The sequence below is a fragment of the Mesorhizobium sp. M2D.F.Ca.ET.226.01.1.1 genome (assembly GCF_004022705.2).
Classification (GTDB): Bacteria; Pseudomonadota; Alphaproteobacteria; order Rhizobiales; family Rhizobiaceae; genus Mesorhizobium.
This window is the reverse complement of record NZ_RZOY02000002.1, coordinates 1-54,496: the sequence shown is the minus strand read 5'-3', so window position 1 is coordinate 54,496 and position 54,496 is coordinate 1. Positions and strand designations below refer to the sequence as shown.

At 64.3% G+C, this 54,496-nt stretch carries 61 protein-coding genes and 1 pseudogene; 30 read left to right on the top strand and 32 right to left on the bottom strand.

Annotated features, from left to right (window positions below):
- Positions 1–58: 58 nt before the first annotated feature.
- The 3 genes from EN869_RS04030 to EN869_RS04020 are packed head-to-tail and all read left to right on the top strand — an operon-like array spanning position 59 to position 1,127.
- Positions 59–682: a ribonuclease D gene (locus EN869_RS04030; protein WP_127225040.1), complete on the top strand. Its 624-nt coding sequence runs from the start codon at positions 59–61 to the stop codon at positions 680–682.
- Between the two features lie 52 nt (positions 683–734).
- On the top strand, positions 735–935 hold the full coding sequence (locus EN869_RS04025; protein ID WP_127225039.1) for a hypothetical protein: 201 nt from the start codon (positions 735–737) through the stop codon (positions 933–935).
- A 45-nt stretch (positions 936–980) separates the two neighbouring features.
- Positions 981–1,127, top strand: coding sequence for a hypothetical protein (locus EN869_RS04020; RefSeq protein WP_027165396.1), 147 nt, complete (start codon positions 981–983; stop codon positions 1,125–1,127).
- 55 nt (positions 1,128–1,182) lie between these two features.
- Here EN869_RS04020 and EN869_RS04015 read toward each other — a convergent pair whose 3' ends face one another.
- On the bottom strand, positions 1,183–2,886 hold the full coding sequence (locus EN869_RS04015) for an adenylate/guanylate cyclase domain-containing protein (protein WP_127225038.1): 1,704 nt from the start codon (positions 2,884–2,886) through the stop codon (positions 1,183–1,185).
- A 700-nt stretch (positions 2,887–3,586) separates the two neighbouring features.
- On the opposite strand from EN869_RS04015, the gene EN869_RS04010 reads away from it, so the two are divergent.
- Positions 3,587–5,854, top strand: coding sequence for a transglycosylase domain-containing protein (locus tag EN869_RS04010; RefSeq protein WP_127225037.1), 2,268 nt, complete (start codon positions 3,587–3,589; stop codon positions 5,852–5,854).
- A 64-nt stretch (positions 5,855–5,918) separates the two neighbouring features.
- On the top strand, positions 5,919–6,668 hold the full coding sequence (locus EN869_RS04005) for an SDR family oxidoreductase (RefSeq protein ID WP_127225036.1): 750 nt from the start codon (positions 5,919–5,921) through the stop codon (positions 6,666–6,668).
- Between the two features lie 14 nt (positions 6,669–6,682).
- On the opposite strand, the gene EN869_RS04000 is transcribed toward EN869_RS04005, so the two are convergent.
- Positions 6,683–7,600, bottom strand: coding sequence for a zinc-binding dehydrogenase (locus EN869_RS04000; RefSeq protein ID WP_127225035.1), 918 nt, complete (start codon positions 7,598–7,600; stop codon positions 6,683–6,685).
- Between the two features lie 125 nt (positions 7,601–7,725).
- Here EN869_RS04000 and EN869_RS03995 point away from each other — a divergent pair, with 125 nt between their 5' ends.
- The gene (locus EN869_RS03995) at positions 7,726–8,529 is read left to right on the top strand and encodes a helix-turn-helix transcriptional regulator (protein ID WP_127225034.1); all 804 of its coding nucleotides are present in this window, start codon (positions 7,726–7,728) and stop codon (positions 8,527–8,529) included.
- A 6-nt stretch (positions 8,530–8,535) separates the two neighbouring features.
- Here the strand turns inward: EN869_RS03995 and EN869_RS03990 are convergent, their stop codons facing one another.
- Positions 8,536–10,338 (bottom strand): cation:proton antiporter, encoded by a 1,803-nt coding sequence (locus EN869_RS03990; RefSeq protein WP_127225033.1) that lies wholly within the window; start codon positions 10,336–10,338, stop codon positions 8,536–8,538.
- A 216-nt stretch (positions 10,339–10,554) separates the two neighbouring features.
- On the bottom strand, positions 10,555–10,992 hold the full coding sequence (locus EN869_RS03985; RefSeq protein WP_127225032.1) for a host attachment family protein: 438 nt from the start codon (positions 10,990–10,992) through the stop codon (positions 10,555–10,557).
- 419 nt (positions 10,993–11,411) lie between these two features.
- Between EN869_RS03985 and cysG the strand changes: the two genes are divergently transcribed.
- The 7 genes from cysG (at position 11,412) to EN869_RS03950 (ending at position 18,867) form a co-directional block, all read left to right on the top strand.
- Positions 11,412–12,860, top strand: coding sequence for a siroheme synthase CysG (gene cysG, locus EN869_RS03980; protein WP_127225031.1), 1,449 nt, complete (start codon positions 11,412–11,414; stop codon positions 12,858–12,860).
- Complete coding sequence (locus tag EN869_RS03975; protein WP_127225030.1) at positions 12,857–13,159, top strand: DUF2849 domain-containing protein; 303 nt, start codon at positions 12,857–12,859, stop codon at positions 13,157–13,159. Before cysG ends, EN869_RS03975 begins: the two co-directional genes overlap by 4 nt.
- 101 nt (positions 13,160–13,260) lie before the next feature.
- On the top strand, positions 13,261–14,931 hold the full coding sequence (locus EN869_RS03970) for a nitrite/sulfite reductase (protein WP_127225029.1): 1,671 nt from the start codon (positions 13,261–13,263) through the stop codon (positions 14,929–14,931).
- On the top strand, positions 14,906–15,670 hold the full coding sequence (locus tag EN869_RS03965; RefSeq protein WP_127225028.1) for a phosphoadenylyl-sulfate reductase: 765 nt from the start codon (positions 14,906–14,908) through the stop codon (positions 15,668–15,670). The genes EN869_RS03970 and EN869_RS03965 overlap by 26 nt, the downstream gene beginning before the upstream one ends.
- A gap of 73 nt (positions 15,671–15,743) precedes the next feature.
- On the top strand, positions 15,744–16,283 hold the full coding sequence (locus tag EN869_RS03960) for a DUF934 domain-containing protein (protein ID WP_127225027.1): 540 nt from the start codon (positions 15,744–15,746) through the stop codon (positions 16,281–16,283).
- 163 nt (positions 16,284–16,446) lie between these two features.
- A complete protein-coding gene (locus EN869_RS03955) occupies positions 16,447–18,054 on the top strand; it encodes a GMC family oxidoreductase N-terminal domain-containing protein (RefSeq protein WP_127225026.1) in 1,608 nt (535 codons plus the stop codon).
- 192 nt (positions 18,055–18,246) lie between these two features.
- Entirely contained in the window at positions 18,247–18,867 is a 621-nt protein-coding gene (locus EN869_RS03950) for a DJ-1/PfpI family protein (protein ID WP_127225025.1), read from the top strand.
- 22 nt (positions 18,868–18,889) lie between these two features.
- On the opposite strand, the gene EN869_RS03945 is transcribed toward EN869_RS03950, so the two are convergent.
- Positions 18,890–19,090, bottom strand: coding sequence for a hypothetical protein (locus EN869_RS03945; RefSeq protein WP_127225024.1), 201 nt, complete (start codon positions 19,088–19,090; stop codon positions 18,890–18,892).
- 218 nt (positions 19,091–19,308) lie between these two features.
- On the opposite strand from EN869_RS03945, the gene grpE reads away from it, so the two are divergent.
- Together grpE and EN869_RS03935 are read left to right on the top strand one after the other, a co-directional pair.
- Positions 19,309–19,941, top strand: coding sequence for a nucleotide exchange factor GrpE (grpE, locus tag EN869_RS03940; protein ID WP_127225023.1), 633 nt, complete (start codon positions 19,309–19,311; stop codon positions 19,939–19,941).
- A 99-nt stretch (positions 19,942–20,040) separates the two neighbouring features.
- Complete coding sequence (locus tag EN869_RS03935; RefSeq protein ID WP_127225468.1) at positions 20,041–20,673, top strand: trimeric intracellular cation channel family protein; 633 nt, start codon at positions 20,041–20,043, stop codon at positions 20,671–20,673.
- A gap of 92 nt (positions 20,674–20,765) precedes the next feature.
- Here EN869_RS03935 and EN869_RS03930 read toward each other — a convergent pair whose 3' ends face one another.
- The 7 genes from EN869_RS03930 to EN869_RS03900 form a co-directional block, all read right to left on the bottom strand.
- A complete protein-coding gene (locus EN869_RS03930) occupies positions 20,766–21,653 on the bottom strand; it encodes a GNAT family N-acetyltransferase (RefSeq protein WP_127225022.1) in 888 nt (295 codons plus the stop codon).
- 183 nt (positions 21,654–21,836) lie between these two features.
- Entirely contained in the window at positions 21,837–24,116 is a 2,280-nt protein-coding gene (locus EN869_RS03925) for a PAS domain-containing hybrid sensor histidine kinase/response regulator (RefSeq protein WP_127225021.1), read from the bottom strand.
- A gap of 119 nt (positions 24,117–24,235) precedes the next feature.
- Complete coding sequence (locus EN869_RS03920; protein ID WP_127225020.1) at positions 24,236–25,225, bottom strand: MDR family oxidoreductase; 990 nt, start codon at positions 25,223–25,225, stop codon at positions 24,236–24,238.
- Positions 25,226–25,281: 56 nt separating this feature from the next.
- The gene (gene lspA / locus EN869_RS03915) at positions 25,282–25,764 is read right to left on the bottom strand and encodes a signal peptidase II (RefSeq protein ID WP_127225019.1); all 483 of its coding nucleotides are present in this window, start codon (positions 25,762–25,764) and stop codon (positions 25,282–25,284) included.
- Positions 25,765–25,777: 13 nt separating this feature from the next.
- Positions 25,778–26,638 (bottom strand): RNA methyltransferase, encoded by an 861-nt coding sequence (locus tag EN869_RS03910; protein ID WP_127225018.1) that lies wholly within the window; start codon positions 26,636–26,638, stop codon positions 25,778–25,780.
- Positions 26,639–27,721 (bottom strand): class I SAM-dependent rRNA methyltransferase, encoded by a 1,083-nt coding sequence (locus EN869_RS03905; protein ID WP_127225017.1) that lies wholly within the window; start codon positions 27,719–27,721, stop codon positions 26,639–26,641.
- A gap of 76 nt (positions 27,722–27,797) precedes the next feature.
- Complete coding sequence (locus EN869_RS03900) at positions 27,798–28,283, bottom strand: DUF1772 domain-containing protein (protein ID WP_127225016.1); 486 nt, start codon at positions 28,281–28,283, stop codon at positions 27,798–27,800.
- Between the two features lie 239 nt (positions 28,284–28,522).
- On the opposite strand from EN869_RS03900, the gene EN869_RS03895 reads away from it, so the two are divergent.
- From EN869_RS03895 to EN869_RS03875, 5 genes are all read left to right on the top strand, one after another.
- Complete coding sequence (locus tag EN869_RS03895) at positions 28,523–29,758, top strand: RNA ligase RtcB family protein (RefSeq protein ID WP_127225015.1); 1,236 nt, start codon at positions 28,523–28,525, stop codon at positions 29,756–29,758.
- Positions 29,745–30,362, top strand: a complete 618-nt coding sequence (prfH, locus tag EN869_RS03890) for a peptide chain release factor H (protein WP_127225014.1) — start codon at positions 29,745–29,747, stop codon at positions 30,360–30,362. The genes EN869_RS03895 and prfH overlap by 14 nt, the downstream gene beginning before the upstream one ends.
- A 56-nt stretch (positions 30,363–30,418) precedes the next feature.
- Positions 30,419–31,129 carry a YafY family protein gene (locus EN869_RS03885; protein ID WP_127225013.1) on the top strand — a complete coding sequence of 237 codons (711 nt, stop codon included), beginning with the start codon at positions 30,419–30,421 and terminating at the stop codon, positions 31,127–31,129.
- A 69-nt stretch (positions 31,130–31,198) separates the two neighbouring features.
- Positions 31,199–31,579 carry a VOC family protein gene (locus EN869_RS03880; RefSeq protein WP_127225012.1) on the top strand — a complete coding sequence of 127 codons (381 nt, stop codon included), beginning with the start codon at positions 31,199–31,201 and terminating at the stop codon, positions 31,577–31,579.
- Positions 31,576–32,013, top strand: coding sequence for an EVE domain-containing protein (locus EN869_RS03875; protein ID WP_127225011.1), 438 nt, complete (start codon positions 31,576–31,578; stop codon positions 32,011–32,013). The genes EN869_RS03880 and EN869_RS03875 overlap by 4 nt, the downstream gene beginning before the upstream one ends.
- On the opposite strand, the gene EN869_RS03870 is transcribed toward EN869_RS03875, so the two are convergent.
- The 4 genes from EN869_RS03870 to sppA form a co-directional block, all read right to left on the bottom strand.
- Positions 32,006–32,968: an ornithine cyclodeaminase family protein gene (locus EN869_RS03870; protein ID WP_127225010.1), complete on the bottom strand. Its 963-nt coding sequence runs from the start codon at positions 32,966–32,968 to the stop codon at positions 32,006–32,008. The two genes, EN869_RS03875 and EN869_RS03870, sit on opposite strands and share 8 nt — an antisense overlap.
- Before the next feature lie 19 nt (positions 32,969–32,987).
- Positions 32,988–33,320: a DUF1049 domain-containing protein gene (locus tag EN869_RS03865; RefSeq protein WP_127225009.1), complete on the bottom strand. Its 333-nt coding sequence runs from the start codon at positions 33,318–33,320 to the stop codon at positions 32,988–32,990.
- Between the two features lie 117 nt (positions 33,321–33,437).
- A complete protein-coding gene (locus EN869_RS03860; RefSeq protein WP_027165368.1) occupies positions 33,438–33,722 on the bottom strand; it encodes an integration host factor subunit beta in 285 nt (94 codons plus the stop codon).
- A 79-nt stretch (positions 33,723–33,801) separates the two neighbouring features.
- Positions 33,802–34,758: a signal peptide peptidase SppA gene (gene sppA, locus EN869_RS03855; protein WP_127225008.1), complete on the bottom strand. Its 957-nt coding sequence runs from the start codon at positions 34,756–34,758 to the stop codon at positions 33,802–33,804.
- Positions 34,759–35,053: 295 nt separating this feature from the next.
- Between sppA and lptC the strand changes: the two genes are divergently transcribed.
- From lptC to ptsN, 6 genes are all read left to right on the top strand, one after another.
- The gene (lptC, locus tag EN869_RS03850; protein WP_127225007.1) at positions 35,054–35,767 is read left to right on the top strand and encodes an LPS export ABC transporter periplasmic protein LptC; all 714 of its coding nucleotides are present in this window, start codon (positions 35,054–35,056) and stop codon (positions 35,765–35,767) included.
- Positions 35,754–36,350 carry an LptA/OstA family protein gene (locus EN869_RS03845; RefSeq protein ID WP_127225006.1) on the top strand — a complete coding sequence of 199 codons (597 nt, stop codon included), beginning with the start codon at positions 35,754–35,756 and terminating at the stop codon, positions 36,348–36,350. Before lptC ends, EN869_RS03845 begins: the two co-directional genes overlap by 14 nt.
- Entirely contained in the window at positions 36,350–37,168 is an 819-nt protein-coding gene (gene lptB, locus EN869_RS03840; RefSeq protein ID WP_112096590.1) for an LPS export ABC transporter ATP-binding protein, read from the top strand. The genes EN869_RS03845 and lptB overlap by 1 nt, the downstream gene beginning before the upstream one ends.
- Before the next feature lie 201 nt (positions 37,169–37,369).
- Positions 37,370–38,899 carry an RNA polymerase factor sigma-54 gene (gene rpoN, locus EN869_RS03835; protein WP_127225005.1) on the top strand — a complete coding sequence of 510 codons (1,530 nt, stop codon included), beginning with the start codon at positions 37,370–37,372 and terminating at the stop codon, positions 38,897–38,899.
- Positions 38,900–39,175: 276 nt separating this feature from the next.
- Positions 39,176–39,763, top strand: coding sequence for a ribosome-associated translation inhibitor RaiA (gene raiA, locus EN869_RS03830; RefSeq protein WP_127225004.1), 588 nt, complete (start codon positions 39,176–39,178; stop codon positions 39,761–39,763).
- A 61-nt stretch (positions 39,764–39,824) separates the two neighbouring features.
- Positions 39,825–40,289: a PTS IIA-like nitrogen regulatory protein PtsN gene (ptsN, locus tag EN869_RS03825; RefSeq protein WP_042641064.1), complete on the top strand. Its 465-nt coding sequence runs from the start codon at positions 39,825–39,827 to the stop codon at positions 40,287–40,289.
- Positions 40,290–40,374: 85 nt separating this feature from the next.
- On the opposite strand, the gene EN869_RS03820 is transcribed toward ptsN, so the two are convergent.
- Complete coding sequence (locus EN869_RS03820) at positions 40,375–40,632, bottom strand: DUF1150 family protein (RefSeq protein ID WP_112096587.1); 258 nt, start codon at positions 40,630–40,632, stop codon at positions 40,375–40,377.
- A 63-nt stretch (positions 40,633–40,695) separates the two neighbouring features.
- Positions 40,696–41,121 (bottom strand): Hsp20 family protein, encoded by a 426-nt coding sequence (locus EN869_RS03815; RefSeq protein ID WP_127225003.1) that lies wholly within the window; start codon positions 41,119–41,121, stop codon positions 40,696–40,698.
- 140 nt (positions 41,122–41,261) lie between these two features.
- Here EN869_RS03815 and EN869_RS03810 point away from each other — a divergent pair, with 140 nt between their 5' ends.
- Positions 41,262–42,203 (top strand): nucleoside hydrolase, encoded by a 942-nt coding sequence (locus EN869_RS03810; protein WP_127225002.1) that lies wholly within the window; start codon positions 41,262–41,264, stop codon positions 42,201–42,203.
- A gap of 44 nt (positions 42,204–42,247) precedes the next feature.
- Here EN869_RS03810 and EN869_RS03805 read toward each other — a convergent pair whose 3' ends face one another.
- From EN869_RS03805 to EN869_RS03760, 10 genes are all read right to left on the bottom strand, one after another.
- Positions 42,248–42,688, bottom strand: a complete 441-nt coding sequence (locus EN869_RS03805; RefSeq protein WP_167506940.1) for a hypothetical protein — start codon at positions 42,686–42,688, stop codon at positions 42,248–42,250.
- Positions 42,685–43,002 carry a hypothetical protein gene (locus EN869_RS03800; RefSeq protein ID WP_127225001.1) on the bottom strand — a complete coding sequence of 106 codons (318 nt, stop codon included), beginning with the start codon at positions 43,000–43,002 and terminating at the stop codon, positions 42,685–42,687. The genes EN869_RS03805 and EN869_RS03800 overlap by 4 nt, the downstream gene beginning before the upstream one ends.
- A gap of 100 nt (positions 43,003–43,102) precedes the next feature.
- Entirely contained in the window at positions 43,103–43,717 is a 615-nt protein-coding gene (locus EN869_RS03795) for a LysE family translocator (protein ID WP_127225000.1), read from the bottom strand.
- A 93-nt stretch (positions 43,718–43,810) separates the two neighbouring features.
- A complete protein-coding gene (locus EN869_RS03790; RefSeq protein ID WP_127224999.1) occupies positions 43,811–45,262 on the bottom strand; it encodes an amidase in 1,452 nt (483 codons plus the stop codon).
- Between the two features lie 3 nt (positions 45,263–45,265).
- Positions 45,266–46,171 carry a ribokinase gene (locus EN869_RS03785; protein ID WP_127224998.1) on the bottom strand — a complete coding sequence of 302 codons (906 nt, stop codon included), beginning with the start codon at positions 46,169–46,171 and terminating at the stop codon, positions 45,266–45,268.
- A 254-nt stretch (positions 46,172–46,425) separates the two neighbouring features.
- Complete coding sequence (locus EN869_RS03780) at positions 46,426–46,908, bottom strand: hypothetical protein (RefSeq protein ID WP_167506939.1); 483 nt, start codon at positions 46,906–46,908, stop codon at positions 46,426–46,428.
- Positions 46,883–47,467, bottom strand: a complete 585-nt coding sequence (locus EN869_RS03775; protein ID WP_127230884.1) for a hypothetical protein — start codon at positions 47,465–47,467, stop codon at positions 46,883–46,885. The genes EN869_RS03780 and EN869_RS03775 overlap by 26 nt, the downstream gene beginning before the upstream one ends.
- Positions 47,434–47,826 carry a hypothetical protein gene (locus tag EN869_RS03770; protein ID WP_127230885.1) on the bottom strand — a complete coding sequence of 131 codons (393 nt, stop codon included), beginning with the start codon at positions 47,824–47,826 and terminating at the stop codon, positions 47,434–47,436. Before EN869_RS03770 ends, EN869_RS03775 begins: the two co-directional genes overlap by 34 nt.
- A 23-nt stretch (positions 47,827–47,849) precedes the next feature.
- On the bottom strand, positions 47,850–48,320 hold the full coding sequence (locus EN869_RS03765; RefSeq protein ID WP_127230886.1) for a hypothetical protein: 471 nt from the start codon (positions 48,318–48,320) through the stop codon (positions 47,850–47,852).
- 241 nt (positions 48,321–48,561) lie between these two features.
- Positions 48,562–49,464, bottom strand: a complete 903-nt coding sequence (locus tag EN869_RS03760; protein WP_167506938.1) for a methylated-DNA--[protein]-cysteine S-methyltransferase — start codon at positions 49,462–49,464, stop codon at positions 48,562–48,564.
- Between the two features lie 114 nt (positions 49,465–49,578).
- On the opposite strand from EN869_RS03760, the gene EN869_RS03755 reads away from it, so the two are divergent.
- Entirely contained in the window at positions 49,579–50,394 is an 816-nt protein-coding gene (locus EN869_RS03755; protein WP_127230887.1) for a class I SAM-dependent methyltransferase, read from the top strand.
- 12 nt (positions 50,395–50,406) lie between these two features.
- Here EN869_RS03755 and EN869_RS03750 read toward each other — a convergent pair whose 3' ends face one another.
- Entirely contained in the window at positions 50,407–50,901 is a 495-nt protein-coding gene (locus tag EN869_RS03750) for a DUF2244 domain-containing protein (RefSeq protein WP_127230888.1), read from the bottom strand.
- Positions 50,902–50,924: 23 nt separating this feature from the next.
- On the opposite strand from EN869_RS03750, the gene nth reads away from it, so the two are divergent.
- Positions 50,925–51,731: an endonuclease III gene (nth, locus tag EN869_RS03745; RefSeq protein WP_127230889.1), complete on the top strand. Its 807-nt coding sequence runs from the start codon at positions 50,925–50,927 to the stop codon at positions 51,729–51,731.
- On the opposite strand, the gene EN869_RS03740 is transcribed toward nth, so the two are convergent.
- Positions 51,728–52,183, bottom strand: coding sequence for a DUF2214 family protein (locus EN869_RS03740; RefSeq protein ID WP_127230890.1), 456 nt, complete (start codon positions 52,181–52,183; stop codon positions 51,728–51,730). The two genes, nth and EN869_RS03740, sit on opposite strands and share 4 nt — an antisense overlap.
- Positions 52,184–52,388: 205 nt before the next feature.
- Here EN869_RS03740 and EN869_RS03735 point away from each other — a divergent pair, with 205 nt between their 5' ends.
- Positions 52,389–52,943 carry a GNAT family N-acetyltransferase gene (locus tag EN869_RS03735; protein ID WP_127230891.1) on the top strand — a complete coding sequence of 185 codons (555 nt, stop codon included), beginning with the start codon at positions 52,389–52,391 and terminating at the stop codon, positions 52,941–52,943.
- A gap of 115 nt (positions 52,944–53,058) precedes the next feature.
- On the opposite strand, the gene EN869_RS03730 is transcribed toward EN869_RS03735, so the two are convergent.
- Positions 53,059–54,360: an EAL domain-containing protein gene (locus EN869_RS03730; protein WP_281015760.1), complete on the bottom strand. Its 1,302-nt coding sequence runs from the start codon at positions 54,358–54,360 to the stop codon at positions 53,059–53,061.
- A gap of 4 nt (positions 54,361–54,364) precedes the next feature.
- A pseudogene (locus EN869_RS03725) lies at positions 54,365–54,496 on the bottom strand (IS481 family transposase); the annotation flags it as partial.

Below are 54,496 nucleotides of genomic sequence, written 5' to 3'. Positions count from 1 at the left end.
TGTTGATTTTTCAGCGGATCGCGGCAAGGACGGGTTAGACCGCGATCCGGAGAAGAGAATGACCGCCGATATCCGTTTCCATAAAAACGATCTGCCTGACCTCACCCGCTACAATGTCGGGGCGGTGGCCATCGACACGGAAACGCTGGGGCTCAACCCACATCGCGACCGGCTCTGCGTGGTGCAGATTTCGCCCGGCGACGGCAGCGCCGACGTCATCCAGATCGCGCCGGGCCAGAAGAAGGCACCGAACCTCGTCAGCCTGCTGCGCAACCGCTCGATCACCAAGCTGTTCCATTACGGCCGCTTCGACATCGCCGTGCTCTATCATAGCTTCGGCGTGATGGCGGAGCCGGTGTTCTGCACCAAGATCGCCTCGCGGCTGGTCCGCACCTACACCGACCGGCATGGGCTGAAGGATCTGTGCAGCGAGCTGCTCGGCATCGGCCTGTCCAAGGCGCAGCAGTCCTCCGACTGGGCGGCGGAAACGCTCTCGCCCGAACAGCTCGAATATGCCGCCTCCGACGTGCTTTACCTGCACCGTTTGCGCGAGGTGCTGGCGACGCGCCTGGCGCGCGAGAACCGCACCAAGGAGGCGGAAGCCTGCTTCCGTTTCCTGCCGACCCGCGCCAAGCTCGACCTGATGGGCTGGGCCGAGGAGGACATCTTCGCGCATAGCTGACGGAACCCGGCATGGCCGCATGGCGTTGCTGCCGGTCGATGGAGGGAGTGAGATGGCAGAGCGCAAGCCGATAGAAAGCGCGCCGAAGGACGGCTCGAAGGTCACCATTCTGTGGAGGGACGGCGACGGCGTCGTCAACGAATCCATAGGCCAGTATCGCGATGGCGGCTGGTGGGTCTACACCGACAGCGACACGCAAAAGAAGGTCGATCCGACGAGCTGGCGTCCGGCATCCGACGACGACGATCAGTAGGCGATCGCCTGCGGGTCATTTCTAGGCCGCGACAAAGGGGGCGCAATGAGGCAGAACACGCTCTATCTCATCATCGGGGCGCTGATCGTCGTGGTCATTGCACTCGGCATATATGTCTACCGCGAGCAGACCAGGCCGAAAGGCGTCGAGCTCAAGATCGACGACAAGGGGATTTCGATCCAGCAGAACTGACCGTGGTGGCCGGCCGGGCTTCGCCTCGAGGCGGGCATTTGGAGCCCACCTTATCTCATTTTGCCGGCAAGGCGATCGGCAACGCCGCGCCGCGCGGAACGACCAGCACGCCGAGCGGACGGCCGCGGCCGCGGATGTCGATCTCGCGCGCCTCGGCGCCGGGGAGGTCCAGGCCCGAAAGCCGCACCGCCGCTTCCGAGACGACGATCTCCGCCTCGAATTCCTTCGCCGCCGCCTCCAGTCGGCTGCCGATGTTGACGGTGTCGCCGATCGCGGTCACGTTCATGACCGCGCCGTAGCCCACCGAGCCGACGATCGCCTGGCCGACATGGATGCCGATCGCGACGTTGATGGTGGCGCGCAGTTCCTCGGCGAGGTCATTGCTGAGGGTGCGAACTCCCTCGACGATGGCGCTGGCGGCGGAAAGCGCGTTGCGGCATGCCTCGCCGGGCGTGGTCTCAAGCCCGAACAGCGCCATGGCGCCGTCGCCGACGAACTTGTCGAGGCGACCGCCTGAGCTTTCGACGGCGCGGCCGATCACGCCGAAATAGCGGTTGAGCAGGAAGACCACGTCGAACGGCAGACGCTGGTCGGCCATCGCGGTGAAGCCGCGCATGTCGCAGAACATCACCGCCACGACCTTCTCGTGGCCGGGATCGTTGGCGGTTGCGGTGTGCGGGCTTTCCGCCGTGACCGGCGGCGACAGCAGCGGCGCGACGCGAAGATTGCCGCGCGGCCTGAGCTGGCAGGCGAGCCGCACGTCGCCGTCGGCCGCGATGCGGCGCAGGGTCGCCGCTTCGATCGGACCGGGCTCCGGCTGCTCGGAAAGGCCGTCAAGCACGCGAATGCGGCAGGTCGAGCAGCGCCCGCGCCCGCCGCACACGGCATAATGCGCGATGCCGGCCAGCCGGCTGGCGTCGAGCACGCTGTAGCCGCGGGGAACGCGCACCTTGCGCCCACCGGCATAGCGCACCTCAACCAGGTTGCGCCGCTCGACGCGGTCGCGAACGATGCGCGCCGCCAGCACCAGGACGATCAGTCCCGCAAAGCCGGCATAAATGCCGTCGTCGATGCGGTCCTTGGTTGCCAATGCCCGGTCGAGAAGGGCTGGCTCGATGGCCTGCGACTGCGGCGGTCCCATCGCGGAGACCTCCTTTCCGCCGCTGGCGAAGCCGAGCAGCGCCAGGACTGGAACCAGCACAGCCAGGACCAGCAGGGCCGAAGCGGTGCGCGGATACCACTGACGATAGCGCAGCCAGAAGTAGAGGCCGAAGCAGCCATGTGCCCAGATGACGACCACCGCGATCGCCTGCCGCACCCCGACCTGTGGGCTCAGGATCCATAGCGAGCGCACCACAAACTCGTAAGTGTCGTTGGCATCATAAAGGGCGTGCATGGCACGCGTGCCGACCACGTGTTCCACAATCAGCAGCGGAATGGCGAGCCCGAGCAGTATCTGCGCCCACTCCCGCACCGGCATGGCCAGCGTGCGGCGCTGGTAGAGCGCTAGCAGCGAAAGAGCAAGATGCGTGGCGACCGCGCCGTAGAGGAGCAGCGTGCCGGCCGGGTTGCGCCAGATCAGCAGGAACGTCTCGCGTCCCTTATCCGCTGCCTCAAGCGAGATCAGGAGCAACGCATGGTTCAGGAAATGCAGCGTCACGAACGCCATAAGCACAAGGCCCGACACCAGTCGTGCGTTGCGCAGCCACGCGTCCGGCAGCCATCCGGGCGGCGCTGCTGGGACCTGCGATTGGCTCATTTCCGGTGCCTCAAACGATTCGCTGACCAAGACACGCCGGCAATAGCGCCTTCCGGTCAAGATTCGCCGCCGGCGACAATCAGTCAATCAAGCCTTGGCGCCTGCCATTCGACGATGTGGTGGCAGTTCGATACGGTCAAATCGCCTGGGGTCCTGGGAGCTTTTCGAACTTTCTGGATCGCACCTCAGCCCGGATTGCGGATGTTTTTGGACAAAGTGGGACACCAGTTAGCTTTGCCACCAGCGGACCCTTCCATCGGTCGGCACGGCTGCTCGGCCAGAGGCCGCACCAAGCTGGTCAGTTGCAGGCTAACGGCGGTGTTATGAGCGGTCCCAAGGCCCAGGCAGGTATAATCCGGGCTATGACCATGGCATGGCCCCGACCCACCCGGACGTCTTCAACAAGGGCTTGCTGGCCCTTTTGAAGGCGTAAGAGTGCAGCAAACACTGAAGCATCATCCTGATGGCGGGTGCTTCCGCCTCGCCCGTGGAGCCACTGCCGGAATGCACCGCCAAGCTGATGCAGGCCGGCCGCATTGAGTTGCGGTGATGCGTACGCGAAATCGGGTCCGGATCACGCCATCGCGGGGCATTTGATTTTCAATCGCTTCGATTTTTCCCCATTTAACGCGCCTTTAAACCGCCGCATCTAGTCTTCAACCCGAACGCCATCGGTACCGGGGACAGACAGCTAGAGCGCATGGCGAACCGCAGAGACAGTCGCATCGAACCGAGCTTCGAGGATTCGCCGCGGGCGAAATCCTCCGATGGCTTTTCGGTGAGCGAGGAGGATCGCGTCGTGCCGCGCACCCGCAAATCCGCCGCAAAGGGCAGATCCGCAAAGGCGAAATCGCGCGGACGTGGCCGCGACCGCAACCGGCCCGGGCTGCTCGGCATCGCCACCCGGCTGGTCTACTGGTGCTTCGTATTCTGCATCTGGGGCGGCATCGCGGTGGCCGGCGTCGTCGTCTATTACGGCGCCAAAATGCCGGCGGCCACCACATGGTCGATCCCGGACCGCGCGCCCAACATCAAGATCGTCTCGGTCGATGGCAACCTGATCGCCAATCGCGGCGCATCGGGCGGCGAAGCCGTCGGCCTGGACGAAATGTCGCCCTATATCCCCGAAGCTGTCGTGGCCATCGAGGATCGGCGCTTCTATTCGCATTTCGGCATCGACCCGATCGGCCTATCGCGCGCCATGGTCACCAACCTGCTCGGCGGGCATTTCTCGCAGGGCGGCTCGACGCTGACGCAGCAGCTGGCGAAGAACCTGTTCCTGACGCCGGACCGCACGCTGGAGCGCAAGGTGCAGGAAGTGCTGCTCGCGCTCTGGCTCGAGCACAAGCACACGAAAGACCAGATCCTCGAAATGTACCTCAACCGGGTCTATTTCGGCTCGGGCGCCTATGGCGTCGAGGCCGCCTCGCGGCGCTATTTCGGCAAGAGCGCGCGCGACGTGTCGCTTTCGGAGGCAGCCCTGCTGGCGGGCCTGCTCAAGGCGCCGTCGAAGCTCTCGCCGGCGCGCGACCCGAAGGCGGCCGAGGAACGTGCGCAGCTCGTGCTCGCTGCCATGCGCGAGACCGGCAAGATCGGCGACAAGGAATACAAGACGGCGCTCAGCGCACCGGCAACGCGCGCGCCCTCCTACTGGACCGGCTCGGAAAATTACGTCGCCGACACGGTGATGGACGAGCTTCCAGACCTCATCGGCGACGTGCGCGGCGACATCGTCATCGACACCACGGTCGACCTCAACCTGCAGAAGCTCGCCGAGCAGTCGATCCGCCGGCTGATCGACGAGAGCGGCAAGAAGCTCAACGTCACGCAGGGCGCGCTGGTATCGATCGACGATTCCGGCGCGGTGCGCGCCATGGTCGGCGGCTATGATTATTCGACCAGCCAGTTCGACCGCGCCTCGGAAGCACGCCGGCAGCCAGGCTCGGCCTTCAAGCCCTTCGTCTATATGGCGGCGCTGGAGGCCGGCCGCACGCCGGACAGCATCCGCAACGACGCGCCGATCAAGATCGGCAAATGGACGCCCGACAATTATGGCGGTAAATATTACGGCAAGGTCACGCTGGCCACGGCTCTGGCCAAGTCGCTCAACTCGGTGGCGGCGCAGCTCACCATGGAGGTCGGGCCCGACGCGGTGGTGGAAGCCGCGCATCGCATGGGTATCCAGTCGGAACTGCAGGCCAACACCTCGATCGCGCTCGGCACCTCGGAAGTGACGCCGCTGGAATTGACCTCGGCCTATGTGCCTTTCGCCAATGGCGGCTACAAGCCGGACATCCACTTCATCCAGCGCATCACGACGGCCAACGGCAAGGTGCTCTACGAGGGCAGCACCGGCAGCGCGCCGCGCGTCATCAAGGCCGAAATCGTCGGCATGATGAACTCGATGATGACGGGCACCGTCGAGGTCGGCACCGCCAAGAAGGCGGCGTTCAACTGGCCGTCGGCCGGCAAGACCGGCACCAGCCAGAACTCGCGCGACGCCTGGTTCGTCGGCTACACCGCCAATCTCACCACAGGCGTCTGGTTCGGCAATGACGACGGCAGCGCGATGAAGAAGGTCACCGGCGGCGCCTTGCCGGCGCAGGCCTGGCACGAATTCATGGTGGCGGCGCATCAAGGCGTGCCTGTGCGACCGCTGCCCGGCACCTGGAAATCGACGCCGTCCGATACGATCGTGCCGGACGAGATCCCGTCGGCGGACGCCTCGCAGCCGCCCGCGCCGCCAGCGGCCGTCGGCCAGTCGCAGCCTGCCGCTCAATCGCAGCCCGTTGCCCAGGCGCCCGCGCGCCAGGCTCGTCCAGCCCAGACGGTCGATGCCGACGGCTTCAGCATGCCCAGCGACAGCGGATCGACCGCGTCGATCAAGCATCCGGTGCCGCCCGGCGACGTCGGCGGGCCGAAGAAAAGGCGGCAAACCTCAATCCTCGATATCCTCGGCGGGGGTTGAAACGGCACTTCGCCTCTCGCCATGGCAAGCGCCTTCGGCTACATGTCCGGCCGGAGACACAACCATGGCCGAGACCGACAGCAGAAAAACCATCGTGCTCACCGGCGCCAGCCGGGGCATCGGCCATGCGACGGTGAAGCGCTTTTCGCGCGAGGGCTGGCGGGTCATCACCTGTTCGCGCCAGGCCTTCGCCGAGGATTGCCCTTGGCCGGCCGGCCCCGAGGATCACATCAAGGTCGATCTCGCAGACCAGGAGGATGTCGGCATCGCCGTCTCGGAAATCCGCCACCGGCTGGAAGCGCATGGCGGCCAACTGCACGCGCTGGTCAACAATGCCGGCATCTCGCCGAAGCTGAAGGACGGCAGCCGGATGAACTCGATCGAGACGCCGATGCATGTCTGGCGCGACGTCTTCCAGGTCAATTTCTTCGCGCCGATCATGCTGGCGCGCGGCCTGTTCAAGGAGCTCGCAGCCGCCAAGGGCTCGATCGTCAACGTCACCTCGATCGCCGGGACGCGCGTGCATCCGTTCGCCGGCACGGCCTATGCGACGTCCAAGGCGGCGCTCGGCTCGCTGACGCGCGAGATGGCGCATGATTTCGGCCCGCACGGCATCCGCGTCAACGCCATCGCGCCTGGCGAGATCGACACCGCGATCCTGTCGCCCGGCACCGACAAGATCGTCGAGACGATCCCGCTGAGACGGTTGGGCGCCACCTCGGAAGTGGCCGACATCATCTACTTCCTGTGCTCCGGCCAGTCGTCCTATGTGACCGGCTCGGAAATCCACATCAATGGCGGCCAGCACGTGTGAGTGGCCGGCTTTAGCTAGGCCATTGTGAGAACGGCCTTGCCGCTGAAGCTGCGCTGTCTGAGCGCCTCCAGGGCCTGGGCGATTTCCGTCCAAGGCACGCTCATGGCCACGCGGGTTTCCAACCGGCCGGCCGCGACCAGATCGAGCAGCGCCGCGATGTCGGCGCCGATGGCTGACCCGGACGTGTAATAGGCGAAAGTCTGGAGCCTCGCGCCTTCGTGACCCGGAACGAACTGGCGAAACCCGATCGGGGTGAGCTCGCCGCTGCTAGACCCGAACATAACGATGGTGCCGCCTGGAGCGACGCGTTCGATGGCATGCATCAGGCTTTTGCCGCCGACCGATTCGGTGATCAATGAAAACAGCCCCTCGGCTTGCTCGATCGACTCGACGACCTGCTCGGCTCCAAGCTCGCGGAGATCCTCGGCATGCCTTGCAGCAGCGATCGCCATCACCGAAGCGCCTTGCTCGCGGGCGATCTGGATCTGGAAGCGACCGACGGCGCCGCTCGCGCCGGTGATCAGGACCCGCTGGCCGGCGAGGTCGCCGCCGTGACGCAGGGTTCTCAGCGCCGTCGTGCCCGCGACTGGAAGCGTGGCGGCGGAGGCGAAGCTTACGCCCTCGGGTATGACGGCGAGACGGTCGGTCGGAACGGCGACACGTTCGGCCCAGCCAGCCTGGTCGACCAAAGCCGCAACATGCGTGCCCGCGGCGGGGCCGGAGCCATCGGCCGCCGCGCGCTCGACAATGCCAACGATGTCCTGGCCGGGGATCCAGCCGTCGGCCCGTATGCCGAGCAGGCGCAGCTCGCCGCGGTTCAACGATGTTGCATGAACGCTCACCAATGCTTCATTCGTACTGCAGCTTGGCTCGTCGGCCTCGGCGAGCTTCAGCCGGCTGGGGCTGTCGGAAGAAATGGCGAGAGCGAGCATTGGCGGACCTTTCGAAATTGACGCTTAAGAGCTGCGATCGACTGCGACGATACGGCCGAGCCTATCGACTTTCGCGGCTGAAGAATTTAGAGATAAAGCCAGATGATCGCTAAAAGTAGTCAAGTATGAGACAGCCGCTCCTCTGGCCCTGGCTGAACTTCGACGTCGACGACGTGGCTGCGCCGGCGATTGCCGTTGGTGTCGACGTGACCGAGACCAAGGCCGAGGTGCGCGAGCATTGGCACCGCAAAGGGCAGCTCGTCTTCGCACTCGGCGGCGGCGTCACCTGTCGCGTTCCTGGCGGGCTATGGATGGTGCCGCCGCATTGCGGCGTGTGGGTGCCGAGCCGCCTGGAGCACAGCAACATCGCAACGGCCAATGCCCGGATTTTCTTCGTCTATATCGAGCCGGGCGCCGCCGAGCTGCCGGAGCGGTGCTGCACGCTCTCGATCTCGCCGCTGCTGCGCGAACTGATCATCGAACTGTCGGAATGTGCGCCGGATGATGCGCGGTGCGATTTCCTGGGAAAGGTCCTGCTCGCCGAACTGCCGCTCATGCCCGTGCAGCAATTGCATTTGCCGATCTCGGCCGAGCCGCGGTTAAGACGGATCGCGGAGGCGCTGGCCGACGATCCCTCCGACCGCAGCACCTTGGCGCAATGGGCCAACCGCGTGGCGCTCAGCGAAAGCAGCCTGGCGCGCCTCGTGGTCAGAGAGACCGGGTTAAGTTTCGGCCGCTGGCGCCAGCAGCTGCATCTGATCGTGGCGCTCAGGGAACTGTCCGCCGGCGTCAGTGTGCAGCAGGTGTCGGGCGATCTCGGCTATGAATCCGTCACCGCCTTCATCACCATGTTCAGGAAGGCGCTGGGCAAGCCGCCGGCGAAATATCTCAGTGATATCGCGCAGAATGGCTCCGCATTCGTCGACTGACACCAATCAAGCAGGCTGCGGATCGATCTCCATGGCGGGGCCGGCCGGATCGGCGGCTTTGCCGGTCACCACCTCGACGATGCCGCGCGCGATCTCGCGCTCGCCCATGATCACGGTGTCGGCGCCGAGGCCCTTCAGATGCTCGACTTCGGCGTCGGAATGGGCGCGGGCGATGACATTGATCGCCGGATTGGCGGCGCGAGCGCGAAGCACGATCTGCCCGGCCTCGAAGGCGTTGGGGATGGCGAGGATCAACCGCCTGGCGCCTTCCGGATTGGCGGCTGAAAAGACGTCCACGTTGGCGGCGTTGCCGGCGATATTCTCGATGCCGTCGTCACGCAGCTTCGCCAGGGTCTTGTCGGAATCCTCGATGACCAGGAAGGGCAGGGCGGCTTCCTTCAGCGCGGCGCCGACGAGGCTGCCGACGCGGCCATAGCCGATCAGGATGGAATGGCCGGCAAGCGCCGTCCTGGGTGGTGGGCCGTCTTCCTTACCTGGGGCTGCCGACACCGAGGCGACCTGGCCGGGCTCGGTCGCCGGGCCGATTGGTCGTTGCTCCACGGCCGGCGCGGCATCCTTGCCGGCGCGTTTTTCAAGCCACGGCTTCATCCAGTCGACGACCACGAACATCAGCGGATTGAGCAGGATCGACAGGATGGCGCCGGCGAGGATCAGGTCGCGGCCTTGCTCGGGCAAAAGCTTCAGGCCAACGCCAAGCTCGGCCAGGATGAAGGAGAATTCGCCGATCTGGGAAAGGCTCGCCGAAATCATCAGCGCGGTCGCGATCGGATAGCGAAAAGCGACCACGATAATGAAAGCCGCGATGGACTTGCCGACGATGATGATGGCCAAGGTGGCGAGGATCGGCAGGCCGTTGCTGATCAGGCTGAGCGGGTCGAACAGCATGCCGACCGAGACGAAGAACAGCACCGAGAAGGCGTCGCGCAGCGGCAGCGATTCTTCCGCCGCGCGGTGGCTGAGCTCGGATTCGCTCATGATCATGCCGGCGAAAAACGCGCCGAGCGCCAGCGAGACGCCGAACAGCTTCGCTGCGCCGAAGGCGACGCCAAGCGCGATCGCCAGCACTGAGAGCCGGAACAGTTCTCGGGAGCCGGTATGGGCGACGTAATGCAGGATCCAGGGAATGACCCGGCGCCCGACGACCAGCATTACGACGACGAAGGCGGCGACTTTGGCCAGTGTCATGCCGACCACGCCCCATAGGCCGTAGCTCGCCGGCAGCGAAAGCAGGTTGGCATGGTCGTCGACCTGCGGCTGGCCACCGAGCACACCTGCGAGCGCGGGCAACAGCACCAGCGCCAGGACCATGGCGAGATCCTCGACGATCAGCCAGCCGACGGCGATGCGGCCACGCTCGGTCTCGATCAGCCGCCGCTCCTGCATGGCGCGCAAAAGCACCACGGTCGAGGCGACCGAAAGCGCCAGGCCGAAGACGAGACCGGCGCCCAGCGACCAGCCGAGCAGCCAGGCAAGCCCAACGCCAAGCAAGGTGGCAAAGCCGATCTGCACGATGGCGCCCGGAACGGCGATGGCGCGGACGGATAGAAGGTCCTTCAGCGAAAAATGCAGGCCGACGCCGAACATCAAAAGGATGACGCCGATCTCAGCGAGCTCGTTGGCAAGGCTCGCGTCGGCGACGAAGCCCGGCGTGTTCGGCCCGACCAGGACGCCAGCGACGAGATAGCCGACAAGCGGCGGGATGCGGAAACGGTTGGCTAAAGCCCCGAAGACGAATGCCAGCCCCAGACCGGCGACGATGGTGGCGATAAGGGGCGTGTCATGCGGCATTGTCTTTTGCGCGCCTTTAGAAAAATTACGATGTCGGATAGGCGCCCGCCGAGGCTGCCGCCTTCGGCAATATGGTAGGGACAGCGGCGATGATGCAACCATCGCCCTGCGGAAATCGACGCCGAAAATCGACGCACGGCGCAAAAACAGCGCCGCGCCGTCAAAGTGGCGGCTTCGAGACCCGTTTGGCCTTGAACTCGCTGTCTTTCGGCCGCTTTACGCCGCCTGCAGCAGGTTCTCGATATCCGAAATCGTGTGGTTGGTGAGGGTCTTCGGTATTTCCGCCTGCACCTTCTCGCCGACTTCCTTGTGCAGCTTCTGGCGCATCTCGCCAAGCACCCGCGGCGGCGCGATCAGCACGAGCGCGTCGAACTCGCCGCGATGCGCGAGCTTGTAGAGCTGGTCGGCGATGTCGACGGCGAAGCGCTCCTTGCCCAGACGGTGCCAATCGGTTTCCTCGATGGCGCTGCGCGGCCCTTCCGCATAGCGGCCCGGCTTATCCGTGCCTTGTTCGCGCGTGGCGGGATTGTCCTGTTCCATCTCCTGCACCACTTCCAGGTTAGGGAACTTGTTGTCGCCCTGGTTGCGCAGGAAGAGCGCCTTCTCGCCATCAGCCACGACCACCCACAATCCATGTTTCAGCTTGATGCTCATGGCGTTCCTCCTTGCTTGCATGGTTGCCGACCGGTCGAGTTCGGGATCGACAGGATTGGATTGCTAGGCAAACGAGCCGCGGAGCACGATTGTTCCGATCTGGCTGTGGCGGCTCGATCGCTCCGGACCGGCGTAGCTGGGCGCCGATCCGGCAAGGTCGGCTTTAATCTACTAACTTAGTAGAATTTAGAAAAAACTGTTTTGCGCTTTTGTGGCCTCGGCGCTAAAAATTACGGCGGATCAAGGCGGTTTCCTATCCCGCTCCGGGTCCCTTTCTCGGGAAGTAGAATTTTTTTCTCTTGCCTTTCGCGCTTGCGAAAAAGCGATTGCCTGCCGTTCGGCGGCGCGCGAGTGCTTGCCTTCTGGTTTTTGGCCAGCCCGCGTAAAACTGCCAAACTGTTCCAGTATCGCTTATCGCCATGCCGCAAGCCAATGCCAAACTCAATGCCTTTCCCGTCTTCATGCGGGTCGACGGCGAAGCCGTAGCCATCGTCGGCAATGGCGAGGAGGCGCTTGCCAAGGCAAGGCTACTTTCGCAATCGAGCGCTGTGCTGCGCATCGTTGCCGACAATGCCAGCAGCAGCCTTCTGGATTTCATTGGATCGACCGGCGCCGTTCACATCAACGCAGCCTATGAGGCCGCCCATCTGCAAGGCGCAGCCCTGGCGTTTGCGGCGACTGGCGACGAGGCGCTCGACCGGCGCGTCGCCGACGACGCGCGCCGGCTGGGAATTCCGGTCAACGCCGTCGACCGTCCGGAGCTCTGCGATTTCTTCACGCCGGCGCTGGTCAACCGCGCACCGGTCGCCATCGCCATCGGCACCGAGGGCGCCGGGCCGGTTCTGGCGCAGATGCTACGCGGGCGCATCGACCGCATGCTGTCGCCGTCGCTCGGCCGGCTGGCGGCACTTGCCGCGTCGTTCCGCGCCGCGGCCGAGAAACTGCCGAAGGGCAGCCGCCGCCGCCGCTTCTGGAGCGATTTCTTCGCCGGCGCGCCGGCCAATGCAATTGAGGCCGGTGAATTCGGGCAGGCGCATGGCGCCGCGCTCGAACTGCTGAACGCAAACGCGCCGGTCGCGGGACATATCGCGCTTGTCGGCGCCGGCCCCGGCGCCGAAGACCTTTTGACGTTGCGCGCGCACCGCCTGCTGATGGAGGCCGACGCGATCGTCTATGACGCGCTGGTGCCGGAGGCGATCGTCGCCATGGGCCGCCGCGACGCCGAGCGCCTGCCGGTCGGCAAGCGCAAGGGCTGCCATTCCAAGAGCCAGGAAGAGATCAACGCGCTGCTCATCGAGCTTGGCCGCGCCGGCAAGCGCGTGGTGCGGCTGAAGTCCGGCGACCCGCTGGTATTCGGCCGCGCCGGCGAGGAGATGGCGGCACTGCGCGAGGCCGGTATCGGCTATGAGGTGGTTCCGGGCGTCACCGCCGCCTTTGCCGCGGCCGCCGATTTTGAACTGCCGCTGACCTTGCGCGGCGTCTCGTCCTCGATGGTGTTCACCACCGGCCACGACCTCAAGGGCAACTCGCTCCCCGACTGGGCCAAGCTCGCCATTTCCGGCGCGACCGTTGCCGTCTATATGGGTCGCTCGGTCGCGGCGGAAGTCGCCGGCAGGCTGATCGAAGCCGGGCTGTCACCGGACACCGCCGTCGCCGTTGTCGAGAATGCGAGCCTCGGCGATCGCCGCCGCTTCCACGGCACGCTGGCCGACCTGCCGTCGCTGGAAGCGCGCGCCGACCTCACCGGTCCGGTGATGACGATCATCGGCGACGCGGTCGCCGGCGCCAACTTTGAACAATCCGAGCCGCTCGCGGCACATAGGCATGAGGGCGCAGCGTCAGCCGTCGCCGAAGGAGTTCAACCATGAAGGTTCTGACCGCGAACAGGCTCTCCGACGGAATAGCCGTCTGGTACGCCGATGGCGGCTGGGCGGAGACGGTCGGTCATGCCGAGATCGCGCATGACAAAGGGGCCGAGGATCAGCTGGAAGCGATCGGCGCCGCGGCTTACGCCAACAATGAGGTGGTCGACGTCAATCTGATCGACGTCGAAGTGTTCGATGGTCTGGTCGAGCCGGTGCGGCTGCGCGAAAAGATCCGCGCCGCGGGGCCGACCATCCGCACCGATCTTGGCAAGCAGGCGACCCCGGAAGCCATCGGGGCGTAGAGTTTTGAGCATGATCCCGAAAAATGGGAACCGGTTTTCGGAAAAGATCATGCTCCAACAAAGAAATTGAAAGCGGGCGGACGCGCCCGGAAAGACGAAGCATGTACCGCTACGACGAGTTCGACCAGGATTTTGTTCACGCCCGTGTCGCCGAGTTCAGCGACCAGGTGCAGCGCCGGCTTGCCGGCGAGATCACCGAGGACCAGTTCCGGCCGCTCAGGCTGATGAACGGCGTCTATCTGCAGCTGCACGCCTATATGCTGCGCATCGCGGTGCCCTACGGCACGCTGAACAGCAAGCAGTTGCGCATGCTCGGCCATATCGCGCGCAAATACGACAAGGGCTACGGCCACTTCACCACGCGCCAGAACATCCAGTTCAACTGGCCGGCGCTGTCGGACATTCCGGCGATCCTAGCCGATCTGGCCAGCGTCGAGATGCACGCCATCCAGACCAGCGGCAACTGCATCCGCAACGTCACCGCCGACCATTTCGCGGGTGCCGCCGCCGACGAGGTTGCGGATCCGCGGCCCTATGCGGAAATCCTGCGGCAATGGTCTTCGGTGCATCCGGAGTTTTCGTTCCTGCCGCGCAAATTCAAGATCGCGGTGACCGGCGCCGAGCGCGACCGCGCCGCCATCCAGACGCATGACATCGGCCTGCACCTGAAGAAGAACGCGGCCGGCGAGCTTGGCTTCGCAGTCTATGTCGGCGGCGGCCAGGGCCGCACGCCGATGGTGGCCAAGAAGATCCGCGACTTCCTGCCGGAAGCCGATCTTCTGTCCTACTGCACGGCGATCCTGCGCGTTTACAATCTCTATGGCCGCCGCGACAACAAGTACAAGGCGCGCATCAAGATCCTTGTCCATGAGACCGGCGTGGAGGAGATCACTCGCCAGATCGAGGCCGAATGGCAGGAGCTGAAGGACGCCGAGCTGAAGCTGCCGGAAGCGGACATCCAGGCCATCAACGCCTATTTCGCCCCGCCGGCGCTGACGGACCGGCCGGAAGGCGATGCGCTGGTGAAGCAGGCGCGGCTCGACTCCAAGAGCTTTTCGGAATGGCTCGACCAGAATGTCGTGACGCATCGCCACCCCGACTATGCTGCGGTGACGATCTCGTTGAAGGGTATCGGCGAGGTGCCGGGCGATGCCACCGACAGCCAGATGGAAGCGGTGGCCGACATCGCCGAGAAATACGCCTTCGACGAGTTGCGCGTCAGCCACGAGCAGAATCTCATCCTGCCGCATGTGGCGCGCACCGATCTCAAGGCGGTCTATGACGCGCTGGTCGAAATCGGCCTGGCGACGGCCAATTCCAACCTGATCAGCGACATCATCTCCTGCCCGGGCCTCGACTATTGCGCGCTGGCGACCGCGCGTTCGATCCCGGTCGCGCAGGAGATTTCGCGCCGCTTCGCCTCGCTCGAGCGGCAGCGCGAGATCGGCGAGCTGAAGCTGAAAATCTCCGGCTGCATCAATGCCTGCGGCCACCACCATGTCGGCCATATCGGCATTCTCGGCGTCGAGAAGAAGGGCACCGAGCTCTACCAGGTGACGCTCGGCGGCTCGGCCGACGAGAATACCTCGGTCGGCGAGATCATCGGCCGCGGCTTCTCTTCGGAAGAGATCACCGATGCCATCGAGCAGATCGTCGATACCTATCTCGGCCTTCGGCTCAGTCCTGACGAACGTTTTATCGACGCCTACCGCAGAGTCGGTCCCGCGCCGTTCAAGGAGGCGCTCTATGCTGGCGAAACCAAGGCCGCTTGATCGTATTGTCGACGTAGAGGCCGGCGTCGCCGCGGAAGCGGCGGGGCTCGACGCGCTGCTCGGCCACCTGAAGCCGATCGAGATCATCGAGCGCGCGGCGCGCGATTCCTTCCGCGGCGAGATCGCTGCCGTGTCGTCCTTCGGCGCGGATTCGGCAGTGCTCTTGCATATGATTTCGGAGATCGACCGCTCGCTGCCAGTGATCTTCCTCGATACCGGCAAGCATTTCGAGGAGACCCTCGGCTATCGCGACGCGCTGGTCGCGGATTTCGGCCTGACGGATGTCAGGGTGATCAAGCCGGAAGAGGAGGCGCTCGAGCGCGTCGATCCGACCGGCAGGCTGCATGAGACCAACACAGACGCCTGCTGCAATGTGCGCAAGGTCGAACCGCTGGCGCGCGGCGTCGAGCCGTTCCGCGCCTGGTTCACCGGACGCAAGCGCTTCCAGGCGTCGACGCGGGCGGCGCTGCCCGTCTTCGAAGCGGTGGGTTCGCGCATCCGCATCAATCCGCTAGCGCACTGGGCGACATCGGACCAGGCCGCCTACATGCGCGCGCATGCGCTGCGGGAAAACCCGCTGGTCGCCTATGGCTATCTCTCGATCGGCTGCTTTCCCTGCACGCAGCCGGTGCAGCCCGGCGAGGACGCACGCAGCGGCCGCTGGGCCGGCCATGCCAAGACCGAGTGCGGCATTCACCTCTCCGGTTTGGAGAAGTCGCTGACCGACGCTTCGCTTTAGGATATATCGCTATTCACGTGATGCCGGCCTGCGAAAGGGCGGCTTGCTGCGTTTGAGCTTTTTGGGATTTTTGATGACTGGATCGACGACAGCGGGAACCCGCCTCTGGACCCCGGACGGCTTTCGCGAGGATGAGTGGACGCACGCCGAAAGCGCCGAGGCGCTGGCCGGCAATGGCCGCTTCATCCTGCCGCTGCAGGCCTTTCTCGGCCTCGACGACGAGGTCCGCAAGTCGGCGCGCGAACGCATCGGTGTGCTGCTGCAGCCCGGCGACGAGCTCGACAAGATAACCGGCCTGCTCGACCAGCTGTCGCTTGTGGCGCTGGCCTTCCCGGCCTTCAATGACGGCCGCTCCTTCTCCAAGGGCGAATTGCTGCGGGCTCGGCATCACTTCAAGGGCGCGGTGCGCGCCACGGGCCAGGTGCTGGTCGACCAGTTGCCGCATATGCTGCGGCTCGGTTTCGATGAGTTCGAGGTCTCCAACCCGGTGCTGTTGAAGCGCCTGGAGGAAGGCCGCACCGGCGGCCTGCCGGTCTACTACCAGCCAGCCGTGGAGCCGGAGCCCAAGGGGCCGAAATATTCCTGGCGGCGCAAGCGCGCTGGATCACAATGACATTTGGCTGAATCGTCATCCTGATCCAGTCCCTTGCTGGAGCATGATCTTCCGAACCCTCGGTTCGGGATCATGCTCTGGCTGACGTTGCGGCATCTTTACAAGGCGCTTCAGCAGGCATTCTCTCCAGACAACGGACGGAAAGATCCGCCGGGAGGAGAGGATGCGCTACGACTATGTCATCGCCGGCGGCGGTTCCGCCGGCTCGACCCTTGCCGCCAGGCTTTCAGAAGACCCATCGAAGACGGTTTGCCTGCTCGAAGCGGGCGGCGCCGGCAAGAATCTCTTGATCCGCGCGCCAGCGGGCATCATCGCGCTGCTGCCTGGCCGGCCGAAGATCAACAATTGGGGCTTCCAGACGGTGCCGCAGGAAGGCCTTAACGGCCGCAGGGGCTACCAGCCGCGCGGCAAGGCGTTGGGTGGCTCCAGCGCCATCAACGCCATGCTCTACACGCGGGGTCATCGCCGCGACTATGACGAGTGGGCCGATCTCGGCTGCGACGGCTGGTCGTGGGACGAGGTGCTGCCCTATTTCCGGCGCGCCGAGGGCAACCAGCGCGGCAGTGACGCGCTGCATGGCGGCGACGGGCCGCTGAGGGTCTGCGAGCAGCAGGAGCCGCGCGCGATCTCCAGGGCTTTCGTCGAGGCCTGCGGCGAAAACCAGATTAGGCCGAACGACGATTTCAACGGGCCGGAGCAGGAGGGGGCTGGGCTCTATCAGGTGACGCAGTTCTGGGGCGAGCGCCGCAACGGGGAGCGCTGCTCGGCGGCGGCCGCCTATCTGCATCCGGCGATGAACCGGCCGAACCTCACCGTGGTCACCGGCGCGCATGCGACGGGCGTCGTGCTCAACGGCAGGCGCGCAAGGGGCGTGCGCTATCGCACCGGCAAGAGCGAGGCCGTGGCGGAAGCCAGGCGCGAGGTCATCCTTTGCGGCGGGGCGTTCGGTTCGCCGCAGCTACTTCTTCTGTCCGGCATCGGGCCGGCGGTAGAGCTCGCGGCGCACGGCATCCCCCTCGTCCACGAATTGCCCGGCGTCGGCAGGAATCTGCAGGACCATCTCGATTTCATCCTGGCCTGGAAGTCCAGGCAGACCGATTTGATGGGCATCGGCCTCACCGGCATGCCGGGCCTGATCAGGCACATGCTGCGCTGGCGCAATGACGGCGGCGGCATGATCGCAACGCCATACGCCGAGGGCGGCGCCTTCCTCAAATCTGACCCGGCAATCGAGCGACCCGACCTGCAGCTGCATTTCTGCATCGCCATCGTCGACGACCATGGCCGCAAGCTGCATATGGGCTATGGCTTTTCCTGCCATGTCTGTGTGCTTCGGCCGCATTCGCGCGGCGAGGTGGGTTTGAACAGTCCCGATCCGCTGGCGCCGCCGCGCATCGATCCACGCTTCCTCGGGGACGAACGCGACGCCGAGCTTCTGCTCAAGGGCGTGCACATGACGCGCGCCATATTGGAGGCGCCGGCGCTGGCGAAATATCGCGCCAGGGAAATCTACACCGCCGGCGCGTCCAGCGACGCCGAGCTGATGGCGCATATCAGGGCACGCGCCGACACGATCTACCACCCGGCCGGCACCTGCAAGATGGGCGTCGACGACATGGCCGTGGTCGACACGCAGCTCAGGGTTCACGGGCTGGAGAGACTGCGTGTGGTCGATGCTTCGGTAATGCCGACCTTGATCGGCGGCAACACCAATGCACCGACGATCATGATTGCCGAGAAGGCCGCGGATATGATCCGGGCAGCGGTCTGATCGTCGGTCTTGGTCGGACCAGCTTCTTCGGTTCTGTCGCGGCCGCGCCGCCTTTGCCGGCCGGTCGATCGGATCGAATCCATCTGGTCAGACCAATTTGGCGATTTCTGCTTCCCCTTTTGTCGTCCTGCCCTTAGGATAGGGTTATTATTTCGTACCCCGAAATAAATAGCCGGCAAATGGAGGAACGGCATGGCAGGCAAGAAGATATTGATGCTCGTTGGCGAGTTCAGCGAGGAATACGAGATTTTCGTCTTTGAACAGGCCATGCACGCGGTCGGTCACACCGTCCATGTCGTCTGCCCAGACAAGAAGGCTGGCGATGTGCTCAAGACCTCACTGCACGACTTCGAAGGCCATCAGACCTATACCGAAAAGCTCGGCCACGATTACATCCTCAACAAGACCTTTGCCGAGGTGAACCCGGCCGAATATGACGCGGTTTATGCCGCGGGCGGGCGCGGGCCGGAATATATCCGCATCGACAAGCGCGTGCAGGCGCTGGTCAGGCATTTCCACGAGGTCGGCAAGCCGATCTTCACCATCTGCCACGGTGTGCAGATCCTGATCGCGGTCGACGGCGTGGTGCGCGGCAAGGAAGTGGCGGCGCTGCATTATTGCGAGCCGGAAGTGACGCTTGCCGGCGGCATCTATATCGATGTTGCCCCGACTGGCGCGCATGTCGACGGCAATCTGGTTTCGGCCAAAGGCTGGCCGGGCCTTGCCACTTTCATGCGGGAATGCCTGAAGGTGCTTGGCACCGAAATCCGCCATGGCGAAGCGCTGATGCGCGACGATAGGAAGGCGGCCTAAAGCCTGCGGAAGCGGCGCGCGGCTATTGACGCCGCTCGCCGCCCGGCTTCTTGGCATCGGCGTCATCGAGGCGCTCAAGCAGGTCACTTAGCCGCCGCGGCATCTCCTTTTCCAAGCGAAATGCCGGCAACGTGCGCAGAAAGCGCTTCGTCGCTTCGCTGCCCGCCTGCCGCCTGATATCGTCGGCGAGTTCGGCGCGCCTGTTGCCGTTGTTGCCGTTCATCGTCCCAAAATCCTGTATTGGCTTCGAAACTCCCGCAGCCCGTTTATGGTTCCCCGCACCCGCGGTCGAGGGCAAGCAAAGCTGCGTGATAGGGTAAAATTTGAATTAATTCGGAACGACAGGCTGATATCGGCTGTCAGCGCTTACCCCTTGATTTTTGGCCTCCAAACCTCGATATCGGGCGCAAATCCAGAGCAATCCGAATGACGGGAAACGCGATGAGCGACCAGGCAAAAGACGAACCCACGCCCGAAGATATGGAAGCCACCCAGGCTTCCGGCGAGCGTGCCGAAGGTGGCGTCGACGGCGACTATGAAGCGCTTGTACGGCTACTGAAGGAAAATGAGGAACTGAAGGACCGAGCGCTGCGCGTCGCGGCCGAAATGGAGAATTTGCGGCGGCGCACCGCGCGCGATGTGCAGGACGCCCGCGCCTATGCGGTGGCCAATTTCGCGCGCGACATGCTGTCGGTGTCCGACAATCTGCGCCGCGCGCTGGACGCGATCCCGGCGGAAGCGAAGGCGTCCGGCGACGCTGGCTTCAAGTCGCTGATCGAAGGTGTCGAGCTTACCGAGCGTGCCATGCTTTCGGCGCTGGAACGCCATGGAGTGAAGAAACTCGCGCCCGAGGGCGAGAAGTTCGATCCGAACTTCCACCAGGCGATGTTCGAGGTGCCCAATCCGGAGGTTCCGGCCGGCACCGTCGTCCAGGTGGTGCAGCCGGGCTATTCGATCGGCGAGCGCGTGCTGCGCCCGGCGATGGTCGGCGTCGCCAAGGGTGGCCCGAAGGCGGCCGCCGAGGCGAAGGTCGAGCCAGGCCCGGTGAACGAGCAGGCCGAGAAGGATGCGTGATAGGCGAGTAAGGGAGTAGAGGAAGCGAAACCGTACTTTCATGCGGTTCTATGCTATTCAATTTCCCCTATTCCCTTACTGCCCTACTCCCCTATGTCCTTGAATCCCATCGCCTTGCTCGATTACGCCGGCGTCGCCGTCTTCGCGGCGACGGGCGCGCTTGCGGCATCGCGCAAAGAGCTCGACATTATTGGCTTCCTGTTCCTGGCCAGCGTCACCGGCATCGGCGGGGGCACGCTGCGCGACGTCATCCTCAACCTGCCGGTGTTCTGGGTCGCCAACAGCGGCTATGTGCTGATCTGCGCTGGGGTCGCGGTGCTGGTCTTCTTCAGCGCCCACCGGTTCGAATCCCGCTATAAGCTGCTGCTCTGGCTCGATGCCATCGGGCTTGCCGCTTTCTCCGTGATGGGGGCGGCCAAGGGGCTGGCGATCACCGGCTCGCCGGTCGTGTCGATCATCATGGGCGTGCTGACGGCGACCTTCGGCGGTATCTTGCGCGATCTGCTTGCCGGCGAGCCCTCGGTGCTGCTCAGGCCGGAAATCTATGTCACCGCCGCCCTTGCCGGCGCCACCATCTTCACCCTTGGCGATCTTGCCGGCCTGCCGGCCCTGGCGTCCAGCCTGCTCGGCTTCGCGGGCGCATTCGCGGTGCGCGGCGGCGCGCTCAAATTCGGCTGGTCGTTTCCGGCCTATAAGAGCCGGCCGGGGCGAAGGCCGGAAGATATTCCGTGAAAGAGCAAGTGGTGAATAGTGAATGGTAAAATGGTCGATGGGTGGCAGAGCCGAGGGCCATCCACCCATTCACCTTTTACCATTCACCTGAATCACGCCGCGAAGCGCTGGCCTTCACCGCCATAATAATTGACGTAGCGGGCGCCGATCTCCTTGACCGGCATGACGACGAAGACGTCGACGGTCGAGAATTCGTGGTCGATGACGCAGCCGTCGCCGATCCGGGCGCCGACGCGCAGATAGCCCTTGACCAGCGGCGGCATGGCGGCGATCGCGGCCTTGGTGTTCACCGCCTCGATCGGCATCAGGTCCATGGAGCAGTAGCGCTCGGGAACCGCTCGGACGTCCCAGGCCGAGTTGGTGCGGCAATGATGGGCGAGGTAGGTCAGCGCCTCGGCGTGGGCTGCCGGCACGATGCCGTGGAAGGAGGCGCAGCCGGTCATCACGCCAATGTTGTAATGATTGATGTAGGCCCAGATGCCCTGCCACAGCGCCTCGATGGTGCGCTTGGAACGGTATTCCTTGAGAACACAGGAGCGGCCGAGCTCGAGGAAGCGTTGGCCGGGATGGCGCGCGATCAGCTTGGTGAGCTCGAACTCGCCCTCGGAATAAAAACCGCCGGCGGTTGCGGCTATCTCCTGCCGAAGCAGGCGATAGGTGCCGACGATGCGGCGATGCTCGGGGCCCGGAAGGGACGTGTCCAACACGAGAAGGTGATCGCAGAGCGGGTCGAAACGGTCGGCATCGCGCCGGTCCTGCGCCTGGAACAGGTCCTTCCTCGCGCCAAGCTCGTCATAAAATACCCGATAGCGGACTTCCTGGGCAGCGGCGATCTCAGCCTCGTTGCGGGCGAGCCGCACTTCGAGGTTGCCGATCCGGCCCAGCGGAGCACCGCTTGCGACGGCATCGGCGGTACGGGCGGCGAGCAGGGCGCCGCCGGCGTTCGGCCGAGTGTCACATTCAGGCATAACTGTATGCACGAGTGATTCTCCTTCGAGCCATCCCTCTTGGCACGGGGATACGGTGTAGGTGCAACAGGATTGTGACAGTACCGTGATACGACGTGGCGGGCAATACTTTGTCGGCTGGGCAATACACTCAACCGGCTATCTTACCGACGCGAAAGCCAGGCGATGCATGGTTTTCAAGAGTTCAAAATTTCGTCAGGCGGCAACCTGGCCCTCGACAGCCTGGACGAGCTGGTCGGGATCGAGCGGCTTGGTCACGAAGCCGCTGGCGCCATGCGCGAGCACGGCATGCCGGGTCTTTTCCTGGCTGTCGGCCGAAAGCACCATGATCGGGATCGGTGGCATGGCCATGGATTCCTCGTGGCGGCGGATGGCGGCGATCGCATCGAGACCGTCCATGACGGGCATATGCAGGTCCATCAGCACCACGTCGAAGCGGAATTTGAGGCCGGCATCGGTGACGGCGTCGACCGCGGCCTTGCCGTTGCCGACGATCTTGACGCGATGACCCGCCTTGAGCAGCGTGGCGCGCGCCAGCATGGCATTGATGTCGTTGTCCTCGGCAATCAGCACCGACAGGCCCTGATCGCGCCGGCGCGCCGAAGCGGCGCCGCGCGGCTGCGGTTGCGGCTGGGCAAGCGCCGAGCCGTGGCTGGTCAACAGCACCCGCAACAGGGTTTCGCCGCGCACCGGCCTTGCAAGGAAGGTGGCGTAGCCGCTGGCGCGGAATTCGCCGAGCATGCCGCGGTCCGTCGGCGCGATGAGGGTGATGGCTTCGCAATCGGCAAAGCCCGAGTCGCGCAGCCGCTTTAGCAGTCTGCCGTCGGCGTTTTCGAGCGCCGCGTCGATCAGGAGCACGTTGCAGCCGGCAGCGAAGGGAGCCGCCTGGCTCGGTGTCGCCGCGACCTCGACGGTGCCGCCATGGGCTCTGATCGTGCGGGCTATGGCATCGGCTTCGATGGCGTTCTTCGACACGATCACGGCCCGCCGGTCGGCAAGGATGTTGTGGCGGTGCGGCGGCGGTTCGGTGGCCGCGACCGCCGGGATCTCGAGGACGAATTCGGAGCCTTCGCCGAGCCGGCTCGAAACCGAGATCGTGCCGCCCATGGCGCTCACCAGCCGCTTCGAGATGGCAAGGCCGAGGCCGGCGCCGCCATGCACCCTGGTCGAGGTGCCGTCGGACTGCTCGAACTCCTCGAAGATGCGTTCCATGTCCTCTTCACGCAGCCCCGGGCCGGTGTCGACGACGGTGAAGCAGATTCGGTCGGTGGTTTCGGTGCGGGCGCGCGCCACGGTGAGCAGCACGCCGCCGGTATCGGTGAATTTCACCGCATTGCCAATGAGGTTGAGCAGCACCTGGCGCACGCGGCCGGGATCGGCGGTGATCATCTGCGGCACGTCGGGCTCGACATGGCAGCCGAGACCGATGTTCTTGGCGAAGGCCCTCGCGGCCAGGAGCTCGATGATGTTGTCGGCGATTTCGCGCAATGACGTCGGCTGCGGCTCGGGCTCGAAGCGGCCGGCCTCGATCTTGGAATAATCGAGCAGGTCCTCGATGAGCGCGAGAAGCGCGCTGGCCGAGGTGGAAACGGCGCCGACATAGGTGCGCTGTTCCGGCGACAGGTCGGTGTCGGCCAGCAGCTTCGCCATGCCCATGATGCCGTTCATCGGCGTGCGGATCTCATGGCTGACGGTGGCGAGGAAGCGCGACTTGGCCTGGCTCGCATATTCGGCACGTTCGCGCGCGGTGATCAGCGAGGACTCGGCGCGCTTGCGGGCGGTAATGTCGCGGGCAATCGCGCGGTGCGAGACCGCGCCCGTGTCCTTGTCGCGCACCGAGAGTTCGATCCATGAGAACCAGCGCGGCCCGCTCGGCGTGCGGATCGCGACATCGGTGGAGCTCAGGCATTCATGGTCGGAGAAGGCGGCGTCGGGAACGATGCCGACATCGATGCCAAGCTCGGACAAGGTCTTGCCGGCGAGATCGCGCGGGTCGACGTCGACAAGTGTGGAGAAAACGCTATTGGCATAGACGATGTTGCCGTCGCGATCGCGATGGACGACGAGGTCGCCCAGCGCATCGATCAGGCCGCGGAAGCGCTCCTCGCTCTCCTGCATCTCCCACATGCGATCGGCGAGGGTCTCGATCTCGGCGCGGCTGCGGGCGGCCGTCTCGTCGAGAAGAGCTGCGGTGCGCCGTTCGTCGCGCCGGTTGCGCAGATGCATGGCAAGGCCGGCAACGGCCGCGGCGGCGAGACCGATGGTGACGATGATCGGCGCGCCGGTGAGATGCGCCAGCCCCGCCAGAACGGCGATGGCGACGATCGTCAGGAACGGCAGGCCCTCATGGCTGGCCGCGGGCAATTCCGGGGCCAACGGCGGGGCAACAAGCACCTGCCGCCGCGGCGCATCGATGATGAGCCTGTCAGCGTCCGCGGCTTTGCTGCCCTGTCTGGTGTCGGAGTCCGCGACCATGCGCAAACCATGCCAGACAGAGATTATGGAAGGCTGCGGCGGATCGTTCGAATTTTAGCGATCTTCGCGGATTCCGGGCTCCGGCCCGGACAAAACCGGTGCTCCGAAACGGCTGTCGGCTACATATCGACGACGACGCGGCCCCTGACCTTGCCTTCGACGATGTCGCGGGCGGCAGCGACAATGCCGTCGAAACCGATGGTGTGGGACAATGTCGACAGCTTCTTCAGGTCGAGATCGGTGCCGATGCGGCGCCATGCCTCCAGGCGCACGGCCTTCGGTGCCATCACGGAATCGATGCCGAGCAGCGAAACGCCACGCAGGATGAAGGGCGCGACGCTTCCCGGCAGGTCCATGCCGCCGGCCAGGCCGCAGGCGGCGATCGCGCCGCCATAGGAGGTCGTCGACAGTACATTGGCGAGCGTGTGGCTGCCGACCGAGTCGACGCCGCCCGCCCAGCGCTCCTTGGCAAGCGGCTTCGCCGGCTGGCTGAGCTCCTCGCGCGAGATCACCTCCGCCGCGCCGAGGTCGATCAGGTAAGGGCTTTCGGCGTTGCGGCCGGTCGAGGCGACGACATGGTAGCCGAGGCTGGACAGGATCGAGATGGCGACCGAGCCGACGCCGCCGGCGGCGCCCGTCACCACCACCGGGCCGCGGTCCGGCACGATGCCATGCCGTTCCAGCGCCATGACCGAGAGCATGGCCGTGTAGCCCGCCGTGCCGACGGCCATCGCATCATGCGCGCTCATGCCCTCGGGCAGCGGCACCAGCCAGTCGCCCATGACCCGGGCGCGGCCGGCATAGGCGCCGTAATGCGTCTCGCCGACGCCCCAGCCGTTGAGAATCACCTTGTCCCCCTTGCGCCAGTCGGCATGCGAGGAGGAGATCACGGTGCCGGCGAAATCGATGCCCGGCACCAGCGGCCAGCGGCGCACCACAGGCGCCTTGCCTGTGATGGCGAGCCCGTCCTTGTAGTTCACCGTCGTCGCCTCGACGGCGACGGTGACGTCGCCCTCCATCAGGTCGGCCTCGGTGAGGTCGACGACATCGACGGACTGCTTCTTCTCGGCATCGCGCGAAATGAGGATGGCTTTGAACGTATCGGACATTTTTTCTCCTCCGGTTCCGGCGATGGACGTAACTGTGCGGCGGCAGCCGCGCGGCGTCAATCTTGCGAAGGTTTCGGCTCGTGCCGCCAGCCGATCAGCTCGTCGAAGACGACAAGTGCGGCGCCGACTGAAATGAAGGCGTCGGCGAGGTTGAACACCGCGAAGGACCAGACCGGGGTGTGGAACAGGATGTAGTCGATGACGTGACCGTAGATAGCACGGTCGATGAGATTGCCCAGCGCGCCGCCAACGATGAGCGCAAAGCCGATGCGGGCGATGACATGGCCGGCAGGCGTGCGCGTGGCGAGATAGAGCACGAAGGCGACGACCAGCACGGCGATGACCACCAGGCCGGTGTCGCCGAAGGATTGGAACATCGAAAAGGCGATGCCGGTGTTATAGGTGCGAAACAGCGCCAGGAACGGCAGCAGATCGACCTTCTCCTGAAAGGCGAGACCGTTCTCGACCAGTTGCTTGATCCACTGATCGAGCGCGATTGCAACGATCACCAGCAGGGCATAAGGGGACCAGGATTTCACGATTGCGCAGTCCTCATCGCGAGTCTGTGTGAGGGTCGAGCTTCAATGCGCCGCGCCGTATCTCGAAGAGCATCACGCCGGTGGCAACGGCGAGGTTGAGCGAATCCGCTCGGCCGGCTTGGGGGATTCTCAACAGCCTATCGCAGCTTTCGGCAAGGCTGTCGGGCAACCCTTGCTGCTCGTTGCCCATCAAAAGCAGCACCGGTCCCCTGGAGAAATCGACTGAACGATAGTCGACCGCGCCTTTGAGGTGCGTTCCAGCGACAAGGCCCGAAAAATCGCGCCGCCAGGCGAGGAAGGCCTGCTCGGTCGCCCTGGCGACCGGCACGGCGAAGATCGAGCCCATCGTGGCGCGCACCGTCTCCAGCGAGAACGGATCGGTGGTGTCGCCGACCAGGATGACGCCCTTGGCGCCGACGGCGTCGACGGTGCGGATCACGGTACCGAGATTGCCGGGATCGCGGACCCGGTCGAGCGCCACCCAGACATCGCCGTCCCTGGCGCGGATATCCTTCAGCGGCACGGTCTGCTGCGCGAAGACGCCGACCACCATTTGCGGGTTTTCACGGCGGGTGATGGCCGCAAGCACTTTTTCGGAGACTTCCAGAACCGTGCCGCCGGCGGCGACGGTCCGCGCGGCGACCTTCTCGACGGCCGCGTTGCCGCGTCCGGCCTTGGCGAAGACCAGGGTCTTGATCGACCAGCCGAGGTCCAGCGCGTCGATGACCAGCTTCAGCCCTTCGGCCATGAAGGCGTTCTGCTGGTCGCGGAATTTCTTCAAGGCGAGCGCCTTGATGTCCTTGACCAGCGGATTGGCAAGGCTGGTGACTTCCTTGACCTGCCCGACCGGGCGGGCGCCGTCATGTGCGTTCATTCAAGCCACCCAGCGCGAGAACAGCGAGGTCGACAGCGCGCGGCCGGCGGACTTCTCGCGAATGATCAATTCGCCGGATTCGACCGTGCCGCCCATGCCGGCGAACGTATCGCGCATCAGCGCATGGATGGCGAAGAAGGAGGCGCGGATCGAATAGGCGGTGAGAACGACGGCCAGCGGTTTCGGCGTCAGGATCGAGCGGCAGAGGTCGGTGAGGCCCGGCAGATCCTCGAACAATTGCCAGACCTCGCCCTTGGGGCCGCGGCCATAGGCCGGCGGGTCGAACAGCACGATATCGTAGCGGCTGCCGCGGCGCTCCTCGCGCTCGGCGAATTTCACCGCATCCTCGACGATCCAGCGGATCGGCTTGTCGGCAAGGCCGGCCATTTCCTGGTTCTCGCGCGCCCAGCCGATGGCCTTCTTCGAGGCATCGACATGGGTGACCTCGGCGCCGGCGCGGGCCGCCACCAGCGAGGCGAGGCCCGTATAGCCGAACAGATTGAGCACCTTGACCGGGCGCTTCGCCTCCGCGATCAGCCCCGCCATATGGTCCCAATGCGAAACCTGCTCGGGAAAAACGCCGACATGGCGAAACGAGGTGAAGCGGCCGAGATAGTCGATGCCGTCATGCTTCATCGGCCAGGTCTCGCCGAGCGGCGATTTCGGAAAGCGCCACCGGCCGATGCCTTCCTCGTCGGTGTCGCCGGTGAAGATGGCGTCGGCGCGCTCCCATTCTTTTGCCGGAAGCGCGCGCTGCCAGATCGCCTGGCCTTCGGGGCGAACGATGCGGTAGGGGCCGTATTGCTCGAACTTTTCGCCGGCGCCGCTGTCCAGCAGCGCGTAGTCGGCATTGGGCGCGACCTCCAGGATCAGCGGCAGGCGCTCGGCCGGCAAGGAGCCCTCGCGGCGTGCAAGAACGCGCGGAGCCGCTTTGGCTTCCTGCCGATCCGCCGGTTTCGCTTCGCGACGCTCCGCGGATGCTGCCTGCTGCCGTCCAGCCGCAAACGCGTCGCGCGGGCGGGCCTGTTCCGGCCTCGCGTGCTGCGGTCGGTTATCGCGGCGCTTGTCGCGAAAAGATTTCAAGAAGGATCATCTCCGGCGGTTCGGCCCGCTTCTGCCACAGCTCAGCCCATCGGCGCAACAAAGGCGGGCGAGACCATCAACCGTGACGGACCGTGAGCAAGCCGAGGCAAAGTGAGATGAAGCCAAGCGCCTTCGCTGCCGTCACCGCCATATGGCCGGATTCCCAACGCAGCCGGACGGCTTCGAAATTTTCCGGAATTGGCCCCGGCGTCCAGGTGGCGAGGATATCGTTGGCCGGTTTGACGAGAACAGTCCAAAGCGCGAGCGCTAGCGCATAGAGCAAGGTGCCGGCCAGCACAAACCAGAAGGCGCGAGGCTCGTCGCGCAGCATCCAGACAAGCACCGCCGGGCAGACAATGGCTGCGATATCGAGCGGCGCTCCGATCAGCAGGAAGAGCTGGAACTGCGCATTGAAAACGGTCGTCTCGCGCCAAAGCGCCGGCGACCATTTCGTCAGCCTGGGCAGCGATTCCAGCACATGGGCAAAGGACGGGCCAAGACTGAGGGCCGCGACGAAAGCGGTCAGCACCGACCAGAACAACAGGAACCCGCGCATCTCCATTATGGAGACAACGGCGACGGCCGGCAGGCGTTCCCGTCGGGTCGGCCGGCCTTGTTTCTTCCGGCCGGTTGCTTTATGGGAGCGCCATTCTTGGTTCTGGAATGGGAGCGACAGATGACGAACATCTCCACCGCGCGCCCCTCGAGGGTTCCGGCGTAAGGCAGGCTTTGCTGTTTTGACGCCGGTCGACTGACGCCTGACGGCGTCGGATACCTGACCATTTCCAGAAGTGTTCCATCATGGGCAATTCATTCGGGGCCATCGGCCCCTCTTCGTCTTGCGCTGCGGAGGCAGCGCAAATCCAGTATTATTTCTCGCAGCAAAGCTGGATCGAGGGCGCCGCGCTCGAACAGCTGAAGGCTGTTGCGGCGCTGCCTGGCGTGAGCTCGGTCGCCGCTTTTCCGGACCTGCACCCCGGCAAATACGGCCCGACCGGGATCGCGGTTCTCTCAAAGCGGTTGTATCCGCAACTGATCGGCAACGATATCGGCTGCGGCATGTCGCTGTTTGCGCTCGATATGCCGCTGCGCAAGCTCAAGGTCGACCGGGCGGTCGAGCGCATGGGTGAAATCGAAGCGCAGGACTGCTTCGATCCGCAGGCTGTTCTGTCAGCTTCGGGCTTGGCGCCGGATCTGTTTCCGGCGGCGCTTGGTACGATCGGCGGCGGCAATCATTTCTGCGAGCTCCAGGCAGTCGAACAGCTGTTCGATGCCAGGAAGGCGGAAGCCGTCGATCGCCAAGGCCTCTACCTGCTCGTTCACTCCGGCTCGCGTGGCCTGGGTGCGCGGGTGTTCGGCGAGGTCAATCATCAGGCCGCGATTGCGACGGGGCTCGATCCGGCGTCGGAAGCGGGCAAAGCGTGGCTCGGCAAGCACGATATCTGCGTTGCCTGGGCATCGCTCAACCGCGGCCTGATCGCGGCGCGGGCGGCGAGCGCGTTGCACTGCGAAGCAAAGCTTGTCGTCGACGTGCCGCACAATCTGGTGCGCCGGCGGGATGGCGGCTTCGTCCATCACAAGGGCTCCGCCGCGGTCGAGGCTGGCAGCATCGCGCCGATTGCGGGCTCGCGCGCCAGCCTGAGCTATGTGGTTGAGGCGCTGGACGGGACAGGCTCTTCGCTGGGTGGCATCTCGCATGGCGCCGGCCGCAAATACGACCGCGCGACCATGCATGGCCGTGTCGGGCGCAAAAGGTCGGAACGCGAGGCCCTGCTTCGCAACGCCTGGGGCGGGCAGCTGATCTGCGGCGACCGCGACCTGGTCATCGAAGAGGCCGCGACCGCCTACAAGGATGCGGGGCAGGTGGTCCACGACCTCGCCGATGCCGGGCTCGTCTTGCCGCTGGCGGCGATGAAGCCGCTGGTGACCTACAAGAAGGCGGTCGATGGCAGCTCCGATCGCACACGCGCAAAGCCAGGTTGTGATCGGCAAAGCGAACGAGGGCGTCACAGGGGAGGTCGCCATGAGCGCGGTTGACCTTCTCGTCACCTCCGGCAGCGGCCCGGTCGAATGTCGCATCGCGCTGATGGCGCTGGTCCGCATCATCGAGGCGGAGTGCGGCCGGCGCGGCTGCGCGGCTGAAGTCACGTTCGGCCACGCACCGGACCGGCATGGCGCGAAATCGGCGCTGATCAGCCTGGAGGGCGCGGGCGCCAATGCCCTGGCAACAGAGTATTGCGGCTCGGTGAAGTTCATCTTCAAGAGCCCGGTACGGCCGGGCCACAAGCGGCAGAACTGGTTTGTTGGGGTGAAGCGGGTGGATCTGGCAGACATGCCCGCGGCGGGGCCGGCGATCGCGGCAGGCAATGTGCGCTTCGAAACGCTTCGCGCCGGAGGGCCGGGCGGCCAGAACCAGAACACCACCGACAGTGCCGTGCGGGCGGTCCACGTGCCGACCGGCATTATGGTGGTGGCGCGTGCCGAGCGGTCGCAGCACCGCAACAAGGCGATCGCGTTGCAGCGGCTTGCGGCAATGCTGCGCGTGCTGGCGGATCGCGAGATGGAAGCTTCGAAGGCTGAGCTCTTCATGGCGAACAAGGCGCTTGAGCGCGGCAATGCGGTGAAGGTGTTCCGCCTGTGAGTTGACTGAAGGGGCGTGGCTTCCGGCCGCGCCCCTTCAGCCCTATCGTAAACGCGATGTCTCGTTCCGAACGCCTTTTCGACCTTATCCAGATCCTGCGCCGCCACCGCCGGCCGGTGAGCGGCCGCACGCTTGCGGACGAGATGGGCGTGTCGATCCGCACGCTCTACCGCGATATCGCGACGCTGCAAGGGCAGGGCGCTCCGATAGAGGGCGAGGCGGGGCTCGGCTATGTGCTGAAGCCGGGCTTCATGCTGCCGCCGCTGATGTTCAGCGACGAGGAGATCGAGGCGATCGTGCTTGGATCGCGCTGGGTGGCGAAGCAGCCGGACAAAAGGCTGGCTGTCGCCGCGACGGATGCGCTTGCCAAGATCGCGGCGGTGCTGCCGGACGACCTGCGCGAAGACCTCGACGCGACAACGCTGCTCGTCGGGCCAAACGCGGATCATCTCGAAACGATCGACCTCGGTGTCGTGCGGCAGGCAATTCGCGACGAGCGCAAGCTCGGCTTCCTCTATCGCGATGCCGGCGGCTCAGCATCGAAGCGGCTGGTCTGGCCGTTCGCGCTGAGCTTTTTCGACAAGGTGCGGGTGATGGTGGCGTGGTGCGAGATGCGCCAGGATTTCCGGCATTTCCGTGCCGACCGGATGTCCGAATTGACGGCCACCGACATCCGCTATCCGCGTCGCCGCCAGTCCATGCTGAAGGAATGGCGGGCGACGCTTGGCACGGCCGGCCAGAACGGCGCAAAAGACACTACCGGCTGATCGCTGCTGCCAGAATCTGACAGCAGGCATGCGTATGGTTTCCAAGGTTCAGGCAATTTGGAGATCAATATGACAACGCCTAATTTCGTCATCCTCTATGTCGACAGCCCGGAAAAGAGCGGCGCGTTCTATGCCTCGTTGCTCGGACGCGAGCCGGTCGAATCCTCGCCGACCTTCGTCATGTTCCTGCTCGACAAGGGCTTCAAACTTGGCCTCTGGTCGCGCCACACGGTGGAACCGGCGGCAGCGGCAACAGGCGGTGGCGGGGAGCTCGTGCTTGCGGTCGAGAGCGCCGCTGCGGTCGATGCCACGCATATCGATTGGTCGGGTCGCGGCCTGAACATCCTGCAGGCGCCAACCGATCTCGATTTCGGCCGCACCTTCGTCGCGCTCGATCCGGACAATCATCGCCTGCGCGTCTACTGGCCGTTCGAGGCAGCGCAGGGATGAGTGCCTTCTGGGTCGCCGTCGCATCGGCCGAACATGTGCGGATCGGCCGCAGAGATGGCTTCATGCAGGTCAATCACGGCAAGGCGCCGCCGCTCCGCCGCGTCAAGCCTGGCGACGGCATCGTCTATTACTCGCCGAGCACCGTGCTCGGCGCGAAGGACGGGCTGCAATCCTTCACGGCGATCGGCACGGTCCGGCAAGGAGAGGTTTATGAAGGCGTCATGGGCCGCGGTTTCACGCCCGCGCGGCGCGGCGTCGACTGGCGCGACGCCACAGAGACGCCGATCAAGCCGCTGCTCGACAGGCTTGACGTCACCGCCGGCAAACCGAACTGGGGCTACCAGCTGCGCTTCGGCCTGTTCGAGATTAGCGAGCGTGATTTCCGGCTGATCGGCGAGGCGATGCGAGCCAGGCTGGAGAGCGCTGTTATTTGAGCGCCTTGTAGACGGCGATGCCGGCGGCGAGGTCTTCTAGCGCCGCACCAACCGACTTGAACAGGGTGATCTCGCTGTCGCTCTGGCGACCCTGCTTCTCGCCACGTGCGAGCTCGTGCAGGTCGGCGACGATTGCTTCCGGCTTCAGCACGCCCGAGGCCAGCGGCTGGACGATGTCGCCGGCCTCCTTGGTGGCGCCGGCGCGGGTGTCGACATAGACGCTTGCGCGCCTGATCGCCTCGTCGTCGGCCTCGCGCATCGTCGGCGTGAAGCCGCCGACGAGATCGACATGGGCGCCCGGCTTCAGCAGCGCGCCCCTGACTAGCGGCGTGTTGGAGATCGTTGCCGAGGCGACAATGTCGGCCACGGCAAGCTCCGTATCAAGATCGCCGGCGGCGCTTGCCGGAAGGCCTTCGGCGCGCAAGGCGGCCGCTACCTTTTCGGCATTGGCCGGCGTGCGGTTCCAGATGCGGATGGAGGTTATCGGCCGAACCGCTGAATGCGCCTTGGCTAGGAAGGGCGACAGCGCGCCGGCGCCGATCACCAGAAGCCGCGAGGCATCCTTGCGGGCGAGATAGGAGGCGGCGAGCGCCGAAGCGCAGGTCGTACGCCATTGCGTCAGCCGCTGGCCGTCGATCAGCGCCTGCGGCTCGCCGGTCACGCCGTCGAGCAGAAGATAGAGGCCCATGACCGCCGGCTTGCCTTTTGTGTTGTTGTCCGGCGACACGGTCACGATCTTGACGCCGATATGACCACCGGCCGAAGTCCCCGCCGCGTTGAAGTCGGTCCAGGCCGGCATCAAAAGCAGGGTCGAGGCCGCGCCATCCGGCCGCTCGACCGCGTGATGGTGACGCACCGGCTGCACCGCCCCTTCGCGGAAGGCGGTGCGCAGCGTTTCGACCAGACCTGGAAAGGTCAGGGCGCGGTCGACCTCGTCGGCCGAAATGGTCAGCATCGAAGGCTCCCGAAATGTGTTAGTTGGTCGGCTTCGGCAGCGCCGGTCCCTTGGGCGCCGCCGGCGCGCGGCCCACCGCCTGACGCAGGTTTTCGGCTTCGAGACCGCGCTGGCGCGCGAGCTTGCGGTAGCGGCCCTGCTTCACCCATGTGGCCATGCTGCCGACAACCATGCCGACGGCCAAGGCCAGGAACAGGAAGATGAAGAGCGGCAGGTTCAGCGTCAGCGCGGGATTGCCGGGATGGAATGGATCGAGCGTGAAGGCGACGGAGCCGCGATTGGCGACGGCGAGCGCGATCAGGATGATGGCCAGCGGCACGAAGACCACGACAAGGACGATGCGATTGAACATCAGATCTCCATAGAGAGAAGCTTCCCAGGCGCGCACGTCTTTGTCCGAAACCGGCCTCTACTTTCGGGAGACATGCTTTAGGCGCCAAGATGCCGTTTCAACCCGCCGGCGCGGCACCTATTTGCCGCCGTTCAGCCTTTCGCGCAACTCCTTGCCGGTCTTGAAGAACGGCACCCACTTCTCCTCGACCTCGACGGACTCGCCGGTGCGCGGATTGCGGCCGGTGCGGGCAGGGCGATTTTTCACCGAAAAGGCGCCGAAACCGCGCAGCTCGACCCGGTTGCCCTCGGCAAGCGCGTCGGTGATTTCGTCGAAGATCGCGCCGACGATGTTTTCGACGTCGCGCAGGAAAAGGTGCGGGTTGCGTGCAGCAATGATCTGCACAAGCTCGGATTTGATCATAGAACGTTCCCCGTAAAATCACACAGCGGTCGATTATCAGGATGATTTTTATTGCTTTTTTGGCTCGTACCAACGGGCGTCAAGGGTGCCAGACCGAAACGAGACCGTCAAGAAACAAGCGGTCGGCGCCAAGCTCGTGAATGACATCGCCGCCGGCATCCGGCAGGCCGAGCGCCTTCGCCGCCACCTTTGCCATCGACTGGGAGAACAGGAAACCACCGCGCCTCTCCTTGTCCTTCCATTCGACGACCTTGAGCTTGGCGTCCACGCCCTTGGTCGCCAGCCAGTCGATTGCCTCCTGCTCGCCGCCGACGGCGTCGACGAGATGGTTGGCCAAAGCCTGGCGGCCGGTGAAGATCGAACCGTCGGCCAGCGCCAGCGCTTGGTCATGCGTCATCTTGCGGCGGTCGGCGACGATGCCGACGAACCAGTCGTAGCTGTCGAGAATCAGCTTGTGCACCATGGCGCGCTCGTCGTCATTGGTTGGCTTGAAGGGCGACGGCGAAGCCTTGAGCGGCGATGATTTCACCTCCTCCAGCTTGATGCCGAGCTTGTCCATGAGGCCGCTGACGTCGGGATACTGGATCAGCACGCCGATCGAGCCGACGATCGAGGTCTTGCGGGCAACGATATGGTCGGCGGCACTTGCGATCATATAACCAGCCGAGGCAGCCAGCGTGCCGACTTCGGCCACCACCGGCTTGTCGCCGGCAAGCTTGCGTACCGCCTCGAAGATGGACTCGCCGCCGACGGTCGTGCCTCCGGGCGAATCGACAGACAGGATGACGCCCTTTACTTCCGGCGACGTGCGGATCGCCTCCAGCCTTTTGAGCAGTTCCTCATCCTCGGTGATGGTGCCTTCAATCTTGACCTTGGCGATATGAGGGACCGCGCGGCCGGTAAAATCTTCGTCATAGAACCAAGCCGAGAAGGCGATCACCGCGGCCGCCAGAACCACAAACGCGGCCACACGCCAGAAAGTCAGCTTGCGGCGCAAGCGGCGGCGGTCGATCAGGTCGTCGGCTCTCATTGCCATCGTCAGCCTCATGGGTGGTGGGAAAGCACGCTTTTAAAGCAAGCCTTTGCGCGCGGCTACCGTTTCCTGAACGGCCCGGCTTCGAGCTTCGGCGTTTGACGCCGACCTTGACGAAAAATTAACGCAAGCAGTTGGTATCTGCTATGAAGTACAGGCTGCGCCGCAAATTTGCTCCCGATTTTGCGGGCGGCAGCTGTTACATTTTTGCAGTTTTCGTTCGCTTGTGCTTGCTTGTAGGTGCGGGCATACCACCTATAGGCGGTGTTTGGGCGGGCAAAGGTCCATTAGAAAAGTCATGTTGGCGCGATCTGACGAAACCAGCGATGCCGAAACGGTGTCGGCTGCCGCGACCGAAGGCGGTACGCGTGGCGAGGCTTTCAGCCGCGCGCAGCGCCACTCGCGCCGCGTGCGCGTGCTGAAATTCGCCGTGCCGCTGCTCGCGGTCGCGATTGCCGTCGCCTTTCCGGTCTATTCCTATCTCAAGGCGCCCGTGTCGATCTCCGTGCAGGCCGACGGCACGGCGTTTTCGGACGGCAAGCTGGTGATGGCCAATCCGAAGCTCAACGGCTTCACCAAGCAGAAGCTGCCCTATTCGCTGACGGCGACCAGGGCGACGCAGGATGTCGGCCAGCAGGCCGTTATCGATCTCGAAGGCATCAACGCCAAGCTGCCCGTCGCCACCGATAATATCGTCTCGGTCGATGCCGCGCACGGCATCTACAACCGCGACGCCAACACGATGGACCTCACCAGCGACGTTAGCGTGACGACGACCGACGGCCTGGTGGCGAAGTTCAAATCGATCTTCCTAGACATGGGCAAAGGCTCTATGAAGACGAGCAATCCGGTGGATGTCAGCCGAGGCGGTTCGCGCATCACCGCGGACGCGATGTCTGTCGAGGACAATGGCAGGCTCGTGGTTTTCGAGAACCGGGTACGGGTCAACATCGATCCAGCTGCGCTGAAGGCAGCGGGGGTCAACAGTGGAGAACAGAATGCGTCGCAGTAAATCCGCATGGCTTCTGGGCGCTGCTTCCGCATTGCTGGTTCTGGCAACGGCGCATTCGTTCGCGCAATCGAGCGCGACCAGCCAAATACCGGGGCTGAAGCTGTCGGGCGACCAGCCGATCCAGATCGAAAGTGACAAGCTCGAGGTCCGGCAGGCCGAGAGCATGGCCGTGTTCAGCGGCAACGTGACCGTCAATCAGGGGCCGACGCTGCTCAAGGCCGGCAAGATGACGGTGTACTATGTCAAGGATCCCAAGGCCGACAAGAGCGCAGCGGCCGGCGCTTCGGCGATGACGGGCGCTGCCAACATCGACCATCTGGAGGTCGAGAACAAAGTCTATATCAAATCGAACGACCAGATCGCCACCGGCGACACCGGCAAGTTCGACATGAAGACGCAGGTGCTGGTGCTTTCGGGCAAGGAAGTGGTGCTGTCGCAAGGCGACAACGTGCTCAAGGGCTGCAAGCTCACCGTCCAGATGAAGAGCGGTCTCGGCAATGTCGAAGGTTGCCCCCGCGTCATCATGATGTTTAAGCCGCAGAAGCAGGACGCTACCCAGAATCAGGGAGCGTCGAGCAACTAATGGCCGGCGTAACTTCGCTGCTTGCCCGTCTTCCGGGGCGGGCGGCCGCCCGGCCGGCTGCGTCCGCGACGGTCGGCGCCGACAAGGAAAAGTTCAAAGGCACCCTGATCGCCAAGGGCCTGACCAAGAGCTACAAGGGCCGCAAGGTGGTGAGTGGCGTCACGATCGGCGTGCGCGCCGGCGAGGCGGTCGGCCTGCTTGGTCCTAACGGCGCCGGCAAGACCACCTGTTTCTACATGGTCACGGGACTTGTGCCGGTCGACGAAGGCTCGATCGAGATCGACGGCTTCGATGTCACCTCGATGCCGATGTATCGGCGCGCCCGCCTTGGCATCGGCTATCTGCCGCAGGAAGCGTCGATCTTCCGTGGTCTCAATGTCGAGCAGAACATCCGCGCCGTGCTGGAAGTGGTCGAAAAGGACCGCAAGGTGCGCGAACGCAACCTCGACGAACTGCTCGAGGAATTCCACATCAGCCATCTGCGCAAGGCGCCGTCGATGTCGCTGTCGGGCGGCGAGCGGCGACGCCTCGAAATCGCCCGGGCGCTGGCGACACGTCCGGCCTATATGCTGCTCGACGAGCCTTTCGCCGGCATCGACCCCATCGCCGTCGCCGATATCCAGCAGCTGGTGCGCCACCTCACGGCGCGCGGCATCGGCGTCTTGATCACCGACCACAATGTGCGCGAGACGCTCGGCCTGATCGATCGCGCCTACATCATCCATGCCGGCCAGGTGCTGACGCATGGCCGGGCCGACGAGATCGTCGCCAATGCCGATGTGCGGCGTCTCTATCTCGGCGAAGGTTTCACGCTCTGAGCGTGAAATACGTTTCCCTGGGGTGAATTTCGGCGAAATTTCGACCGGTTTTTCGGGATTTCCGGGCCGGATAACGCTCCGGTAAGCCGCGTCTGCTAGCGTTTTCCTTGACAAGCAAAAGCCGGGCCAGTTTTTATACCCGGCCGAGAAAATCTGCTTCGGCACGGGTCCGATGCGTAGACGAGGCGTTTGAATCACACCATGGCGCTGGCAGCCAAACTGCAGCTCAGACAATCCCAGTCGCTGGTGATGACGCCGCAGCTGATGCAGTCGATCCGGCTGCTGCAGCTCACCCATGTCGAGCTCGAACGCTTCATTGACGAAGAGATTGAGCGCAACCCGCTGCTGGAGCGGGCCGAACCGCAGGACGACGCTGCGAGCGATCAATCGCAGAAAAGCGAGGCGACGCCCAAGCAGGATGCCGAAGGCGACTGGTTCGAAGGCGAGACGGAGTGGAGCGCGGAAGCGATCTCGCAAAAGCTCGACTCATCCCTGGAGAACCTGTTTCCCGATGATCCCGGCACCATCGAGAGACTGGGACCGGACCTTACGGCGCAGTGGAAGTCGGCCGCTGGCGGCGGCACGGGCACGGCATCGTCGGAAGGATTCGATGTCGGCGACATGGCCGCGGCGGTCGTCACGCTGCGCGAACATGTCGGCGAGCAGATCGCGCTTGCTTCGCTCAGCCCCGGCGAGCGCCTGATCGCGGGCGAGCTCGCCGACGGGCTCGACGAAGCCGGCTATCTGCGCACCGACCTCGACGAGATCGCGGCCCGGCTCGGTACGGACCGCGCGACGGTGGCGCGCGTGCTTGGCGTCTGCCAGACCTTCGAGCCTGCCGGACTCTTCGCGCGCGACCTTGCCGAATGCCTGTCGCTGCAGCTTGTGGTGCGCGACCGGCTCGATCCGGCGATGAAGGCGCTGGTCGCCAATCTCGAGCTTCTGGCGCGGCGCGATTTTCAGACGCTGAAGCGCATCTGCGGTGTCGACGAGGAGGACCTTCTCGACATGCTGGCCGAGATCCGCGCGCTCGATCCGCGGCCAGGCCTGGCGTTTTCGGGCGGCGCCAGCGACGCGATCGTGGCCGATGTCGAGGTACGCGCCGCCAATGACGGCAGCTGGGCGGTGGAGCTCAACGCCGACACGCTACCGCGCGTGCTGGTGGACAATGTCTATTTTGCCCGCGTTTCGAGCCACGCCAAGGACCAGGCGGAAAAGGACTTCCTCGCCGAATGCCTGCAGAACGCCAATTGGCTGACGCGCAGCCTCGATCAGCGGGCCAAGACCATCCTCAAGGTGGCGTCCGAGATCGTGCGGCAGCAGGATGCCTTCCTCGTCCATGGCGTGCGCCAGCTCAAGCCGCTCAACCTGCGCACGGTGGCCGATGCCATCGGCATGCATGAATCGACCGTCAGCCGCGTCACCGCCAACAAATATATGCTGACGCCGCGCGGCGTCTTCGAGCTGCGCTATTTCTTCACCGCGTCGATCGCCTCCGCCGAAGGCGGCGAGGCGCATTCGTCCGAGGCCGTGCGCGACCGCATCAAGCAATTGATCGACGAGGAGAAGCCGGCCGACGTGCTTTCCGACGACGCCATCGTCGACATGCTCAAGGAAAGCGGCGTCGACATCGCTCGCCGCACCGTCGCGAAATACCGCGAAGGCATGAACATCCCATCGTCAGTGCAGCGGCGGCGGGAAAAGCGGGCGCTCGCCAACGCTGGCCGTTGAAAGCGCGCCGGAAGGCTGATTTCCCACAATTCTCAAGCTTCATTGACAAGCCGCAATGAAGTGTCTAGAAGCCCGCCCGCATGAGCAGGGCGGTAATGCCAGCTTGCAAATGGGTCCGTCAGACAAGGCCATGGACGGCCAAGAAGGCGACTTGTGATCAACCGAAAAGTTCGGGTCTAAAATCGGCGCGCATGCCGCTGCGAAGCTTGTGCGCGCGCACCACGGGTATAAACTCGGGACCAGTTTGAAGCCTGAGCAAGGAAGGTCAGTTTTCAGATGAATCTACGCATTTCGGGAAAACACATGGACATCGGCGATGCGTTTCGTACGCGCATCAACGACCGTGTCGGCGAGGCGATCGAGAAATATTTCGATCGGGGTTTTTCAGGACATGTCACGGTCATCAAATCGGGGTCGCGTTTCTCCGCCGACTGCATGGTCCGGCTCGATTCCGGCGCTTCGCTGCAGGCGACCGGCGACGCCCAGGACCCGACGCTCGCCTTCGAAGCGGCGGCCGACCGCCTGGAAACGCGTCTGCGGCGCTACAAGCGCCGGCTGAAGTCGCGCAATGCCGGCAACGGCAATGGCGAGGAGCCGACCGACATCGCCTACACCGTGATGGCGCCTCTTACCGATGATGAGGAAGAGATTCCGGAGGATTTCGCTCCGGCCATCGTCGCCGAATCAAGCATGACGCTGCGGACCATGTCGGTGGCGTCGGCCGTCATCGAGCTCGACAACAGCGACAGCCCGGTTTTCCTGTTCCGCAACGCCGGAACCGACCATCTCAACATCGTCTACCGCCGGCCGGATGGCAATATCGGCTGGATCGATCCGTCGACGACCAAAGTCGCGCAGGGATAAAAGCCAGCCGCGCGAGGGGGCGACGACTGGCGCGGCAAGGCGAGCAAGGGATTTTTCAAGCATGGATCTCAGTGATCTCATCAGCGTCCCGGCGATCATGCCGGCGTTGAAGGCGAATTCCAAAAAGCAGCTTCTGCAATTGCTGTCGGAGAGGGCCGCGGCGATTTCGGGGATTCCGGAGCGGGAGGTATTCGACACCATCCTGCAGCGCGAGCGGCTGGGTTCGACCGGTGTCGGCAATGGCATCGCCATCCCGCACGGCAAGCTCGCCGGCGTGAAGCGGATCGCGGGCGTCTTCGCCCGGCTGGAAACGCCGGTCGATTTCGAGGCGCTGGACGACCAGCCGGTCGACCTGGTGTTTTTGCTGCTGGCGCCCGAGGGTGCCGGCGCCGACCATTTGAAGGCGCTGTCGCGCATCGCGCGCGTGCTGCGCGATGCCGACACGGTCGCCAAGATCAGGGGCACGCGCGACGCAGTGGCGATCCACGCGCTGCTGTCGGACACGCAGGCCTCGCACGCGGCCTGAATTTCTCGACCAAGCTAAGTTTTTGGATTAAAGCTTCCAAGGGCCGCCGCAGGCGGCCCTTTCCATTCCAGACGTCACAGTCGCGTTAGTGAATGGCGACGGTCGTCAGGTCGTTCTCCAGTGCACCCGCCAGCGCCCGGTCGCGGGCATCGGAAAGCAGGATCGGCTGGCCGTTGGCGGCAAACAGCGCCCACAGCTCCATGCCGGGCGCGATTTCCTCGAGACCGGGGAAGCGGCCGCGCAGGTCGTCGCTCGACACTTTCCTGAGATAAGCGACCGAACCCTCGCCGAGATGGGCGAGTTCGCCGCTGGTCATGGTGTTCACTTCATCAGTTCTGGTCATTTCAAGCCTCCTTGGCGCGAGGACGCCAGGATTGGCCGCCTCGCACAGAGCCATCGGCGAAGATCAGTCTTTCACCGATATGTTTATTTTCCGTACCAGCCGCTCGGCCTCCGGCCGATCAAGATCGATCGACAGCAGGCCGTTCTTCAGTTCCGCCGCGATCACCCGCATGCCGTCGGCCAGCACGAAACAGCGCTGGAACTGGCGCGCGGCGATGCCGCGATGGAGGAATTCGCGCTCGGTGTCGTCGCTCTGGCGGCCGCGCACGATCAGCTGGTTTTCCTCCGTGGTGACATCGAGGTCGCTTTCGGCGAAGCCCGCCACGGCCAGCGTGATACGCAGCCTTTCGGCCTTGCCGTCAGCGGCGCCGAGGCGCTCGATGTTGTAGGGAGGATAGCTGTCGCCCGACTTCGCCAGACGCTCGAGCGTCTTTTCCATGGCATCGAAACCCAGAAGAAGCGGGCTGGAGAAGGGCGTCATTCGAGACATTGTTACACTGTCCTCTAAGGAGCGACACAAACTGGAAAAACCCGGATGGCATTTTTCCCGATGGTCTTGATATGGTCCGCCGCGCGATCAACTTCAAGCCATTAAGACCCCGCCCAAAAAGACTCCCAAAAGGAATTGAAATGCCCCAGTCCAGAAAGATCATCATCGACACGGATCCCGGCCAGGACGACGCCGTCGCCATATTGCTGGCGCTCGGCAGTTCCGAGCTGGAGATCGTCGGTATCACCGCAGTTGCAGGCAACGTGCCGCTGAAGCTGACCCAGAACAACGCCCGCAAGATCTGTGAGCTGGCCGGCCGGCCCGACATCAAGGTCTATGCCGGCGCCATCCGTCCGCTGGCACGCCAGCTCGTCACCGCCGAGGAAGTGCATGGCAAGACCGGCCTGAACGGCCCGCAACTGCCTGAGCCGACCATGCCGTTGCAGGAACAATATGCCGTCGATTTCATCGTCGAGACGCTGATGCGCGAGGAAAGCGGCACGATCACGCTTTGCCCGCTCGGACCGCTCACCAACATCGCGCTGGCGTTGATCCGCGAGCCCAGGATCGCGCCGCGCATCAAGGAAATCGTCTTGATGGGCGGCGGCTTCTTCGAGGGCGGCAACGTCACGCCGGCCGCCGAATTCAACATCTATGTCGACCCGCAGGCGGCCGATGTGGTGTTCAAATCGGGCATTCCGATCGTGATGATGCCGCTCGACGTCACCCACAAGGCGCTGACCACGTCCAAGCGTATCCAGGCCTTCCGCCAGCTCGGCACCAAGGTCGGCACCGCGACCGCCGACATGCTGGAATTCTTCGAGCGCTATGACGAGGAAAAATACGGCACCGATGGCGGGCCGCTGCACGATCCGTGCGTGATCGCCTATCTTCTCAAGCCGGAGCTGTTCAAGGGCCGCCGCTGCAATGTCAGCGTCGAGACCTCGTCGGAGCTCACCATGGGCATGACGGTGATCGACTGGTGGGGCGTCACCAAGCGCGAGAAGAACGCCATGGTGATGCGCGACATCGACCATGACGGCTTCTTCGCGCTGCTGTCGGAGAGGCTGGGGCGGCTCTGAAAGCTTCCTTCTCCCGGTATTGCTCGCAACTCTGGCGCTGCCCCTCACCCGGTCGCTTCGCAACCACCCTCTCCCCGTAAACGGGGCGAGGGAACGTCACCCATCGAGCAATCGGTAGGTGTCGGCGTCGCTCTTGTGGTGCTGGCGTTCGAGAAGGAGCGCCGAGCCCACGGGATGGGGTGTTCCAACATCGTCGTCGATGAATATAAGCGCCTGTTGTCGTCGAGACGGACATCGTAGGTGTAGTGAAGCGCGCGACCAGCGCTACCGTTCGGATCGATCGGCACCCTGATGGATTCGATCACGCCCGTTATGCGCTGCATTGCAACGACCGGATTGGCTTCCATCTGCGCGACGTAGCCAATGGCGACCAATGTAAAAACGCCTAAGCATGCGGCTGAAATAACTGTATCGCGGTAGACTTCCGTGAACAGAAGCAGGCGATGCCGAAGCGAAATCCCTGTTTGCCCCATGCGGTCGCTCATTCCGGGAAGCGGTAGAAGACGAACCCGTTTTCGCGGCTGACGCGCTCGATGCCGATATGTGAGCCGATCACATGCAGACGATCATCGTCGACGAGAACGGATGAGCCGTCGTCCAGCAAAAGCACATAGTTGATGCGGCCCTGTCCCCACTGGGCACTTTTGATCGTTGCACCGATCGCGGCGACCGATTGTATTGGGGCCGCAGCATTGGTCCAGCCAGTCACGGCTGGCGGAACCAGAGCGAGCAGACTAGCGATCAGAATCGCGCCGAACGCGTTCTTCTTCAAATCGGCATAAGCCCACGACACCACCATGAATCCCCTGCTTTCGGTTCATGTGGAGAGGGGAGGGCGGACTTTCAATCCGCCTTTCCGCTGCGGCAAAGTACTTTTTTGCCTCGGCTTCCGGTCACCATTACTTCGCCTTGGAGAACGCCAGCCACAGCCCGCCGCCGACGAGAAAACTGCCGCTGATGCGCGACATCAGCCTGACACGGCTGGCCGACAGCAGCCGCCCGGCGCGGCCCGCGGCAAGCGCGTAGGTCGAGTCCGACATGGCGGCGAAGATCATGGCGGTCAGGCCCATCACCACGATCTGCAGCGTATAGTTGCCCTGCGGCGCGATGAACTGCGGGAAGAAGGCGCCGAAGAAGACAAGCGTCTTCGGATTGGAGATCGCCACCAGAAACCCCTGCAGGAAGAAGCCACCGCGCGGCTTTTTGGCGGAGCCGTCGGGGTTGAGCGCGCCTTTGGCGCGGAACATCTGCACGCCCATCCAGATCAGATAGGCGGCGCCGAGCAGCCGCACCCATTCGAACCAGTGGCCCATGCCGGCGATCAGCGTGTTGAGGCCGATGCCGACGATGGCGATCATGATGGCAAGGCCGGCCTGGGTGCCGGCCACGTTGGCCAAGCCGGCGCGCGAACCGTGGCGGATGCTGTTGGCGATGATCAGCGTGACGGTCGGCCCCGGCACCAGGATGATGACGATGCAGGCGACGACATAGGTGGCGTAGAGTTCCAGCGACATGATTTCCCTCGAACAGGACGGCGCCGACTTGGGCGGAGCGCGATCAATGCACGGGATTGACGCTGGCGCAAGCTGGCAGGGCAGGGCGGCCCGTCACGCAGCTCCCACCTTCCATGGCAGCGTCGCCTCATAGGCGGCGCCGGCCTTGAGCACGCCGAGGTCGCCGCGCGGGCGCCCGATGAGCTGCATGCCCATCGGCCGGCCCTTTTCGTCGAAGCCGGCCGGCACGCTGAGCGCCGGGCAGCCGCCCAGCGTGGCGAAGGCCGAGACCTGCATCCAGCGGTGATAGCTGTCCATGGCCCGACCAGCGACCTCACGCGGCCAATGGGTCGAGACGTCGAAGGGAAAGACCTGCGCGGTCGGCAGGGCGATGAGGTCGAAGCGCTCGAACAGCGACAGCAGCGTCCGGTGCCAAGACGTGCGCCGGACGGTTGCGGCGTGGATCTGCGGCGCGGTGAGGCGCATTGCCTGTTCCACTTCCCAGATGGCCTCAGGCTTCAGAAGCTTCCGTTTCGCCGGATCGTCGTAATGCGCCTTCAGCCCGCAGCCGCTGCTTGACTGGCGCAAGGTGACAAAGGCCTGCCACAGCGCCTCGAAGTCGACATCCGGCACCAGCGCTTCGCTTTCGAATGATGCGCCGGCGAAGCGGGCAAGCGCGGCCTCGCAAAGGTCGAGCACGCCCGGTTCCGTCGGCAGATGGCCGTCGAGGTCGCCCAGCCAGGCGACGCGGCCGCCGGACGCTTTCGTCTGCAAGCCGTCGAGGAACGAGCCTTCCTTGGCATGCGACAGCGGCGCCTGCGGGTGATAGCCGGCCTGCTCGTCGAGCAGCAGCGCGATGTCGCGAATGTTACGGCCCATCGGCCCTTCGACGCCCATCTGCGCGTGGAAGACATCGAAGTCCGGGCCGGCGGGCACAAGCCCTTGCGAGGGGCGGAAGCCGTAGACGTTGTTGTAGGCGGCCGGATTGCGCAGTGAGCCGCCGAAGTCGCTGCCGTCGGCAACGGGCACCATGTCAAGTGCCAGCGCCACCGCCGCTCCGCCGCTGGAGCCGCCGGCGGTCAGCGCCGGATCGAAGGCGTTGAGGGTCGGCCCGAAGACCGGGTTGTAGGTGTTGGAGCCAAGGCCGAATTCCGGGACATTGGTCTTGCCGATGATGATGGCGCCGGCCTTGCGGATGCGCTCGACGAAGAAATCGTCCATATCGGGGACGAAGTCGGCGAAAATCGGCGAGCCGAAAGTGGTCCTGAGCCCCTTGGTCTGAGCTAGGTCCTTGATGGCGATGGGCAGGCCGAACAGCGATCCGGCCTCGCCGCCCCGCGCCAGATGAGCATCGGCGCTGTCGGCCTCGGCCAGGATGTCGGCGCGCTCACGCAGCGAAACGATGGCGTTGACCAGCGGGTTCACCGCGTCGATACGGTCAAGGAAAGCGCCGACGACTTCACGTACCGAGAGTTGTCGCTGCCTGATCCTGTCGGCGAGCTGGACGGCGGAGAGGCGGCAGATATCGCCGGCCGGCGGCACGGCATGTTTTGTGACGGGACGCATGGTTTAGCGCTTGCCCGCCAAAGCCGCGTCGACATCCTTGCCCAGCGGGATCGCCGGCTGCGCGCCGGGCTTCAGGCAGGCGAGCGAGCCGGCCGCGGCGGCACGGGTGAGCGCTTCGCGAAGCGACAGGCCGGACGACAGGCCGGCGCCGAAATAACCGCAGAAGGTGTCGCCGGCGCCGACCGTGTCGACCGGGGTGATCTTCAGCGCCGGAATGGTGAGGAAATCGTCCGGTGTGGCGGCGAGCACGCCGTCGCCACCCAGCGTGACGACGATGGCGCGGCCGGTCTTTTGGGCAAAGTCGCGCATACGGGCGGGGCGGTCACGCCCCGAAAGCGCCAGCGCCTCGCCATAGAGATCGAACTCGGTTTCGTTGGCGACGGCATAGTCGGCCTTACCGACGAAGCCGGCCGCTTCGGCGCGGAAGGGGGCGGTGTTGAGCACGCTGACGGCACCCGCGGCGCGCGCCGCATCAAGCGTGGCCTCGACCGTCTGGAGCGGGATCTCATGCTGCAAAAGCACGACATCGCCCTTTTTGAGATAGGCCTTGGCAATATCGCCCGGCACCACCGAGTCATTGGCGCCCGGCACGACGGCGATGACGTTTTCGCCGTCGGCGCCGACCAGGATCAAGGCCGTGCCGGTGGAGGCGAAGCTTTGTCCGACACCGGAGAGATCGACATTGCCGGCCCTCAGCAGCGCGAGCGCGTCGGCGGCAAAGCTATCCTTGCCGACCGCGCCCACCATGCGCACCTGCGCGCCGGCGCGCGCCGCGGCCAATGCCTGATTGGCGCCCTTGCCGCCGGGCGCGGTGGCAAAGCTCGAGCCGCGCACCGTCTCGCCGGGTTCCGGCAAGCGGTCGACATTGGCGATGAGGTCGAGGTTGATCGAGCCGACGACGATGATCAAGAAGTGCCTCCTGCGGGGACGGTGCTGCCCTCGATTGAAGGTCGAGCTACCCCAAGTGTTTGCTTTTACACAATCGATTGCGCGGGAAGCTAGAGCAGCTTGCCGTTTCACGGAAACGGCAAGCTGCTCTAGCTATTTGTTTTGACGCAATTCCGGACGGAAAACCGTTTCACACTTTTCGTGGAATTGCTCTAGCTGCAAAGAACGCCGGTCGCCAGATCATGCCGGTTGTGCGAACCTTTGGCCCACAGGCATCATTCGCAGCGGACCGTGACCGTGCCCTGATAGTTGCCTGCCGGGAAGATGCCGGGCGATTTGGTGGCGGTGAGATCGACCTGGATGGTGTGGGTTCCGTTGGTCACCCGTTGCGGCGAACTGCCCGGTATGTCCGCTCCCGAGCCGTCGAGACGAAAGACGGTGGCGAAAGTGACGTTGGTGTCGCCGCCGCTCGGCGCCGAGGTGAAGGCGATCGGCGCCGGCGCGGAGACGGAGAAGCAGTCCAGCAAGTTGAGGATGGTGCACAGAAGCGAGCTTGCGGTGATCGTGGCGCCGGCGCTCGATCCGCCAGCCTGCTTGGAACCGAGGATGTTGATGGCGGGGTTCGATTTCATCGTCCCCGAGGCGCCGATCATGATCGTGCAGGTGCCGACGATCGCCGCCTGAGCCGGGAGACAGAAGCCGGCAAGCGCTGCTATCGCCAACAGCGCGCGGCTATTTCCGCTTCTTTTTCTTCTCATTGCCGGTCGTGCCTCTGATGCTCCAGCCTTCATTAGCCCACCCTGCTGATTTAACCTGGGCCGCGCTGGCTTGGGCCGGGCTGACTTGGGCCGCGCTGGGCTGGGGCGCGGGGCCCTGGGGTGTGGAGGCGGCCACACTCCCCGTCGTCTGGCCATCGGCGCCGAGGCCCATTTTGAGCAGTTTCAATTCAAGCTGCAGGCGCTCGACCTCCAGCTCGTAGAGGCGGCTGCAATCGACGCGTTTCGGCGTCCGCCCGATCGGGATCACCACGCGGCCATAAGTGGCGATGTCGCTGTTGGCCTGGTTGCTCGAGTTGTTGCCGCGGATGATGCCGAGGTCGAGATAGGCGCCGCTGCCGGAAACGGCCGAGCGGCAGGTCGTGCCGTCGCTGGCATGCACTTCGTCCTGGCCCTGAGGCAAGGTCACGCCGGGCAGGCTGAAACCGGTCTGGTTCTGGTTGAGGTTCAGGATATCCTCGGCAAGCCCCTGACTGACGGCAGCCAGGGCGGGCAGCAAGGACAAGGTCAGAACCTGCGATGCCCGAAGAACTTTCCGCATATCTGTGCCCTTATCTGGGTCTGCTCGCTTGGAAAGGGGATACTCTCGGTACAGATACGCACTTTACGCTCGTTCGCGCCGTCGAACGGGACGACCACCAGGACAGGGCGCGACGCCTGGCCGGCCAGAAGGAAGGCGCTCGGCGTGATCCTGGCCGCGACCGGCTGGAAATCCTGGTCATAGACATGGACCTCGACGCGAATGCGCTGGTTGTACGGGTTGCCGGGGAAGACGCGGACGGCGAAGGCATCGGTGAAGGATCGCACCTCGCCCCGCATCGGCGTCATCGACTGGCTGGTCGCCGCGACAGGTGACAGCGCGACGGTCAAGCCCGCCGCCAGCATTGCAATCGTTCTCAAGGACCGCTCCTTTCGCGAGAGGACTATTCGCAGCGCAGCGTCACCGTTGCCTGGTAGTTGCCGGCGGAGAAGCGGTTAGTGCCGCTCTTGGTGCCGGCAAGATTGACCGCGACCGTCGATGTGCCCGGCACCGTCAGCGCCGTCGCGGTGCCGGTTTCGGCAATCGTCTGAGCGCCGGAGGTGGCGAAGGTCGGAGTCCATGTCGTGGCCGTGGTGTCCGAGGCCGGCACGGTCGTCGTGGTCACCGGGTCGACGCTGAGCGAGACGCCGCCCGTGGTATCCACTTGCGCGCTGCCGGCGGATCCGCCGGCATTGTGCGAGCTCAGCGACTGAAGATTGCTGCTGACGGTCATCGTGCCGTTGGAATTGATCGTGATCGTGCAGGTCGCGGTGATCGTGCCGTTGAAGAGCACGTTTCCGGTGGCGGCCGATGCCGTCTGGCCAGTGCAAGCGGCCAGCAAGCTCGCAGCCATGGCGGCGCGAAAGAACTTCATTGAGACCCCTCTTTCGAGCCGGATGTTGCGGCTCAATGTAGTAGGGGTCATCTTCCCTTTATCGTGGTTAATTTAGCGTTAAGTGAAATAATATCGGGAAGCAACTTAAAAGAAAACCGGCGATAACCATAGGTTGTCACCGGTTGCATTCCCTCAATAGGTCAGTCTGTTTGTTCACGCTGTACCGATTTATATTACGATAGGCGGTTTTTCGCAATGGGATGCGAAAAAATCGATTGTTTCAGGACACCTGTCCGGCTTCCCAGCCAAGGATGGCGCGCTTGCGCGTCAGGCCCCAATGGTAGCCGGTGAGCGCGCCGGATTTGCCGAGAGCGCGATGGCAGGGCACCACGAAGGACATCGGGTTGGCGCCCACCGCCGCGCCCACGGCCCGGCTGGCGGTGGGATGGCCGATACTGGCCGCGATAGAGGAATAGGTGCAGGCCTTGCCCATCGGAATGCGCAGCAAGGCTTCCCAGACACGAAGCTGGAAATCCGTGCCGATCATCACCACGCGCAGCGGCTGGTCGGCGCGCCATTGCGTCGGGTCGAAGACCCGCGCGGCATAGGGCTGCGTGGCGGACATGTCCTCGACGTAAGTCGCGTTCGGCCAGCGGCCGGACATGTCGGCGAAGGCTGTCCGTTCGCCGCCGGCGTCACAGAAGGCGAGGCCGGCGAGGCCACGGTCGGTGACCATGATCAGCGCGATGCCAAAAGGTGAGATGTGGTAGCCGTAGCGGATGGTCAGCCCGGCGCCCCGCGTCTTGTAGTCGCCGGGCGACATCGCCTCATGGGTGACGAAGAGGTCGTGCAGCCGGCCGGGGCCGGACATGCCGAGCTCAAACGAGGTCTCCAGCAGCGGCATGCCGGAATCGAGCAGCCTGCGCGCATGGTCGAGCGTCACCGCCTGCAGGAAGGCTTTCGGCGACAGGCCGGCCCAGCGCGTGAATAGCTTCTGCAGGCCGGTCGGCGTCTCGCCGACTTCCTCGGCCAGGACCTCCAGCGAGGGCTGGTCGCGATAGTCGAGGCTGATCTTCTCGATGGCGCGGCGCACGACGTCGTAGTCGCTGCCTTCCGGCGTGATGTCGCTCTGAAGGATCGCGGTCGGTTTCATCTGCGTATTCATGGTCATCTGAGCGTTCATGGCAATATCTCCTTGAGCGCGAATATCGGTCTTCCAGAGCCTTGCCTCCACCCGAAACTTGCCTTCCTGCCGCGGGCACCCAGATAGAGCTGGCTTCGAGGCGAAAGGACAATCATGGACGGCGAAAAGGTCGATCTGACCGGGGCGAAGGAAACCTTGCTGATGACGCTCTACGGCAAGGCGCTGGAAAGCCGGCTGCCGCATTCGCTGCTCCAGGATCGCTTCGCCGACGAGGCCGTGAAGAAGATCGACTATGATTTCTCGAAACTCAAGGTCGACGGCAATCTCGGCCTGGGCTTTGCCATTCGGGCAGCGACGCTGGATGCCCAGGTCGAGGATTTCCTCGCCAGAAATCCGGATGCGATCGTGCTGCATCTCGGATGCGGGCTCGACACGCGCATTTTCCGGGTCGATCCGCCGCGCAGCGTGGACTGGTTCGATGTCGACTATCCCGATGTCATCGACCTCAGGCGCAGGCTCTATCCACCGCGCGAGCGCTACCATCTGATCGGTTCGTCGGTGACCGAACCCGAATGGCTGGCTGAGGTGCCGCGCAACCGCCCCGCCATGGTGGTGGCCGAAGGGTTGACGCCCTACCTTCCGGCCGACGATGGGCCGCAATTGCTTGCGCGGCTTGTCTCGCATCTTGCCGGCGGCGAGCTGATCTTAGACGCCTATAGCAATTTTGGGCTGAAGCTGATGCGCCTCAGCCCGGCCATCAAGGCGACAGGCGCCGAGGTCTCTTGGGCCATCGAGGATCCGCGCGACCTGGAGCGCGAGGTGCCTAAACTTCGCTTCATCGGCGAGATCCCGTCCTACAAGCCGGAGAAAGGCGCTCGCCTGGGCTGGTCGGCGCGGTTGTTCGTCGGTCTCTGGAAGCTTATCCCAGCGATGCGCAAGGTCGGCAGGTTGCTGCGGTATCGGTTCTGACACGTTTGGGTGTCAGCGCGTCTTGGCGGTAGCGAGCGCGCGCGAAAAGGCAGTGGCAAAGCTCTCGCGGGAATCCGGATCGAGGAAACCGCCGATCGACACGCTCTTGCCTTGCGCCTCCACCGCCATTTTGGTGATGCCGATCTCGGCATGGCGGGCGATCGAAAACCTGGCCCAGAATGGATTGAAACGATGCGCTTCCGAACGGCCGGAAGGTGCGGTCTTGCGGATGTCGAGGCTGGTGCGCGACACCGAGATTTCCTCGCGGGCGCGCGCGGCCCGGTAATTGGCGCGGAAGGCGATGTAGACGGCAATCACGTCGAGGCCGAAGAAACCGAACACGGGCCAGGCGCCATGCGCCAGGAAAAAAGCGCCGGTGACGATCCAGCCGGAGACAAGCGCGCCCATCAGAATCAGGAAGCCGGTACGGCCGAGCGAGCGATGCGGCGTCAGCAGAGCCTGGAAAAATGGCTCGTCGGCTTCGACTGAGGCGTTTGTGTCGCTCATGAGGGAATATTATAGGAAGGGACATGGCGCCTCCCAAGTCCAAAAAATCCACAGCTGTCAAAAAGCCTCGATCCGCCGTTGCCGACGGCGGCCCGGCGCCTGGCCGGCGGCCGCGAAAAGCGGCTTCACGCTCGCTCTACACTCCCGCCGAGGTGCATGAGATCTTCCGGCGCTTTTCCGTGCAGCGGCCGGAGCCGAAAGGCGAACTGGACTACGTCAACGCCTTCACCCTGCTGATCGCGGTGGTGCTGTCGGCGCAGGCGACCGACGCCGGCGTCAACAAGGCGACCAAGGCGTTGTTTTCGGTTGCCGACACGCCGGCCAAGATGCTGGCGCTCGGCGAGGCCAAGGTCGGCGATTACATCCGCACCATCGGTCTGTGGCGCAACAAGGCGAAGAACGTGATCGCGCTGTCCAGGGCGCTGATCGACGACTATGCGGGCCAGGTGCCGCAGGAGCGCGACGAGCTGGTGAAGCTGCCCGGTGTCGGGCGCAAGACCGCCAATGTCGTGCTCAACGTCGCCTTCGGCCAGCATACGATGGCGGTCGACACCCATATTTTCCGCATCGGCAACCGGATCGGCCTGGCGCCCGGCAAGACACCGGAACAGGTCGAAGAAGGGCTGCTGAAAGTCATCCCAACCGAGTACATGCGCCACGCGCATCACTGGCTGATCCTGCATGGCCGCTATGTCTGTAAGGCGCGCAAGCCCGATTGCCCGGCCTGCGTCATTGCCGATATCTGCAAGTCGAAGGAAAAGACCACCGACATTCCGGCCCCGCTGCTGGAGATTGCACCGTTGAAGGAGGCGGTTGCGGCTGAAGCTTAGTAACCGTAGCCGCGCGCCATCGCCGCGGCAAAGACCGGGATGAGCAGGAAGATGAAGCCCTCGGCGCGGACATAGTTCTTCACCGAAGCTAACTCCCCGCCCGGCACGGAGAAGGACGGATTGCCTCTGGCCTGGCGGCTCCAGGAGATGAAGCGCACTGTCGGAACGATCGACAGCAGGCCGACGATGACGAAGGCCGCCATCTTTGCCCAGAACACCCAATTGTAGACGTAGAATTCCCAGCCCTTCAGACCGAAGAACACCCGGCATATGCCGACGATGACGATCAGGGCCGCGATGATGCCGTAGTGGCGATCGATACCGGCAAGGCGCTTGAGCGTCGCCGCGCCCAGATCGCCGCGCACAAGCACGAATTCGGCGCCGATGATGCCGGCCAGCGAGAACACCAAGAGGTGATGGATGATGGCCAATACAAGATCAGTGGTGTCCATGTTGTTTCCCTGCGTTGGGCGGCGTGGCTCATTCGTGTGCCCGAAGAGTAGCATCGTCACTCGAAATTCCCAGACACCGAAGCGGCCGCCGGCCGGTGGACAATCGATGTGCTCGGGTTCCCGCTGGAGGATGACCCCGGTCGATGCTGGCCCTTGTTCGAACGCGCTGGTTTGCTAAGCGCTGCCGCCTCAACGAGGGAATACCATGAGCATAAAAACGGAAGCCGGCGTGCCGGTCCTCGAGACGGGGCGCACCATTTTGCGGCCGCACCGGCTGGACGATTTCGAAACCTATGCCGCCATGTGGGCGGAGCCCGCCGTCACCCGTTTCATCGGCGGCAAGCCCCGTACGCGCGAGGAAAGCTGGATGCGCTTCCTTCGCCATGCCGGCCTGTGGTCGCTGATCGGCTACGGCTTCTGGACGATCGAGGACAAGGCGACGGGCCGCTTCATCGGCGAGGCGGGCTTCCACGACTTGAAGCGCGACATCCAGCCATCACTCGAGGGCGTGCCGGAGGCCGGCTGGGCGCTGGCCTCGGAGGCGCATGGTCGGGGGCTTGCGAGCGAAGTCGTCGGGCGGATCGTCGCCTGGGCCGACGAGGCGTTCGGCCAGGCGCGAACCGTCTGCATCATCGATCCGGAAAACGGCGCTTCGCTCAAGGTGGCCGAGAAGAACGGTTATCGCGAAATCCTGCGCACCACCTATCACGACAAGCCGACGATCCTGTTGGAACGGCAGGCGGGCGGGGTGGTCGCCTAGAGGGCCGGGCTACTAATGCATGTCTCCCGCAGTGGTAACCGGTTTCGGGATAAAGACATGCGCAAAATCAAAAATCTAAAGCGCATGGACCGAATCTGAAAGATCGCGACGCGCTTTAGCCGGCCTTGCGGCGCAACGTCTGCGCCACTGTATCCCAGGTGTCCGTGGCTACAGCGCGGTCTGTCCTAGCGCCGCGCAGAACCGTGACCGCATCGAATGGCCACGGTCTCGCAATGGCATAGCCCTGCGCATAGTCGACGCCGATCGCTTTCAAGGCTTCGACGATGCCGTCGCTTTCGACGAATTCGGCGATGGTGCGTTTGCCCGTCACCTTGCCGATGTGATGGATCATCTCGACCATGGCGCGGTCGATGCGGTCGTCGAGCATGTCCTTGACGAAGCTGCCGTCGATCTTGAGGTAGTCGACCGGCAAATGCTTCAGATAGGCGAAGGACGACATGCCGGAGCCGAAATCGTCGAGCGCGAAACGGCAGCCGAGCCCGCGCAGGTCGGCAATGAAGCGCATGGCCTCGGTGAGATTGGCGATCGCGCTGGTCTCGGTGATTTCCAGGCAGATCGTTTCAGGCGCAATCGCGTGCGCGGCGAACTGCTCGCGCATGAAGCCGAGAAAGGTCTCGTCGCCGAAAGTAGCGCCGGAGAGATTGATCGCGCAGGTCGAGATCGGCGTCGCGCGCGGATCGGCGAGCCTTGCCGCCAATGTGGCGAAGGTGTTGCGTACCACCCAGCGGTCGATCGCCGGCATCAATCCGTAGCGCTCCGCCGCCGGGATAAAGCTCTGCGGGGTGACGAAGTTGCCGTCCTCGTCGGCCAGCCTGAGCAGGATTTCGATATGCGCGCCCTGTTCGGCGATGTCGTCCCGCAGCGGCGCGATCTCCTGCGCATGCAGCCTGAAGCGGTTCTCGTCCAGCGCCGCATGCAGGCGCTGCACCCAGGCCATCTCGCCGAAGCGCTCGCGCAGCGCGGTGTCGCCCTCGCTGTGGAGTTGGACGCGGTTGCGGCCCTTTTCCTTGGCCATGTAGCAGGCGACGTCGGCGGTTCGCAGCACCTCTTCCAGCGTCATGCCGACATTGGCGATCTCGACCATGCCGATGCTGACGCTGATGTTGAAGGGACGCCCTTCCCACGAAAAATGCAGATCCTGGACCGTGGCGCGCAACCTTTCGGCGGTGGCGACGGCGCAATCGGTGTCGCAATCGAAAAGCAGCACGCCGAACTCGTCGCCGCCGAGTCTCGCCAGAATGTCGCCGGGCGGCAATTCGTTGGCGAGCAGCGACGAAATCTGGCGCAGCAGTTGATCGCCCGCGGCATGGCCGCAGGTATCGTTGACCAGCTTGAACTGGTCGAGATCGAGATAGATCAGCGCATGCCGGCGCGGCTTTTCCGGCGCTTCCGCGATCGCGCTAGCTGTGGAGCCTCAACAGGTTGTCCTCGGTTAGAGCGAGGCGACTGATAGGTGTTTTGGACTTTAGGCTCCCGTGGGGACGGTGCCAATTGTATCTGTGCAGCCAGACCGGCAACTCTGCGGCGCGGTG

Bases quoted from the DNA above. Each gene is read 5' to 3' on its own strand.
- EN869_RS04030 (WP_127225040.1), top strand. From the start codon at position 59: ATGACCGCCGATATCCGTTTCCATAAAAACGATCTGCCTGACCTCACC.
- EN869_RS03985 (WP_127225032.1), bottom strand. From the start codon at position 10,992: ATGAGCATCAAGCTGAAACATGGATTGTGGGTGGTCGTGGCTGATGGC.
- EN869_RS03960 (WP_127225027.1), top strand. From the start codon at position 15,744: ATGACTGGATCGACGACAGCGGGAACCCGCCTCTGGACCCCGGACGGC.
- EN869_RS03900 (WP_127225016.1), bottom strand. From the start codon at position 28,283: ATGGAGATGCGCGGGTTCCTGTTGTTCTGGTCGGTGCTGACCGCTTTC.
- EN869_RS03775 (WP_127230884.1), bottom strand. From the start codon at position 47,467: ATGCGGAAAGTTCTTCGGGCATCGCAGGTTCTGACCTTGTCCTTGCTG.
- EN869_RS03950 (WP_127225025.1), top strand. From the start codon at position 18,247: ATGGCAGGCAAGAAGATATTGATGCTCGTTGGCGAGTTCAGCGAGGAA.
- lptC (WP_127225007.1), top strand. From the start codon at position 35,054: ATGTTGGCGCGATCTGACGAAACCAGCGATGCCGAAACGGTGTCGGCT.
- EN869_RS03795 (WP_127225000.1), bottom strand. From the start codon at position 43,717: ATGTCGCTGGAACTCTACGCCACCTATGTCGTCGCCTGCATCGTCATC.
- EN869_RS03755 (WP_127230887.1), top strand. From the start codon at position 49,579: ATGGACGGCGAAAAGGTCGATCTGACCGGGGCGAAGGAAACCTTGCTG.
- EN869_RS03990 (WP_127225033.1), bottom strand. From the start codon at position 10,338: ATGCCGCATGACACGCCCCTTATCGCCACCATCGTCGCCGGTCTGGGG.
- EN869_RS03735 (WP_127230891.1), top strand. From the start codon at position 52,389: ATGAGCATAAAAACGGAAGCCGGCGTGCCGGTCCTCGAGACGGGGCGC.
- EN869_RS03780 (WP_167506939.1), bottom strand. From the start codon at position 46,908: ATGAGAAGAAAAAGAAGCGGAAATAGCCGCGCGCTGTTGGCGATAGCA.
- EN869_RS03845 (WP_127225006.1), top strand. From the start codon at position 35,754: ATGCGTCGCAGTAAATCCGCATGGCTTCTGGGCGCTGCTTCCGCATTG.
- EN869_RS04025 (WP_127225039.1), top strand. From the start codon at position 735: ATGGCAGAGCGCAAGCCGATAGAAAGCGCGCCGAAGGACGGCTCGAAG.
- EN869_RS03895 (WP_127225015.1), top strand. From the start codon at position 28,523: ATGGGCAATTCATTCGGGGCCATCGGCCCCTCTTCGTCTTGCGCTGCG.
- raiA (WP_127225004.1), top strand. From the start codon at position 39,176: ATGAATCTACGCATTTCGGGAAAACACATGGACATCGGCGATGCGTTT.
- EN869_RS03920 (WP_127225020.1), bottom strand. From the start codon at position 25,225: ATGTCCGATACGTTCAAAGCCATCCTCATTTCGCGCGATGCCGAGAAG.
- EN869_RS03800 (WP_127225001.1), bottom strand. From the start codon at position 43,002: ATGGTGGTGTCGTGGGCTTATGCCGATTTGAAGAAGAACGCGTTCGGC.
- ptsN (WP_042641064.1), top strand. From the start codon at position 39,825: ATGGATCTCAGTGATCTCATCAGCGTCCCGGCGATCATGCCGGCGTTG.
- EN869_RS03865 (WP_127225009.1), bottom strand. From the start codon at position 33,320: ATGTTCAATCGCATCGTCCTTGTCGTGGTCTTCGTGCCGCTGGCCATC.
- EN869_RS03955 (WP_127225026.1), top strand. From the start codon at position 16,447: ATGCGCTACGACTATGTCATCGCCGGCGGCGGTTCCGCCGGCTCGACC.
- cysG (WP_127225031.1), top strand. From the start codon at position 11,412: ATGCCGCAAGCCAATGCCAAACTCAATGCCTTTCCCGTCTTCATGCGG.
- EN869_RS03910 (WP_127225018.1), bottom strand. From the start codon at position 26,638: ATGAACGCACATGACGGCGCCCGCCCGGTCGGGCAGGTCAAGGAAGTC.
- EN869_RS03805 (WP_167506940.1), bottom strand. From the start codon at position 42,688: ATGAGCGACCGCATGGGGCAAACAGGGATTTCGCTTCGGCATCGCCTG.
- EN869_RS04010 (WP_127225037.1), top strand. From the start codon at position 3,587: ATGGCGAACCGCAGAGACAGTCGCATCGAACCGAGCTTCGAGGATTCG.
- sppA (WP_127225008.1), bottom strand. From the start codon at position 34,758: ATGGCAATGAGAGCCGACGACCTGATCGACCGCCGCCGCTTGCGCCGC.
- EN869_RS03760 (WP_167506938.1), bottom strand. From the start codon at position 49,464: ATGAACGCTCAGATGACCATGAATACGCAGATGAAACCGACCGCGATC.
- nth (WP_127230889.1), top strand. From the start codon at position 50,925: ATGGCGCCTCCCAAGTCCAAAAAATCCACAGCTGTCAAAAAGCCTCGA.
- EN869_RS03925 (WP_127225021.1), bottom strand. From the start codon at position 24,116: ATGGTCGCGGACTCCGACACCAGACAGGGCAGCAAAGCCGCGGACGCT.
- EN869_RS03970 (WP_127225029.1), top strand. From the start codon at position 13,261: ATGTACCGCTACGACGAGTTCGACCAGGATTTTGTTCACGCCCGTGTC.
- EN869_RS03810 (WP_127225002.1), top strand. From the start codon at position 41,262: ATGCCCCAGTCCAGAAAGATCATCATCGACACGGATCCCGGCCAGGAC.
- EN869_RS04015 (WP_127225038.1), bottom strand. From the start codon at position 2,886: ATGAGCCAATCGCAGGTCCCAGCAGCGCCGCCCGGATGGCTGCCGGAC.
- EN869_RS03995 (WP_127225034.1), top strand. From the start codon at position 7,726: ATGAGACAGCCGCTCCTCTGGCCCTGGCTGAACTTCGACGTCGACGAC.
- rpoN (WP_127225005.1), top strand. From the start codon at position 37,370: ATGGCGCTGGCAGCCAAACTGCAGCTCAGACAATCCCAGTCGCTGGTG.
- EN869_RS03880 (WP_127225012.1), top strand. From the start codon at position 31,199: ATGACAACGCCTAATTTCGTCATCCTCTATGTCGACAGCCCGGAAAAG.
- EN869_RS04000 (WP_127225035.1), bottom strand. From the start codon at position 7,600: ATGCTCGCTCTCGCCATTTCTTCCGACAGCCCCAGCCGGCTGAAGCTC.
- EN869_RS03965 (WP_127225028.1), top strand. From the start codon at position 14,906: ATGCTGGCGAAACCAAGGCCGCTTGATCGTATTGTCGACGTAGAGGCC.
- grpE (WP_127225023.1), top strand. From the start codon at position 19,309: ATGAGCGACCAGGCAAAAGACGAACCCACGCCCGAAGATATGGAAGCC.
- EN869_RS03945 (WP_127225024.1), bottom strand. From the start codon at position 19,090: ATGAACGGCAACAACGGCAACAGGCGCGCCGAACTCGCCGACGATATC.
- EN869_RS03790 (WP_127224999.1), bottom strand. From the start codon at position 45,262: ATGCGTCCCGTCACAAAACATGCCGTGCCGCCGGCCGGCGATATCTGC.
- EN869_RS03750 (WP_127230888.1), bottom strand. From the start codon at position 50,901: ATGAGCGACACAAACGCCTCAGTCGAAGCCGACGAGCCATTTTTCCAG.
- lptB (WP_112096590.1), top strand. From the start codon at position 36,350: ATGGCCGGCGTAACTTCGCTGCTTGCCCGTCTTCCGGGGCGGGCGGCC.
- EN869_RS03820 (WP_112096587.1), bottom strand. From the start codon at position 40,632: ATGACCAGAACTGATGAAGTGAACACCATGACCAGCGGCGAACTCGCC.
- EN869_RS04020 (WP_027165396.1), top strand. From the start codon at position 981: ATGAGGCAGAACACGCTCTATCTCATCATCGGGGCGCTGATCGTCGTG.
- EN869_RS03765 (WP_127230886.1), bottom strand. From the start codon at position 48,320: ATGAAGTTCTTTCGCGCCGCCATGGCTGCGAGCTTGCTGGCCGCTTGC.
- EN869_RS03870 (WP_127225010.1), bottom strand. From the start codon at position 32,968: ATGCTGACCATTTCGGCCGACGAGGTCGACCGCGCCCTGACCTTTCCA.
- prfH (WP_127225014.1), top strand. From the start codon at position 29,745: ATGAGCGCGGTTGACCTTCTCGTCACCTCCGGCAGCGGCCCGGTCGAA.
- EN869_RS03975 (WP_127225030.1), top strand. From the start codon at position 12,857: ATGAAGGTTCTGACCGCGAACAGGCTCTCCGACGGAATAGCCGTCTGG.
- EN869_RS03860 (WP_027165368.1), bottom strand. From the start codon at position 33,722: ATGATCAAATCCGAGCTTGTGCAGATCATTGCTGCACGCAACCCGCAC.
- EN869_RS04005 (WP_127225036.1), top strand. From the start codon at position 5,919: ATGGCCGAGACCGACAGCAGAAAAACCATCGTGCTCACCGGCGCCAGC.
- EN869_RS03885 (WP_127225013.1), top strand. From the start codon at position 30,419: ATGTCTCGTTCCGAACGCCTTTTCGACCTTATCCAGATCCTGCGCCGC.
- EN869_RS03875 (WP_127225011.1), top strand. From the start codon at position 31,576: ATGAGTGCCTTCTGGGTCGCCGTCGCATCGGCCGAACATGTGCGGATC.
- EN869_RS03740 (WP_127230890.1), bottom strand. From the start codon at position 52,183: ATGGACACCACTGATCTTGTATTGGCCATCATCCATCACCTCTTGGTG.
- EN869_RS03815 (WP_127225003.1), bottom strand. From the start codon at position 41,121: ATGTCTCGAATGACGCCCTTCTCCAGCCCGCTTCTTCTGGGTTTCGAT.